The sequence below is a fragment of the Ferrimonas futtsuensis DSM 18154 genome, from assembly GCF_000422645.1.
GTDB lineage: Bacteria > Pseudomonadota > Gammaproteobacteria > Enterobacterales > Shewanellaceae > Ferrimonas > Ferrimonas futtsuensis.
The window spans coordinates 5,461-62,477 of the sequence record NZ_KE383896.1 but is presented as its reverse complement, the minus strand read 5'-3'; the positions used below and the strand labels follow the sequence as shown (position 1 = coordinate 62,477).

The 57,017-nt window shown below is 59.5% G+C and carries 50 protein-coding genes and 1 riboswitch (1 of these 51 running past the window's edge); of the genes, 23 read left to right on the top strand and 27 right to left on the bottom strand.

All coding sequences use genetic code 11. The annotated features are described in order from the left end of the window. Positions 1-1,772, top strand: partial view of a propionyl-CoA synthetase gene (locus G505_RS21945; RefSeq protein ID WP_281169901.1) — the 3' portion only. It extends 178 nt beyond the left edge of the window; 1,772 of the gene's 1,950 nt are visible here — the last part of the coding sequence; its start codon lies beyond the left edge, outside the window; its stop codon occupies positions 1,770-1,772. A gap of 67 nt (positions 1,773-1,839) precedes the next feature. On the opposite strand, the gene G505_RS0117965 is transcribed toward G505_RS21945, so the two are convergent. Continuing rightward, on the bottom strand, positions 1,840-3,528 hold the full coding sequence (locus G505_RS0117965; RefSeq protein ID WP_028110788.1) for an NAD-dependent malic enzyme: 1,689 nt from the start codon (positions 3,526-3,528) through the stop codon (positions 1,840-1,842). A gap of 149 nt (positions 3,529-3,677) precedes the next feature. Next, complete coding sequence (locus G505_RS0117960) at positions 3,678-4,553, bottom strand: 1,4-dihydroxy-2-naphthoate polyprenyltransferase (protein ID WP_028110787.1); 876 nt, start codon at positions 4,551-4,553, stop codon at positions 3,678-3,680. 192 nt (positions 4,554-4,745) lie between these two features. Here G505_RS0117960 and G505_RS0117955 point away from each other — a divergent pair, with 192 nt between their 5' ends. The 5 genes from G505_RS0117955 to ompW all read left to right on the top strand — a co-directional run bounded on the left by G505_RS0117955 (position 4,746) and on the right by ompW (position 9,631). Beyond that, positions 4,746-5,642: an SDR family NAD(P)-dependent oxidoreductase gene (locus G505_RS0117955; protein ID WP_028110786.1), complete on the top strand. Its 897-nt coding sequence runs from the start codon at positions 4,746-4,748 to the stop codon at positions 5,640-5,642. 58 nt (positions 5,643-5,700) lie between these two features. Beyond that, on the top strand, positions 5,701-6,564 hold the full coding sequence (tesB, locus tag G505_RS0117950; RefSeq protein WP_028110785.1) for an acyl-CoA thioesterase II: 864 nt from the start codon (positions 5,701-5,703) through the stop codon (positions 6,562-6,564). Positions 6,565-6,731: 167 nt separating this feature from the next. Next, a riboswitch (glycine riboswitch) is annotated at positions 6,732-6,839 on the top strand. Positions 6,840-6,937: 98 nt separating this feature from the next. Next, on the top strand, positions 6,938-8,299 hold the full coding sequence (locus G505_RS0117945) for an alanine/glycine:cation symporter family protein (protein ID WP_028110784.1): 1,362 nt from the start codon (positions 6,938-6,940) through the stop codon (positions 8,297-8,299). A 56-nt stretch (positions 8,300-8,355) separates the two neighbouring features. Next, a complete protein-coding gene (locus G505_RS0117940; protein ID WP_028110783.1) occupies positions 8,356-8,745 on the top strand; it encodes a YbaY family lipoprotein in 390 nt (129 codons plus the stop codon). 256 nt (positions 8,746-9,001) lie between these two features. Next, a complete protein-coding gene (gene ompW / locus G505_RS0117935) occupies positions 9,002-9,631 on the top strand; it encodes an outer membrane protein OmpW (protein WP_028110782.1) in 630 nt (209 codons plus the stop codon). 69 nt (positions 9,632-9,700) lie between these two features. On the opposite strand, the gene G505_RS0117930 is transcribed toward ompW, so the two are convergent. Beyond that, positions 9,701-10,426, bottom strand: a complete 726-nt coding sequence (locus tag G505_RS0117930; protein ID WP_028110781.1) for an SDR family NAD(P)-dependent oxidoreductase — start codon at positions 10,424-10,426, stop codon at positions 9,701-9,703. Positions 10,427-10,617: 191 nt separating this feature from the next. Between G505_RS0117930 and metA the strand changes: the two genes are divergently transcribed. Continuing rightward, positions 10,618-11,541, top strand: coding sequence for a homoserine O-acetyltransferase MetA (metA, locus tag G505_RS0117925; RefSeq protein ID WP_028110780.1), 924 nt, complete (start codon positions 10,618-10,620; stop codon positions 11,539-11,541). A 142-nt stretch (positions 11,542-11,683) separates the two neighbouring features. Next, positions 11,684-13,234 (top strand): methyl-accepting chemotaxis protein, encoded by a 1,551-nt coding sequence (locus G505_RS0117920; protein ID WP_028110779.1) that lies wholly within the window; start codon positions 11,684-11,686, stop codon positions 13,232-13,234. Positions 13,235-13,266: 32 nt separating this feature from the next. On the opposite strand, the gene G505_RS0117915 is transcribed toward G505_RS0117920, so the two are convergent. Beyond that, positions 13,267-13,815: an NADPH-dependent FMN reductase gene (locus tag G505_RS0117915; protein ID WP_028110778.1), complete on the bottom strand. Its 549-nt coding sequence runs from the start codon at positions 13,813-13,815 to the stop codon at positions 13,267-13,269. Between the two features lie 153 nt (positions 13,816-13,968). Between G505_RS0117915 and G505_RS0117910 the strand changes: the two genes are divergently transcribed. Beyond that, positions 13,969-14,856, top strand: coding sequence for a LysR family transcriptional regulator (locus G505_RS0117910; protein WP_028110777.1), 888 nt, complete (start codon positions 13,969-13,971; stop codon positions 14,854-14,856). Between the two features lie 92 nt (positions 14,857-14,948). Here the strand turns inward: G505_RS0117910 and G505_RS0117905 are convergent, their stop codons facing one another. The 5 genes from G505_RS0117905 to G505_RS0117880 all read right to left on the bottom strand — a co-directional run bounded on the left by G505_RS0117905 (position 14,949) and on the right by G505_RS0117880 (position 22,048). After that, positions 14,949-16,655: a phospho-sugar mutase gene (locus tag G505_RS0117905; protein ID WP_028110776.1), complete on the bottom strand. Its 1,707-nt coding sequence runs from the start codon at positions 16,653-16,655 to the stop codon at positions 14,949-14,951. Between the two features lie 183 nt (positions 16,656-16,838). After that, entirely contained in the window at positions 16,839-18,215 is a 1,377-nt protein-coding gene (locus G505_RS0117900; protein ID WP_028110775.1) for a tetrathionate reductase family octaheme c-type cytochrome, read from the bottom strand. 65 nt (positions 18,216-18,280) lie between these two features. Further along, positions 18,281-19,861 carry a DUF3373 domain-containing protein gene (locus G505_RS0117895; RefSeq protein WP_028110774.1) on the bottom strand — a complete coding sequence of 527 codons (1,581 nt, stop codon included), beginning with the start codon at positions 19,859-19,861 and terminating at the stop codon, positions 18,281-18,283. Positions 19,862-19,890: 29 nt separating this feature from the next. Next, complete coding sequence (locus G505_RS0117890; protein WP_028110773.1) at positions 19,891-20,217, bottom strand: c-type cytochrome; 327 nt, start codon at positions 20,215-20,217, stop codon at positions 19,891-19,893. Positions 20,218-20,572: 355 nt separating this feature from the next. Beyond that, positions 20,573-22,048 carry an FMN-binding glutamate synthase family protein gene (locus G505_RS0117880; RefSeq protein WP_211220002.1) on the bottom strand — a complete coding sequence of 492 codons (1,476 nt, stop codon included), beginning with the start codon at positions 22,046-22,048 and terminating at the stop codon, positions 20,573-20,575. A gap of 188 nt (positions 22,049-22,236) precedes the next feature. Here G505_RS0117880 and G505_RS0117875 point away from each other — a divergent pair, with 188 nt between their 5' ends. The 8 genes from G505_RS0117875 (at position 22,237) to G505_RS0117840 (ending at position 30,239) form a co-directional block, all read left to right on the top strand. After that, positions 22,237-23,421, top strand: a complete 1,185-nt coding sequence (locus G505_RS0117875; protein ID WP_028110771.1) for a thiolase family protein — start codon at positions 22,237-22,239, stop codon at positions 23,419-23,421. A gap of 90 nt (positions 23,422-23,511) precedes the next feature. After that, positions 23,512-25,005, top strand: a complete 1,494-nt coding sequence (locus tag G505_RS0117870) for a CoA-acylating methylmalonate-semialdehyde dehydrogenase (RefSeq protein WP_028110770.1) — start codon at positions 23,512-23,514, stop codon at positions 25,003-25,005. 12 nt (positions 25,006-25,017) lie between these two features. Next, complete coding sequence (locus G505_RS0117865; RefSeq protein WP_028110769.1) at positions 25,018-26,175, top strand: acyl-CoA dehydrogenase family protein; 1,158 nt, start codon at positions 25,018-25,020, stop codon at positions 26,173-26,175. A gap of 24 nt (positions 26,176-26,199) precedes the next feature. Further along, on the top strand, positions 26,200-26,973 hold the full coding sequence (locus tag G505_RS0117860; protein ID WP_028110768.1) for an enoyl-CoA hydratase: 774 nt from the start codon (positions 26,200-26,202) through the stop codon (positions 26,971-26,973). After that, positions 26,958-28,088, top strand: a complete 1,131-nt coding sequence (locus tag G505_RS0117855) for an enoyl-CoA hydratase/isomerase family protein (protein ID WP_245568400.1) — start codon at positions 26,958-26,960, stop codon at positions 28,086-28,088. Before G505_RS0117860 ends, G505_RS0117855 begins: the two co-directional genes overlap by 16 nt. A 2-nt stretch (positions 28,089-28,090) precedes the next feature. Then, entirely contained in the window at positions 28,091-28,987 is an 897-nt protein-coding gene (gene mmsB / locus G505_RS0117850; protein ID WP_028110766.1) for a 3-hydroxyisobutyrate dehydrogenase, read from the top strand. Between the two features lie 3 nt (positions 28,988-28,990). Then, entirely contained in the window at positions 28,991-29,752 is a 762-nt protein-coding gene (locus tag G505_RS0117845) for an SDR family oxidoreductase (protein ID WP_028110765.1), read from the top strand. A 145-nt stretch (positions 29,753-29,897) separates the two neighbouring features. Beyond that, positions 29,898-30,239, top strand: a complete 342-nt coding sequence (locus G505_RS0117840) for a hypothetical protein (RefSeq protein ID WP_028110764.1) — start codon at positions 29,898-29,900, stop codon at positions 30,237-30,239. On the opposite strand, the gene G505_RS0117835 is transcribed toward G505_RS0117840, so the two are convergent. Beyond that, positions 30,231-30,836 (bottom strand): outer membrane beta-barrel protein, encoded by a 606-nt coding sequence (locus G505_RS0117835; RefSeq protein ID WP_028110763.1) that lies wholly within the window; start codon positions 30,834-30,836, stop codon positions 30,231-30,233. The two genes, G505_RS0117840 and G505_RS0117835, sit on opposite strands and share 9 nt — an antisense overlap. 249 nt (positions 30,837-31,085) lie before the next feature. Between G505_RS0117835 and G505_RS0117830 the strand changes: the two genes are divergently transcribed. The 3 genes from G505_RS0117830 (at position 31,086) to G505_RS0117820 (ending at position 33,391) form a co-directional block, all read left to right on the top strand. Next, on the top strand, positions 31,086-31,625 hold the full coding sequence (locus G505_RS0117830; protein ID WP_028110762.1) for an outer membrane beta-barrel protein: 540 nt from the start codon (positions 31,086-31,088) through the stop codon (positions 31,623-31,625). A 65-nt stretch (positions 31,626-31,690) separates the two neighbouring features. Continuing rightward, positions 31,691-32,275 carry an MliC family protein gene (locus G505_RS0117825; protein ID WP_028110761.1) on the top strand — a complete coding sequence of 195 codons (585 nt, stop codon included), beginning with the start codon at positions 31,691-31,693 and terminating at the stop codon, positions 32,273-32,275. A gap of 183 nt (positions 32,276-32,458) precedes the next feature. Then, complete coding sequence (locus G505_RS0117820; protein ID WP_245568399.1) at positions 32,459-33,391, top strand: DUF2167 domain-containing protein; 933 nt, start codon at positions 32,459-32,461, stop codon at positions 33,389-33,391. 78 nt (positions 33,392-33,469) lie between these two features. On the opposite strand, the gene rihA is transcribed toward G505_RS0117820, so the two are convergent. Both rihA and G505_RS0117810 read right to left on the bottom strand, forming a co-directional pair. Then, the gene (gene rihA / locus G505_RS0117815; protein WP_028110759.1) at positions 33,470-34,405 is read right to left on the bottom strand and encodes a pyrimidine-specific ribonucleoside hydrolase RihA; all 936 of its coding nucleotides are present in this window, start codon (positions 34,403-34,405) and stop codon (positions 33,470-33,472) included. Positions 34,406-34,584: 179 nt separating this feature from the next. Then, positions 34,585-36,144 carry a SulP family inorganic anion transporter gene (locus tag G505_RS0117810; protein ID WP_028110758.1) on the bottom strand — a complete coding sequence of 520 codons (1,560 nt, stop codon included), beginning with the start codon at positions 36,142-36,144 and terminating at the stop codon, positions 34,585-34,587. A 374-nt stretch (positions 36,145-36,518) separates the two neighbouring features. Here G505_RS0117810 and G505_RS0117805 point away from each other — a divergent pair, with 374 nt between their 5' ends. The 3 genes from G505_RS0117805 to rssA all read left to right on the top strand — a co-directional run bounded on the left by G505_RS0117805 (position 36,519) and on the right by rssA (position 39,592). Continuing rightward, positions 36,519-37,463: a helix-turn-helix transcriptional regulator gene (locus G505_RS0117805; RefSeq protein WP_028110757.1), complete on the top strand. Its 945-nt coding sequence runs from the start codon at positions 36,519-36,521 to the stop codon at positions 37,461-37,463. Beyond that, complete coding sequence (locus G505_RS0117800) at positions 37,447-38,583, top strand: helix-turn-helix transcriptional regulator (RefSeq protein ID WP_028110756.1); 1,137 nt, start codon at positions 37,447-37,449, stop codon at positions 38,581-38,583. Before G505_RS0117805 ends, G505_RS0117800 begins: the two co-directional genes overlap by 17 nt. 67 nt (positions 38,584-38,650) lie before the next feature. After that, complete coding sequence (rssA, locus tag G505_RS0117795) at positions 38,651-39,592, top strand: patatin-like phospholipase RssA (RefSeq protein ID WP_028110755.1); 942 nt, start codon at positions 38,651-38,653, stop codon at positions 39,590-39,592. Positions 39,593-39,636: 44 nt separating this feature from the next. Here rssA and G505_RS0117790 read toward each other — a convergent pair whose 3' ends face one another. The 15 genes from G505_RS0117790 to G505_RS0117720 all read right to left on the bottom strand — a co-directional run bounded on the left by G505_RS0117790 (position 39,637) and on the right by G505_RS0117720 (position 56,621). Next, positions 39,637-39,987: a rhodanese-like domain-containing protein gene (locus tag G505_RS0117790; protein ID WP_028110754.1), complete on the bottom strand. Its 351-nt coding sequence runs from the start codon at positions 39,985-39,987 to the stop codon at positions 39,637-39,639. Positions 39,988-39,992: 5 nt separating this feature from the next. Further along, positions 39,993-40,214, bottom strand: a complete 222-nt coding sequence (locus G505_RS0117785; RefSeq protein ID WP_028110753.1) for a YgaP family membrane protein — start codon at positions 40,212-40,214, stop codon at positions 39,993-39,995. A 30-nt stretch (positions 40,215-40,244) separates the two neighbouring features. Further along, complete coding sequence (locus G505_RS0117780) at positions 40,245-41,528, bottom strand: hypothetical protein (protein WP_028110752.1); 1,284 nt, start codon at positions 41,526-41,528, stop codon at positions 40,245-40,247. Positions 41,529-41,532: 4 nt separating this feature from the next. After that, positions 41,533-42,309, bottom strand: coding sequence for an outer membrane lipoprotein-sorting protein (locus G505_RS0117775; RefSeq protein WP_028110751.1), 777 nt, complete (start codon positions 42,307-42,309; stop codon positions 41,533-41,535). An 11-nt stretch (positions 42,310-42,320) separates the two neighbouring features. Continuing rightward, positions 42,321-44,849, bottom strand: a complete 2,529-nt coding sequence (locus G505_RS0117770; RefSeq protein WP_028110750.1) for an efflux RND transporter permease subunit — start codon at positions 44,847-44,849, stop codon at positions 42,321-42,323. Positions 44,850-45,006: 157 nt separating this feature from the next. Then, a complete protein-coding gene (locus G505_RS0117765; protein ID WP_028110749.1) occupies positions 45,007-46,380 on the bottom strand; it encodes an outer membrane protein transport protein in 1,374 nt (457 codons plus the stop codon). A gap of 344 nt (positions 46,381-46,724) precedes the next feature. Continuing rightward, the gene (gene putP / locus G505_RS0117760) at positions 46,725-48,164 is read right to left on the bottom strand and encodes a sodium/proline symporter PutP (protein ID WP_028110748.1); all 1,440 of its coding nucleotides are present in this window, start codon (positions 48,162-48,164) and stop codon (positions 46,725-46,727) included. A 360-nt stretch (positions 48,165-48,524) separates the two neighbouring features. Further along, on the bottom strand, positions 48,525-49,223 hold the full coding sequence (locus G505_RS0117755) for a DUF3379 family protein (RefSeq protein WP_028110747.1): 699 nt from the start codon (positions 49,221-49,223) through the stop codon (positions 48,525-48,527). Then, positions 49,216-49,782, bottom strand: a complete 567-nt coding sequence (locus tag G505_RS0117750; protein ID WP_028110746.1) for a sigma-70 family RNA polymerase sigma factor — start codon at positions 49,780-49,782, stop codon at positions 49,216-49,218. Before G505_RS0117750 ends, G505_RS0117755 begins: the two co-directional genes overlap by 8 nt. Before the next feature lie 71 nt (positions 49,783-49,853). Continuing rightward, the gene (locus tag G505_RS21940) at positions 49,854-51,473 is read right to left on the bottom strand and encodes a BatD family protein (protein WP_051216417.1); all 1,620 of its coding nucleotides are present in this window, start codon (positions 51,471-51,473) and stop codon (positions 49,854-49,856) included. Then, entirely contained in the window at positions 51,467-53,338 is a 1,872-nt protein-coding gene (locus G505_RS21935) for a VWA domain-containing protein (protein WP_051216415.1), read from the bottom strand. The genes G505_RS21940 and G505_RS21935 overlap by 7 nt, the downstream gene beginning before the upstream one ends. Continuing rightward, positions 53,331-54,311, bottom strand: a complete 981-nt coding sequence (locus G505_RS21930) for a vWA domain-containing protein (protein WP_035385541.1) — start codon at positions 54,309-54,311, stop codon at positions 53,331-53,333. The genes G505_RS21935 and G505_RS21930 overlap by 8 nt, the downstream gene beginning before the upstream one ends. Next, complete coding sequence (locus G505_RS0117730; RefSeq protein WP_028110745.1) at positions 54,305-54,763, bottom strand: DUF4381 domain-containing protein; 459 nt, start codon at positions 54,761-54,763, stop codon at positions 54,305-54,307. The genes G505_RS21930 and G505_RS0117730 overlap by 7 nt, the downstream gene beginning before the upstream one ends. Then, positions 54,745-55,665, bottom strand: coding sequence for a DUF58 domain-containing protein (locus tag G505_RS21925; RefSeq protein WP_035385540.1), 921 nt, complete (start codon positions 55,663-55,665; stop codon positions 54,745-54,747). Before G505_RS21925 ends, G505_RS0117730 begins: the two co-directional genes overlap by 19 nt. Further along, the gene (locus G505_RS0117720; protein WP_028110744.1) at positions 55,665-56,621 is read right to left on the bottom strand and encodes an AAA family ATPase; all 957 of its coding nucleotides are present in this window, start codon (positions 56,619-56,621) and stop codon (positions 55,665-55,667) included. Before G505_RS0117720 ends, G505_RS21925 begins: the two co-directional genes overlap by 1 nt. Between the last annotated feature and the right edge of the window lie 396 nt (positions 56,622-57,017).

The following is a 57,017-nucleotide window of genomic DNA, read 5'->3' as shown; positions in this document are numbered from 1 at the left end:
CGACCCTGAACACCTGCTACAACGCGGTGGACCGCCACGTGGAAGCGGGTTTTGGTGAGCAGACTGCCATTCAGTACGTCAGCCCGGTCACCGGAGTCGAGCGCGCCGTCAGTTATGGCGAACTTCAGCAACAGGTGGCCAGCTTTGCCGGGGCCCTCAAGGGACTGGGCATCGTCAAGGGCGACCGGGTGGTGATCTACATGCCGATGATCCCGGAAACCGCGGTGGCCATGTTGGCCTGTGCCCGCCTCGGCGCCATCCATTCTGTGGTGTTCGGCGGCTTTGCCCCACCGGAGCTGGCCAGCCGCATCGACGATGCCCAGCCCAAGCTGGTGATCTCCGCCTCATGCGGCATCGAGCCCTCCGGGGTGATCCCCTATAAGCCGCTGCTGGATGCCGCCCTGGCCCAGTCCCAGCATCAGGTGGACAGTACGGTGATCTTTGCCCGCCCCCAGTGTCAGGCGGAGTTGCAGACAGGACGGGACTTCGACTGGCAAGCGCTGGTGGACAGCGCCGAGCCGGCAGAGTGTGTGGAGGTGGCGGCCGATGATCCCCTTTACATTCTGTATACCTCAGGCACCACAGGCCGCCCCAAGGGGGTGGTGCGGGACAATGGTGGTCATGCCGTGGCGCTGGCCTGGTCGATGAAGGCGATCTACAACATCGACGCCGGTGATGTGTTCTGGGCGGCGTCCGACGTGGGCTGGGTCGTAGGTCACTCCTACATTGTCTATGGTCCGCTGCTGGCCAGGGCCACCACCCTCCTCTACGAGGGCAAGCCTGTGGGTACCCCGGACGCCGGCGCCTTCTGGCGGATCATCGACAAGTACAAGGTGAAGTCCTTCTTTACCGCGCCCACCGCCATCCGCGCCATCAAGCGGGTGGACGCCGGTGCCAGCCTGCTGGAGGGGGTGGACATCAGTTCTTTGCAGGCGCTGTTCCTGGCGGGAGAGCGCTGCGACCCCGACACCCTCAACTGGGCAGCGGACATGCTCAAGGTGCCGGTGGTGGATCACTGGTGGCAGACCGAGACCGGCTGGTCCATCTGTGCCAATCCCATGGGCATTGCCCCCCTGCCCATCAAGGCGGGGTCCCCGGCGCTGGCGGTGCCCGGCTACCAGGTCCAGGTGCTGGATGAGGAGGGCACCCAAGTGGCACCGAATCAGAGCGGCGCCATCTCCATCAAGCTGCCACTGCCTCCGGGAACCCTGATGACCCTGTGGAACAACGATGACCGCTATCGCGACGGCTACCTGGCCCGCTACCCCGGCTACTACCTCACTGGCGATGCCGGCTACATGGATGAGGAGGGATACCTCTATGTGATGGGGCGGGTGGACGACATCATCAATGTGGCGGGTCACCGCCTCTCCACCGGCCGTTTCGAGGAGGTGTTGTCCCACCACAATGCGGTGGCGGAAGCGGCGGTGATCGGCATCAACGACAGCCTCAAGGGGCAGCTGCCCCTGGGACTGGTGGTGCTCAAACAGGGGATGGACAAAGATCTCGAGACCATCAAGAAGGAGCTGGTGGCCCTGGTGCGTGCCGAGGTGGGCGCTGTGGGCGCCTTCAAGCTGGTGGGGGTGGTGGAGAAGCTGCCCAAGACCCGTTCCGGCAAGATCTTGCGCGGCACCATGCGTAAAATCGCCAACGGTGAAGCGGTGAAGACGCCGGCCACCATCGAGGATCCTCAGGCGCTGTTGGTGATCAGCCAGGCTCTGGCGCAGATGGGGCTCAATACCCCGGAGCAGCCGGTGCTGGATCTCTCCTAGGGTTGGGTCAGCAACAGAGAAAAAGAAAGAGGTGCCATCAGGCACCTCTTTCTTTTTCTCGCTTGGATCAGAAGCTGGTGCGCTTGTAGCGGCGGTATTCCGGCTGCCAGAACATCCCCTCAATCTTGTCTTTCAGATCGACGTTCTTCATCAGCTTGGCGACGCCATCGCGCATGGCCGCCTGGGCCACGGCAAAGGCGATCTGTTTGCTGACCTCCTGGATCTCCTCCAGGGGGGGCAGCAGGGCGCCCTCACCGTCGTTGGCCAGGGGGGAGCACTCCGCCAGGGCGCGGCTGGAGGCCATCAGCATGTTGTCGGTGACCCGCTCCGCCTTACACGCCAACACGCCCAGGCCGACGCCGGGGAAGATGTAGCTGTTGTTGCACTGGGCGATGGGGTAGCTGGCCTCGTCCAGCATCACCGGATCGAAGGGGCTGCCGGTGGCCACCAGCGCCTGGCCGTCGGTCCAGCGCAATATGTCTTCCGGCATCGCTTCCACCCGCCGGGTGGGGTTGGACAGGGGGAAGACGATGGGGCGGGGACAGTGCTTGTGCATGGTACGGATCACCTCTTCGGTGAACAGCCCGGGGGCGCCACTGACGCCGATGAGGATGGTGGGCCTGGCGTGCTCCATCACCTGCAGCAGGGACACGCCACTGCCCTCCTCACTCCAGCCCTGGGTCTTCTCCAGGCTCTGGGTCAGTTTCTGCTGGAAGGGCAGCAGGTTGGGCATCCCTTCCTGCAACAGGCCCCAACGATCCACCATATGCACCCTGGCCCGGGCTTCGCCGTCTTCCAGGCCTTCGGAGACCATCTGAGCGATGATCGCCTCGGCGATGCCACACCCGGCGGAGCCGGCACCGAGGAAGGTGACGGTCTGCTCCTTGAGCTGGGTGCCGGCAGCCTTGCAGGCGGCCAGCAGCGAGCCCACGGTCACTGCGGCGGTGCCCTGGATGTCGTCGTTGAAGCAGCACAGCCGGTCCTTGTATCGCTCCAGCAGTGGCATGGCGTTTTTCTGGGCAAAGTCTTCGAACTGCACCAGGGCATCGGGCCAGCGGCGCTGTACCGCGCTGAGCACCTCTTCGACGAAGGCATCGTACTCCTCGCCGGAGATGCGCTTGTTGCGCCAGCCCATGTAGATGGGGTCATTGAGCCGCTGAGGGTTGTCGGTGCCCACATCCAGCACTATCGGCAGGGTGTAGGCGGGACTGATGCCGCCACAGGCGGTGTAGAGGGAGAGTTTGCCGATGGGGATCCCCATGCCACCGATCCCCTGGTCACCCAGGCCGAGAATCCGCTCGCCGTCGGTGATGACGATCACCCTGACGTTGTGGCGGGTAGCGTTGTTGAGGATGTCGTCGATCTTGTCCCGGTTGGGATAGCTGAGCATCAGGCCCCGGGCCCGGCGGTAGATGTTGGAGAACTGCTCGCAGGCTTCGCCAACGGTGGGGGTGTAGATGATGGGCATCATCTCGCTGATGTGGTTGTTCACCAGGCGATAGAACAGGGTCTCGTTGGTGTCCTGAATGTTCCTCAGGTAGACGTGCTTGTCCATGTTGTTGGTGAAGTGCTGGAACTGCTGGTAGGCCCGTTCCGCCTGCTCCTCAATGGATTCGATGGCGTGGGGCAGCAGGCCGTTGAGGTTGAAGGCTTCCCGCTCCTCTTCGCTGAAGGCGGAGCCCTTGTTCAGCAGGGAGGTCTCCAGTAGCACAGGACCGGCATAGGGGATATATAGGGGGCGTTTATTGTCTTCCATCGGCATGATTTTGTTTGTTGTTTTAGACCTTGCATAGTGTACCTCAATTGACAGCCTGCCGTGACCCAGATCACTGCTTATGGGGAAATAAGTTTTGCGCCACGAAAAAGGGGCTCCATTGAGCCCCTGACGTTGGTTGCGTTAAAGCGTCAGAGCGCCAGCAACAACCCGCCTGAGGCCAGGCCGGAAAAGATCATGGTGAGCTTGGCGGTGCGGCCCAGCAGTGGGTTGAGGGCGGCGCCCTCGGTGCTGGCAAACTCCATGGCCAGGGCCTTGGCCATGGGGATCGAGGCGGCACAGGCGGCCACAGTGGCACCGGGCAGCATCCCCATCAGCCAGCCCAGGGTCACCATCAGGTAGGGGGCGGCGATCAGCATCTGATAGAGCAACTGGGATCGCTCCAGCCCCAGGCGAACCGCCAGGGTGTTTTTGCCTGCCTTGATGTCCGTGGTGCGATCCCGGGTGTTGTTCACCAGCATGATGGCGGCGTTCAGCAGGCCCACGGCACTGGCCAGCAGCCAGGCGCTGGCATCGGTGGTGCCGGTCTGAATGAAGTAGCAGCCCACCACCGCCACCAGTCCGAAGTAGACGTAGGCGGCGATCTCGCCCAGGCCATGGGAGGCCAGAGGGTAGGGACCGCCGGAGTAGCACAGGGCGCCGGCCAGGGCGAACAGGGCCAGGAAGGCGATGGGCCAGCCCCCCACAAAGATCAGGTATTGGCCAATCAGGGTGGCAATGGTGAGGGAGAGGATCATGCCATTGCGCACGGACGCGGCGGAGAGCAGGCCCTGCTGGGTGACCCGGGTAGGGCCCAGGCGCTCATCGGTGTCCACCCCGGATTTGAAATCGAAGTAATCGTTGGCCAGATTCACCCCTATCTGCAGCAATACCGCGCAGACCATGGAGGCAAAGGCGACCAGGGCAGAGAAGTCCTGATGATAGAAAGCCAGCACATTGCCCACCAGGATAGGCCCGATGGCCGCGGGCAGGGTGCGGGGACGAATCGCCATCATCCAGTAACTCAGTTTCATAGGGTCTCTTGATTTGGTTATGACCGCATTATTGTACCTCTAAAGCGAGGAGATTCATCGTTCGCAGCAGGGGGGTGTGATCCCGGTAGAGAATCCAGTATCGGAGCCGGTTTTACCCTGGCAATTGTACAGAGATTAACCCATTGTTTTAAATAGGGGTTACACCAAATTGTCAGGAGGACAGGGATGAAGGATACAGGCTCAATTCGCTTTGATGATCAGGTGGTTGTCGTCAGTGGCGCCGGCCGCGGGCTGGGACGCGCCTTCTCCCTGGCCCTGGCGGAGCGGGGGGCCAAGCTGCTGCTGCTGGATAACGGCTGTGACAGTCGCGGCCAGGGCAACGATCCCACCCTGGTGCATGAGGTGGCGGCCCTGATTCGCAACCTCGATGGCGAGGCCCTGCCGATGTGCGTGGATGTCACCGACCATCAAGCACTCTCAGAGGCATTGGCTGCGGGCATTGAACATTTTGGCCGCATCAACTCCGTGGTGGCCTGTGCCGGCATTCTGATTCCTCAGCAAGCCCCCTGCGATCTGGATGAGTACCGGCGCATGATGGAGGTGAACCATTTTGGTACCGTCAACCTGGTGCACGCCGCCATGGAGCAACTCAAGGCCAATAGAGGCCACATTGTGGTGTGCAGTGGCTTCTCCGGTCTCTATGGGGATCGGGACCTGGGGGGCTACGGTGCCAGCCTGATGGCCAATCGCGGCTTCATGTTGTCGGTGGCCCAGAGGATGGATGAGGCGGGGATCCGCTGCAACGCGCTGTGCCCCTCAGCCTCCACCCGGATGGTGGAGAAGCTGTACAACACCGAGCAGCATCAGAAGTTGCAGATCAGTGCCGTGGTGCCGGCCCTGCTCTATCTTCTCTCTCGGGATGCCCCAAACGGGGCCACACTCACCGCGGCGGCGGGGCAGTTTACCCTGGCCCGGACCGTGGAGACCCACGGCATCCGACTGAAACCGGAAAACCTGCGACCGGAAGAGTTGTGTCTGGCCTGGGATGAGCTGAACTCGGAATCTGTGGTCACCCCCTACCCCTCCTTCAGAGAGAGAGTCAGACGCCTGTTCCAGCGTTGACCCTGAGTCGCGCCCTTGGGTACCCTGTGGCCTTTGTCACTGAAATTGGGACCCATCAATGTCCAATTCTCTCGATACCCTGCTTCAGGTGATGGACCTGGAGCAGCTGGAAGAGGGGCTGTACCGGGGCCAGAGTGAAGATCTGGGGTTCGGTCACCTGTTTGGCGGCCAGGTACTCGGTCAGGCGCTGGCGGCGGCCACCCGCACCGTAGAATCGGCCCGTGCGATTCACTCTTTCCACTCCTACTTCCTGCGCGCCGGTGACCTGAACCGTCCGGTGATCTACGAAGTGGAGAACATGCGCGACGGCGGCTCCATCAGTACCCGCCGGGTCAGTGCCATTCAGCATGGCCGTCCCATCTTCCACCTTACCGGCTCCTTCCACCACCTTGAGCCGGGTTTCGACCATCAGGCCCAGATGCCCCAGGTCGCTGGACCCGACACCCTGCCCAATCAGTTTCAGTTGGCACAGGGAATGCGCGGCAAGGTGCCCGATGCGGTGCTGGATATCTATCTGAACAACACCTCCATCGAGATCCGCCCGGTGGATCCCATCAACCCGCTGAATCCCGTCCCCAGAGAGCCGGTTCGCCATATGTGGATGCGGGCCAATGGTTCCCTGCCAGACGCACCGGTGCTGCACAGCCACCTGCTGGCCTATGCCTCGGACCTCAACTTCCTGGTGACCGCCGCTCAGCCCCATGGGGTCTCCTTCCTGACATCGGGGATCAAGATGGCCACCATCGATCACTCCATGTGGTTCCACCGTCCGGTGGCTTTTGACCAGTGGCTGCTCTACAGCGTGGACTCCCCCAATGCCATCAATTCCCGCGGGCTGGTGCGGGGACAGATCTTTAATCAGGCTGGGGAGTTAGTCGCCTCCACAGCCCAGGAGGGGCTGCTTCGGCAGAAATCCCGATAGTGTGAGTTGTCTCACCAAAAAAGCGCGCCTTAATGGCGCGCTTTTTGTTAGAGTTTGTCGTTCCGCGAAAGCGGAACCCCGGATGAAGGTAATAGGAGAGAGACGCTCTGCGTCCGCCGAAGAAGTAAATCTTTCAGGCGCCGGCTTGGCCGGCATGGACTGTTACTGGACGGGCCTCTGGAGAGTTCCATTGACTTGGACGCCGAAGGCGCAAGCCCCGCACTCCCTCGGGAGACGGTGGTCAAACGCTCAGGCAAAAGGACAGGGTGCAAGATAGACGCTTTACCTCCTTTCACAGGACGGATCCTCGATCCGTTTCTCAAGCATGGTTCTCCTCTGTGTATTTTAGTTGTCGCACTGAGGAAGACATCAAATGAACGAACTACATACTGCCCTCTCCACCCTCAGCAGCTGGGTGTGGGGTCCACCGCTATTGCTCCTGCTGGTGGGCACCGGGGTTTACTTCACCGTGAAGCTCAAACTGATGCAGGTTCGCCGCCTGCCCATGGCCATAGGCCTGATGCTCAAGCCAAGGGATGCCCAGGGAGACATCAGCTCCTTCTCTGCTTTGTGCACCGCGCTGGCGGCCACCATAGGTACGGGTAACATCGTCGGGGTGGCGACTGCCATCAAGTTGGGCGGTCCCGGAGCCCTGTTCTGGATGTGGATGGCAGGCTTTGCCGGCATGGCCACCAAGTACGCCGAGTGCATGCTGGCGGTCAAATACCGCCGTCAGGATGAGCGTGGCCAGCAGGTTGGTGGTCCCATGTACTACATCCTCCACGGCACGGGTAAAGCGTGGCTGGCGAAGATGTTCGCCTTCTTTACCCTGGGGGTGGCCTTCTTCGGTATCGGTACCTTCCCCCAGGTGAATGCCATCGTCGATGGCGCCCGCATCGCCTTCTCTGTGCCTGAGTGGATCTCCATGAGTCTGCTGGCGGTGCTGGTGGCCATGGTGACTCTGGGTGGAGTACGCCGCATCGCTGCGGTCGCCACTGCCCTGGTGCCCTCCATGGCGCTGTTCTACGTGGTAGCGTGTGTGATGCTGCTGGGTGCCAACTGGCAGGCGGTGCCTGCGGCAGCCGCCCTGGTGGTGGAGGCGGCCTTCACTCCCCAGGCCGCGGGTGGTGGTTTTGCCGGTGCCACAGTGATGATGGCCATTCAGTTCGGCATCGCCCGAGGGGTCTTCTCCAACGAATCCGGCCTGGGCAGTGCGCCCATGGCGGCGGCGGCGGCGCGGACCAATTCCCCCGTGGAACAGGGGCTGGTCTCCATGACCGGTACCTTCTTTGACACCATCATCATCTGCACCCTGACCGGACTGGCTCTGGTGGTGACCGGTGCCTGGCAGGGGGAGCTGGCTGGAGCGGCCATGACTTCATCTGCCTTTACTTCAGGGCTGTCGGCCACGGTGGGACAGCAGGTGATCACCCTGGCGCTGCTGTTCTTTGCTTTCACCACCATCCTGGGTTGGAACTATTACGGTGAGCGTGCCGTACTCTTCCTCTGGGGTGAGCGAGCTCGCCTGCCCTATCGCTGGGCGTTTGTGGCCCTGGTGGCCGTAGGGGGGCTGCTGCAACTGGATATGATCTGGTTGCTGGCGGACGTGGTCAATGGCCTGATGGCGGTGCCCAACCTGATCGCCTTGCTGTTGCTGCGCAAGGAAGTGGTCGGCGATACCCTGGCCTACTTTGAAGCGCGCAAGCCGATGGCGGTCCAGCCCCAGGCAGGCTAAATGGCTTAGGTTAGCGGGATTTGATATAAAGGCTCCTGAACCAAGGAGCCTTTTTTATGTTGAGAACCCTGAGTATCTTGCTGTTTTCCCTTGTCCTTACTGGGTGTGTCACCGTCGGGGATACCAAGCCTGAAATGGTCAGCGTTACCGGTGTGGCAGGGGCCGAAGGGGTGTCTCTGTTGCCTCAGGGGGCGGAGCTCACCGTAGCCATCATCGATGCCAATGTGCGGGGCGCCATTCTTGCCCAGAAGAACTTTACCGTGGCCAAATTGCCGGCGTTGTTTCAGTTCAAACTGCCCAAGCAGGCAATTCGAGAGGATGCGGATTATCTGGTGGTGGCCATGGTGAAACTGGAAGAGAAGTTGTTACTGCAAAGTTACGAGCGCTTTCCGGTGATCAACAATGGGGAGACTGTGGTGACCGTCATCATGGAACGCGCACGGTGATTTGGGTCATATCCTTCATCTGACATGAAACTTATTATCCGCAGGATTTGCACCAGGGCGCCTTAGGGCGCCTTTTTTGTGGATTGAGCGTGACGCGAATCACTTTTCAACTTTGTCAAAAGGTGATAGGGCGCAAATAGCTGGTCAAACCATGTTGTAGATCAAAAAATGACTACCCCTTAATTGGTACAGTCCGTCGCAACTTGTTGGAAAAACGTTTGAATTTAGTTTCCGACTATTCATGGAGTGAAACACAATGATGAAGCAAACCCTGATCTCAGCCCTGGTTCTGGCCTCCCTCTCTGCCCCCGCTTTCGCCGCTCGCGAAGCGGGCGATTTTATCGTCCGCGCCGGTTGGGCACAGGTGGCTCCTGACGAGTCCTCTGAGGATGTAGCAGGTAACGGTGAGTTTTCCGTTGACTCTAACAGCCAGCTTGGTCTGAACTTTACCTACATGCTGACCGATGCCTGGGCCGTTGAAGTTCTGGCAGCCAGCCCGTTTAAGCACGATGTTGGCCTTCCCGGTATTGGCAAGATCGCCGAAGTGACCCACCTGCCCCCGACCGTGATGGCCCAGTACTACTTCGGCAGCGACAAGATTCGTCCCTATATCGGCGCCGGCATCAACTACACCTACTTCTGGGACGAGGAGTTCACCAACGATCTGAACGGTGCCCTGACCGATCTGGAACTGTCCGACTCCTGGGGCCTGGCGGCTCACGTGGGCATCGACTTCGAACTGAATCAGAACTGGCTGATCAATGCCTCCATCTGGTACCTCGACATCCAGACCGACGTAGACTTCAAGCTGGCTGGTGATTCCGTCAGTATCGAAACCGACATCGATCCCTGGGTCTACATGGTATCTGTGGGGTACAAGTTCTGATTTGCTAGCGCCATAGCAATGAAAAACGCCGGCTTATGCCGGCGTTTGTTGTTCTTGGGGACCTGAGCTCTAACGATACTTACGTTTGTTATAGATAAATTCCGGCAGCAGCCGGCCAATCCAGGAAACCAGCCGCCAGCGCCGGGTCACATAGCTGGTGGCTTTGGCGTTCTTGAGATTCGCCAGAATCTGGTCCGCAACCACCTCCAGGGAGGCGCCCCAGGCCTTGCTGCCCCGGGCCTGCATCTTGTCGATGTACCCCAGGCGCAGGTCACTGACGGTAACAGGCAGTTTCAGGCGCTGGGCGTGGAGCCTCAGCCCCTGCAGATAGTTCTGTTGAAACGCCTTGCTGGCGTGGAAGGCGCTGCTGGCGCCACCGCGCTCTCCGGCGATGGAGGTGATGGCCGCCAACTGGCCATATTTCTGCTCCCTGAACAGGGCAAAGGCGCCGTTGGCCAGGGCGGTGAACCCGGTGACATTGACATCCAGTACCATTTTGTCTGCCTCCCAGGGCAGCTCCAGTTGCTGGTGGTTGGCGGCGGTGTTGATGATCACCAGTTGAGCCCCCTCCAGTTGCTGCCACAGATCCTTCAGGGCCTGACGGCACTGGGCGGGATCGAAGATGTCGATCTCGCTGCACAGGGTGTTGTCGGGAAGCTGCTGCAGCAGAGAGTCGAGGCTGGAGAGGTCGGCGGCCATCAGGCCGAGACGCACTCCCTCGGCGGCCAGCTTTTGGGCCAGGGTTTGGCTCAGCCCCGCATTGGCGCCGATGATGATGGCAGAGAGTTGGCTCATGATGTCTTTGCAAAAGTTCAGGTAGCGCGATCATAGCAGCTCCGGTGGTAAATATCTGTTCCCAAAGTGTTAACGTCATCCATATTGCATCGGGGAACAGGGGGGCAGGATCACACCCATGGGGAAATTGGAGCTCTGGAGTTGTAGCCGTCTAGATGTCCTGTTATAAATGGAGCTCTAGGAGGTTGTTTATGCCAGTCAGAATACCCAGTCAGTTGCCGGCGTCGGAGATCCTGCGCAGCGAGAACATCTTTGTCATGTCCGAGGAGCGGGCGGCGTCTCAGGATATCCGTCCCTTGCGGCTGCTGATCCTTAACCTGATGCCCAACAAGATCGAGACCGAGACTCAGTTGCTCAGACTGCTGGGTAACTCGCCGCTGCAGGTGAACGTCGAGCTGCTCAGAATTCACCGCAAAGCCTCCAAGCACACGCCCAGCGATCACATGGATGCCTTCTACCGGGATTTCGACCAGGTTAAGAACAACAACTACGATGGCCTGATCATTACCGGGGCCCCCCTGGGTAATTTCGAGTTTGAGGAGGTGACCTACTGGCCGGAGATCTGCGACATCATCAACTGGTCGCAGAAGCATGCCACCTCAGTGCTTTTCCTGTGCTGGGCCGCCCATGCGGCGCTGTACCACCTCTATGGGGTGAAGCGCTATCTGAGGGACGATAAGATTTCCGGGGTGTTCCGTCATCGCCGTGCCCATGGCCATATTCCCCTGTTGAGGGGGTTTGATGACGAGTTCTGGGTGCCGCATTCGCGCTTTGCCCAGGTCAGCCTGGACCGGCTGAAAGCTCACCCGCAGCTCCAGGTGTTGGCGGAGTCCGATGAAGCCGGGGCCTACCTGGTGGCCAGCAGGGACAACCGCAACCTGTTTGTGACCGGCCACCCGGAGTACACCCGCACCACTTTGCAGGATGAATACCGCCGGGATCGGGCGGCGGGCGCCGAGCCCGCCTTGCCGAAGAACTACTATCCCAAGGACGACCCCACTCTGCCTCCTCATGCGCGCTGGCATGCCCATGGCGCCCTGCTGTTCTCCAACTGGCTCAACTACTGCGTCTATCAGCAGACCCCTTATGACCTGAATGACCTGGCGGGCGAATAATGCGCAAGTTGATGAAATATGTTGCTAAAAAACGATAAATCGGAAAAAAGTTTCCGCCCTACCACGTGGTAAAGCCATTAAGCAACAAGTAAAATGTGATCTAGGCTTGATTAACTCAATCTAACTACAGGATGTAGGTCACATGAGACGAGAGCGTCATATCGTCAATCAAGAGGTTGTGGTTCCTCAGGGAGAGGAGCTGGTATCCACCACAGATCTGCGAGGCATCATCACCTACGCAAATCCCGCCTTTATCGCGATCAGCGGCTTCGAAGAGTCTGAGCTGATCGGTCACAATCATAATCTGGTTCGCCATCCCGAGATGCCTAAGGCGGCGTTCAAGGAGCTTTGGGATGCGCTGAAGGCGCAGAAGCCCTGGCGAGGCGTCGTCAAGAATCGCACCAAGGATGGGCGTTATTACTGGGTGGACGCCTTTGTCACCCCCATGTTTGAACATGGCCAGGTCGTGGGCTATCAGTCGGTGAGGCGGGCCACCACACAACAGCTGAAGGAGCGGGCCAGCGAGGTTTATCAAAAGCTGAACCAAGGCAAGCCCGTGGGCCGCTTCCTGACTCTGGCCCGTCGTCGCTGGTTGTCCGGGGTGATTCTGGCACTGGGTTTTGCCGCTGTAGCCTGGTTGTTCCAACCCTGGGTGGTGCTCTGTGGCCTGGCCATGGTGGCCGCCATGCTGACGCTGTTTTTCGATGAGGCGTTTCGGGTACCGGCCATGCTGATGAAGCTGCAGCAGGAGTACGACAGCGTCAGCCGCTATGTTTTTGCCGGCCATGGCAGCAGCAGCATCCTTGAGTTCCAATTGCAGATGTCCCAGGCCAGGATAAGCGGCGTGCTGGGCCGAACCCGGGATGCGTCTCAGCACCTCGATGCCATGTCCTCTACCCTGGTGGGGCTCAGTGAGCAGGCCAGGCAGGGGGTGCGTCAGGAGAATGCTCGTCTGGACCAGATCGCGACCGCCGTTGACGAGCTCAATGTCTCTGTGGGTGAGATCGCCAACTGTGCCGAGGCGTCGGCGCAAAGCACCTTGCAATCCAGACAGTCCTGTTACGGTGCGCAGAGCGATATGCTGGGCAGTCGTGATCAGATTCGAACTCTGGCCCGGGAGGTCAAAGCGGCAGCAGAGCATGCCGGGGAGCTTCATGGGGAGGCCGATAAGGTGGCTCTGGCCATGAAAGAGATCGATGGCATTGCCGAACAGACCAATTTGTTGGCGCTCAATGCCGCCATCGAGGCGGCCCGTGCCGGAGAACAGGGCAGGGGGTTTGCCGTGGTGGCCGATGAAGTTCGCGCCCTCTCCAACCGGACTCAACTGGCAACCACGGAGATCCAGAACAGCATCGAAGGGATGCACCACACCCTGAAACTCTGGGTTGAGAAGATGGAACGCAACCATCACCTGGCGGACGCCTGTGCCCTTGCCGCCCAAACCAGCGCCAGTGAGATTGAACAGATCAACCGTCACATTGAGCTGGCCCATGATATGGCGGGGCAGACGGCGACCGCATCGGTGCAGCAGAGGCTGGCAGTGAATGAGATAGCTGGCAGTCTGGCGGAGATTCAGGCGTTGACGCAGGGGAATCTGGCTTCGACCCAGGAGGTGGAGCGGTGCAGCAACGAACTGCAACAGCAGGTGGGTCTAATCGGCTCGCTGCACTTGAGTTTCGCCAGCCGAAACTGAACCCAATGCGGCGCCAGTGGCGCCGCTTTAGGTTATTCGCTGTGAATCATCTGTTTTAATGCCTGCATCTGGCTTTCCACCAGCTCTTGGAGCCTGTGCTCTTTAAGGTTGCCCGCTTCGTCAAAGGCCAGGTGAGCCTCACTGAGCATCACCTCAGGCTTATTCAGTACCCAGGCGTTGAGAAATACCATCACCTGTCGGAGGTGATACTGACAGCGGCAGGTGCCCATTCTGCCCGGGCTGGCCCCCATGATGGCCACAGGTTTGTTGTTGAATCCATGCGGGGAGTATCGCGACAGCCAATCGATGGCGTTTTTCAGTACCCCAGGGATGGAGTAGTTGTATTCCGGTGTCACCAGCAGGATTGCATCGGACTCCATCAGCTGCCGGTGCAGTGTTTCCACCGACTCGGGAAACCCCATCTGTTGTTGGTCCTGACTGTAGAGGGGAATGGCACAGATTTTTCCCTGCTGTACATCCACCCCTTTGGGCGCCAAGGCTATGGCCTGAAGCATCAGTTTTCGGTTGAGTGATTCCTGCCTCAGGCTGCCACACAGAGCCAGTACCTTGAGAGATCCCATAACATGCTCCTTACACTGATCAATCTAATCAGTGTAGACCCATGATTTTTTGTATTGGATCACGGTGGTCAGTTTTATATTAGCTGAATCTAAATTTACTTGATACTCTGGAGCTAATTTCTGGTGCTATGCGCCCTCAGGTAAGGACTGTGTATGAAGACGCAGGATCTGAAGACCCTGGTGCTGTCGGTGGAGCTCGGCAGTATCTCTAAAGCGGCAGCCTCCTTGAACATCACCCATTCGGCAGCTTCTCAGAGGATCAAGGCACTGGAGGAGCGCTGTGGTGCCGTGTTGCTGAATCGCCAGCTGACGCCCATCAAGCCCACACTCTCGGGAGAACTGGTCCTTGAGCACGGAAAGCGGCTGCTTGAGATGGAGCGGCAGCTGTATTCCCGATTGCAGCAAAGTGGCAGCGACGCACTGAGGCTGTGTTGTACACCCGCCTTCGGCGCCAGTTATTTCCCGGTGGCCTTGAGTGAATTCAACCGGGAAAAGCAGCACTCGGTAGAGTTTGACTACCTGGCCAGTGATCAGGTGATCTCCGCCATCAACGAAGGTCGCTATGACATCGCCATCACCGAACACATACAGCCTCTGAACCTGAGCAATTGCTGGCGTCACCCCCTGCCGCCGGATAAGGTGATCTTCGTGGCCAGTCCCACTCTGCTCAGCAGCATTGACGAGCAGAGCCTGGAAGCATTGATGGCTCACACCCTCTATGTGGCCAAGCCGGGCTGCTGTTCCCGGGATCTGTTGGTGCAGAATCTGGCCGCCAAGAAGCTGGAGCTCGAGGACTTTCGTTTTCAGGTGTCCTGCGGCGACCTTCATCTGATGGTGGAGGCGCTGATTCGTGGTGAGGGGATCGGTTTTATCTCAGCAGCCCTGATTCGTGCCCAGCTGGCCAGTGGTGAGTTGGTGGCCTTTGAGCTCGACGGCTTTGATCACCTCTGTCATCGCAGTCTGCTGGCGTCCTGGGAGAGTCAGGGGCAGCCCTGGTTCCGCCCGCTGGTCTCCAGCATCGAGCACTCCTTCATTCATTAGTGTGGTGTTAGACACCGTTGCATAAGCCGGAGATTTCGGTTGCGCAGGAGGGCCCTTGGGTCCTCCTTTTGGTGGTGCCTCTGGCGACAGGTTCAGCGGAGGCTGGCCTGGTGGGAGGCGATTAACTCGGACATTCTTGATGTTGCCCGCCCCTGGGCCTGCTTGAGAGACTCTTTCTCCTGAACCGCTTCCACCACTTCGTAGTAACACTTGATCTTGGGTTCGGTGCCTGACGGGCGCACCACCACCCGATCGCCGCTGGCCAACTGGTAGATCAGCACATCACTGCTGGGCAGGTCGATCTGCGCCTGATGTCCATCGCGGTATTCTGTTGTGCCCTGCTTCAAGTCGGTGATGGCGGTGATTGGCTCTCCGCCGATCTGCTCTGGGGGACTGGCCCTCAGGGCATCGCCCATCGGTGGTGTGCCCGGTGACAGGGCGATGCTGCGCTGGGCATTGAGGTGCAGGCCATGCTGACGATAGATGGACTCCAGCCGGTCCCACAGGGTCAGACCTTGCCCGGCCAGTTCTGCGGTCAACTGGGCAAAGGCGACCAGGGCGGAGAGGCCGTCCTTATCCCACACCAGATCGCCCACGGTATAGCCCAGGGCCTCTTCATAGGCGAACAGGAAACGGCATTCGTCGGTCTGATGCTTCATGGCCATATTGGTGAGCCACTTGAAACCGGTCAGGGTCTGATAGTAACGGGCGCCTGCGGCATGGGCGATACGCTGGAGCAATGAGGAGGAGACCACAGTGGTGCCCACCAGAGCGCCAGAGGCGGAGGTACGACTGAGCAAATAGTGGCCCAGTAACACGCCCACCTGGTCGCCGGTGAGCATCTGGTAATTGCCCTCAGGAGTTCGAGCCGCGACTGCCAGACGGTCGGCATCGGGATCATTGGCCACCGCCAGAGTGGCGTTATGCTTGGCGGCTTCGGCGATCACCAAATCCATGGCGCCTGGCTCTTCCGGGTTGGGGAAGTTTACCGTCGGGAAGCGCCCGTCAGGCTCCCGCTGATCGGCCACGCTGTACACCTGATGAAAACCCGCATCCTTAAGCAAGGTTTCCGCCATCTCTGCCCCGACGCCATGCATGGCGGTGTAGGCCAGGCTGATGGCCTCGGGGGTGGTGTGATTGGACAGCAGGGCACTGCGGTCCTGAGCCTGGCGATAATCCTCATAGAAGGGGTTGCCCAGCAGGGTCAGCAGGCCATTTTCTTCAGCGAGTTCCAGCGGCATCAGGGAGAGTTCGGAGTGGGCCGCAGCGTCTATCTGCTTGGCGATGCCTGTGTCATGGGGGGGGATAATCTGAGCGCCATTGCCCCAGTAGACTTTAAAGCCGTTGTACTGCGGCGGGTTGTGGCTGGCGGTGACCACCACGCCGGCGGCGGCATTGAGGTGCTTGACCCCAAAGGCCACCAGGGGAGTGGGGGCGACCCGGACGGTGAGGTAGACCAAAATGCCATGAGCGGTGAGTGCCGCAGCGGTGTCCTCGGCAAACTGGCGAGAGTCCGGGCGGCCATCGTAACCGATAACAACACCGCGACTGCGGGCGTTGACCTCCTGAGTCAGGAGGTATTGAGCCAGGCCGGTGGCGGTTTCCTGGATCACCAGCCGGTTCATCCGGTTGGGGCCTGCGCCGACAACGCCTCGAAGGCCGGCGGTGCCAAATGCCAGGCGACCGGAAAATCGCTGCTCTAGCTCCTGTTGATCATTGCGGTCCAGCAGTTGCTGAAGTTCGCTGCGGGTGCTGGGGTCAGGGTCTCGTTGCAACCAGCGATGGATCTCCGAGGTCATGGGGGACTCCTATTTTACTCATTCGCCTTTAATGAGAATTATTATCACTAACTCCTTGGTTGTCCAGAGAATGATCTGTGACGGATCGGCGGCGTTTGTCGGACAGGCAGGCAGGCAAAAAAAGGCCCGCCAGATGGCGGGCCAACCTTGGTCCCGGGAGGAGCCCCGGGTTACGCCCCTAGGTTACTTCTTCTTCTTAGCCTTCATGGGATCCTGGTCATAGCCCAGGGCCTCCCAATCCAACCGGCCCTTCTTGCTGTGGCAGGCGCTGCACTTCAGGGCTTCAGTCTTCGGTGAAACCATGTGGTTGATGCGCCACCACATCTCGGTTTCGGCAAACCCTTTCTGACCGCTGTAGGTCAGGCCTTTGGCTTGCATGGCCGGGTGGGTGTTCATGCCCGCAGTGGCGGACTTGTCCCAGTCAAAGGTCTTCCAGTAGCCATCTTTGCCGAACACCTTGGTGGGGATAAACACCATGTGCTTGGCATCGTACAGCTGCTTACCGCGGTGCACCTTGAAGGGGTAGATCTTGGAGACACCGTCGCCGTTGGCGCCCGCAGGCTTGCTCAGGGCGGTGACCTGGGTGGGATCCATCTTGTCACCGAACAGGTAAGCCTCGGCGGTGCCGTTGTACCAAGCGTACTCGGGCTGAACCTTCTGGCCCCAGACGAAGCTGCCCTTCTTCTTCATGTAGTCCTTGCGGCCCCACTGGTTCTTGGTCTCTTCACGAGCCTGGCCCGCTTCGGACCAGTCCCACCACATCTTGGTGGGCTCGACCTTGGCAAATTCCGGAATGTGGCAGGTCTGACAGGCCACCTTTTCGGTGTGGCGGTTGAGCTTGGCGTTCTTGTGAACCTCGCTCTCGTGACAGCTGGTGCACTCCAGGTGGTCGGTGCTGCCCGGGGAGACGCTCATCGCCTGCCCTTTGATGGTGTGAGACTCACCCTTGTGGCAATCCTGGCACTGGAAGTCCATGCCGTCGGCGTCCATGTGCACATCCAGAGCCTTGTCCGGGTAGGCCATGCTGGAGTCCATGTCGCCGTGTTTCACGCCGTCGCCGCCGCCGCCATAGAAGTGGCAGGTGCCGCAGTTATCACGGACCGGGGCGCCCACATTCTGGGAGACCTTCACCAGGTCGACGCTCTTGAAGGCGTAGCCGCTGAGATCCTTCTGATAGGAGCCAGTGGTGTCGTGGCACACCAGGCAGTCCACCTTGGTGGCGTCGGTGAAATCGAACTTGGCGTCTTCATAGCCGTAGCCGGCATGACACTTGGTGCAGCGAGGCTCGTTGCTGGAGACGGAAACGCAGTAGTTGTTGATGGCGTTCTTTTTGCCCAGCTTTACGGTCTTGCCGTTGACGGTCTGTTCCTTGGCCCAGGTCCAGTGGCTGGTCTTCATGAAGGCTTCGGTGTGCTCTTCATGACACTCAATACACTGGGCGGTCGCTTCTGAGCCGCTGTTGATGGGACCGGTGATGAACTCCTTGTGGGGGTTCTCCGCCTGTGCGCCAACCGGCAACATCAGGCCGGTCAGCAAAGTGGTTAACAGTAATGTGCGCATATCTTTTCCCTGGAGAGGCGGCCGTCCCCCCAGATGCCGGGGTTGGGCCGCCGAGATGATGAAACTTAGAACTTCACGGTGATGGAGGCATTCACGTCGAACGCGGTGTCCATCGCAGGCAGCATGCTGAATGCCTGTCCCGCCAGAACTTCATCGATGTTCTGTGGGGCGCCAACCGGGGAACCGGAACCGGTGTACTCGAAGTCGTAGTACAGGGCGGCGAACTTCACGAACATCTTGGGGTTGATGTCATGGATGTAGTAACCCTCATAGGCGTGACCACGGGTGGCCAGCTTGCTGCCAATGGGATCGTCCTGGGCCTGGGTGAAGGGGGTCCAGTACTTGGAGCCGTAGTTGTACTCCAGGCCAAACTTGCCGTCGCCTACAGGGATCTGGATACCGGCGTAGATGGAGTAACCGTCGTGGGCTTCGTTGTCTGTGGTGCCGATGGGGTTGGGATCCACTTCGGTCTGGCTCAGCATCTGATACAGCGGGTCGTTGTTCAGGCCGCCAAACATGCCGAAGTTGCCGTTGGGATCGGTGCGGGTCCATCCCAGAGAGGTGAACCACTTGACGCCATTGTCCTCTTCGCGGACGAAGGTCAGGCCGCTCAGGTAGATGTCACCGATGTTGGTGCTGGGCTGGTAGCGGACCACAGGGGTGACGTTACCCATGCCATCTTGACCGAACATTGCCAGCAGCTCGTCGGGCATGGACATGGTGCCCTTGAAGCCGTCGGCCACATCTTTGGCGCCAAACAGGATGAACTGCAGGAAGTTGGTGCCGTCGTTGAGGATGTCGATGTTGAAACCACCCAGGTGAACATCGTCCACGGAGGTGTTGCCGAACAGCTCGCCGTTGCCCCACTGGGACTCATAACCCTGGCCGTAGCAGAAGCGGACCACCTGGCCCTCCATGCCGGTCAGGTGCTCGGTGTGGTAGCCGATGGTGGCGCCGTCGAAGTTGAAGTTCACCAGGTGACCTGAGGGGGTGCCGCCACGCAGCTCGTTCTCACGGAAGTTGGTGGGGTAGCCGTAGCTGGAGGGGCGACGGCCGACGGAGAGGTAGAACTCGGTACCGCCGATGTTTTTCCAGTCGAAGTAGGCGCGCTCTACCCGAACGGTGTCGCCGTTGGGGTGACCGCTGCTGGTGCCGTCCATGGTGAAGGAGTTCCAGGAGTCAAACACGTTGACTTCGGTGGAATCGCCCCAGCTCTTGAACATGGTCAGGCGGCCGGCGAAGCTGACGTTTTCCCATACCTTGGCCTTGAGGTTCAGACGCAGACGGGTGGTGTAGAACACGTCATTGTCGATGTCCTGAGCGGTGGGCACAAAGCCAGGGCCGTTCATGGACATGGGCATTCTGCCCATGGGGGTGGCTACGGTCAGGCCTGGGCTCCAGACCACGTCCTGGTAGTGCAGGCTGTGGGCCTTGGTGCGGAAGTCACCGGTGATCAGTACCCGGTCGGTGGCGGCATGGCTCTCTGGCTTGTCGACACGCTCGGACAGGTACTCCAGCTCTTCTGTGACCTCGGCCAGCTGGCGCTTGAGATCGTCGATGGATTTCTCGGTGCTGTCTGCGGCCATTGCCTGGGGCAGAATCAGCGCCTGTGAGACGACTAGTGCAACGAGTGTGGGTTTCATCATCATATCCTTAAGGGCTTGTTGTTGTTTGATTAACCGCAAGTGGCGGGCTGGTCGGAGTCCGCAGCGTGGTCATAGAGGAACTGCTGGATATCCTTCAGCGCCTGGTCGGAGAGTCCCTGGAACACTTCGGGCTTGGCCTTATGCTTGTTGCGCTGGAAGAAGCGATCCCACTGGGCCATGGTCTTGGACATGGGAGTCAGTTCCATCGCTTCACTGCTCTGGCTGTGGCAGGCCTTGCAGTGTTTCTTATAGAGGTGCTTGCCTTTCTTGGGGTTGCCGCCTTCGGCAGCCGCCAGACCGGCAGAGACAGTAAGCAGCAATACTGCGGTAAGGGCTTGATAGGAGCGACGTTTCATAAGATACCTCTGAGTGTTTCACTTTTCTTTAGTATCAAATTTATTAGTAATTCCTAATGTTTTGGAGCGAAGAAAAGTTGCAGGGGTATAAGCAAAACTGTCAGCAGGAGAGGATTTTGGTTCAGCTGGCGTTAAGGAGTGATCCGGATCACGACCTAATGGTCAAAGGCGTCAAAGGTGGTCGGATCTGGTAACGAAATAGCGGGATTCAATGTGTGAAATTGTGAAGTGTGAAGCCCTTGTTAACCGTGCTGTGCGAGGAAGTGATTTAAGGATCATCGGATGTGCAGAGATGGGATCGCGTGTCACTCTGTAAAGGGCGGCGCCAGGCCGCCCTTGTCACTGTACTCCAGGTTCAGCGATCAGCCGCGTCCAGGGAGACCGGCAGGCCATGATCATTGATGATCTGGGCATGATCCCGTCGCAGCAACCTGGGTTCACGCACACCGCAGGAGTGGGCGATGACGCCGACCTCATGCATCAGGTTCCTGGCGTAGTGAGCCACTCGTCGGGCCTTGTCTTCCACCACCAGCCCCTTCTGCAGTTTGGGGTCATGGGTGGTGATGCCGGTGGGGCAGGAGTTCTTGTTGCATTGCAGTGCCTGAATGCACCCCAGGGAGAACATGAAGCCCCGGGCGGAGTTAACGAAGTCGGCGCCGACACACAGGGCCCAGGCGACATCCGAAGGGTTCACCAATTTACCGGACGCCATCACCTTGATTCTCTCCCTGAGACCATGGGCTTCCAGGGTATCGACGATATAGGGCAGGCTGCGTTTCAGCGGCAAGCCCATGAAGTCCATCAAGGATTGAGGGGCGGCACCGGTGCCACCATCGGCGGAGTCCACGGTGATGAAGTCCGGGGCGCTCTCTTTGCCCCTTGCCTTGATGGCGGCCATCAGCTCCTCTACCCAGCCACTGTGACCAATCACCGCCTTGAAGCCACAGGGTTTGCCGGTGACCTCCCTGACGCGGGCGATCATGTCCAGCAAGTCGTCCACACTGCGGATCTCGGGATGACCATTGGGGCTGATGGAGTCCTCACCCTCGGGAATGCCGCGGATCTTAGCGATCTCGGCGGTGACCTTACCACCAGGCAAAATGCCGCCCTTACCGGGTTTGGCCCCCTGACTCATCTTGATTTCGAACATCCGCACCTGCTGGTGCCTGGCCACCTCCTGGAGCTTCTTATCACAGAGTTTGCCATCGGTATCGCGGACGCCGTATTTGGCGGTGCCAATCTGAAAGACGATGTCGCATCCGCCCTCCAGATGATAGGGGGAGAGGCCGCCTTCTCCGGTGTTCATCCAGATACCGGCCTCATGAGCGCCGATGGACAGAGCCCGCACCGCAGGCACGCTGAGGGCCCCAAAACTCATGCCGGAGACGTTGAAGAAGCTGGCGGTGGTATAGGGGATGCGGGCCACGCCGTCACCAATGGTGACCGGGGTTGGTGGCACCGCGTCCTCTTTCAGGGTGGGAAACAGACAGTTGAGAAAAATGATGTCGCCAGGTTGATTCAGGGGGCGGGTAGACCCGAAGGCGATGGTGCTGTCCACATCCTTGGCAGCCCGGTAGACCCAGCTGCGCTGGGCCCGGTTAAAGGGCATCTCATCACGGTCCAGGGCGAAGAAGTACTGCCTGAAAAACTCCCCCATATGCTCGAACCAATAACGGAAGCGGCCGATTACCGGGTAGTTTCGGCGAATTGCCTGTTGGGTCTGGGTGACATCCTTTACGTAGAGGTAAGCGACCACCAAAATCCCCACTCCGATAACGAAAATCAGCAACGCGGCACTGATCTCGAGTGTGCGGGTTACCCAACTGACCATCATCTGTCCGTTGTTATCCATTGAATTGCCATCTGTTTGTCATTGGAACTCCCTAAGGATAGTGGAGTTTGCGTCAGCGTGGGCTTACAGCGGGGGAAAGTTTGCCCTAGCATTAAACCAAAGTTTACGTTGCCGTAAACGTCACACTTCAAGTAACCTAGGATGAATCGCATTACAAGGAGTTAACAATGATCAAGGATCATGAGGTTGTGATTGCTGCGGCGAGCCGCACGGCCATGGGGGGCTTTCAGGGCTCCCTGAGTGGCGTTGCTGCCCCGGAACTGGGCGCCACCGCCATCCGTGCCGCTCTGGCGCAGAGCGGTGTGTCCCCGGAGCAGGTGGATGAAGTGCTGATGGGCTGTGTGCTGCCCGCTGGCCAGGGGCAGGCTCCCGCCCGTCAGGCCACTCTCAAAGCGGGATTGCCTCAGTCCTGTGGCGCCACCACGGTGAACAAGGTGTGTGGCTCGGGGATGAAGACAGTGATGCTGGCCCATGATCTGGTGCGTGCCGGCAGTGCCCAACTGGTGGTGGCGGGAGGCATGGAGAGCATGTCTCTGGCGCCCTACCTGTTGGACAAGGCGCGCGGCGGCATGCGCATGGGCCACGGCAAGGTGCTGGATCACATGTTCCTCGATGGTCTGGAGGACGCCTATACCGGCAAGGCGATGGGGGTCTTTGCCCAGGGGACGTCGGACGAGTATGGCCTGACCCGGGAGCAGATGGACGGCTACGCCCTGGAAAGTCTCAAGCGAGCCAATGCCGCCATCGACGCGGGGGCCTTCGAGGATGAGATTGCTCCGGTGACCATCAAGACCCGCAAAGGCGAGGTGACGGTTGATGTGGACGAGCAGCCTGGTAACGCACGTCCCGATAAGATTCCCGCCCTGCGCCCCGCCTTCAGCAAGGCGGGGACCATCACCGCCGCCAACGCCAGCTCCATCTCCGACGGCGCCGCCGCCATGGTGGTCACCAGTGCCGGTTATGCCCGGGCCAATGGCTTGCCTGTGCTGGCTCGCATTGCCGCACATCACACCCACTCTCAGGCTCCGGAGGAGTTCACCATCGCCCCCATCGGCGCCATCAATGGCCTGCTGGAGCGCGCTGGCTGGCAGCGGGACGAGGTGGACCTGTATGAGATCAACGAAGCCTTTGCCATGGTGACCATGCTGGCCATCAATGAGCTGGGGCTGGACCACGCCAAGGTGAACGTCAATGGCGGAGCCTGTGCCCTGGGCCATCCCATCGGCTGCTCCGGTACCCGCCTGCTGGTGACCCTGGTGCATGCCCTGAAACGCCGCGGCCTGAGCAAGGGCGTCGCCTCCCTGTGCATCGGTGGCGGTGAAGCCACGGCGATGGCCATCGAACTGGTGTAATTTTCGCGATAACAGACAAGGACCGGCCGTCCAACGCTTACAACTACTCCACATCAAACCCGGACGGCCCCATCAACGGGAGAAGCAACAATGACCACACAAGTGAAGCACCTGATTGGCGGTGAATACACCGATGGCTGCGGTCAGCAGCAGATTCAGGTGACCAACCCGGCCGACAACGGCCCCATTGCCCAGCTTAACTGCGCCACCGAAGCGGAAGTGAACCAGGCGGTGGCCAGCGCCAAGGCGGCCCAGGAGCAGTGGCGGGAGACGCCGGTGTCCGATCGTGCCCGGTTGATGCTGCGCTATCAGCACCTGCTGAAGGAGAACCACGATCGCATCGCCAAGGTGCTGGCCCAGGAGACCGGCAAGACCTTCGCCGACGCCAAGGGTGACGTCTGGCGCGGCATCGAGGTGGCGGAGCAGGCGGCCAACATCGCCAGCATGATGATGGGCGAGACCGTGGAAAACGTGGCCCGTGGCATCGACACCTACAGCTACATCCAGCCCCTGGGCGTATGTGCCGGTATTACTCCCTTCAATTTCCCGGCGATGATCCCGCTGTGGATGTTCCCCATGGCCATCGCCTGTGGCAACGGCTTCGTGCTCAAGCCCTCCGAGCAGGACCCCATGACCCCCATGCTGCTGGCCGAGCTGTTTGAAGAGGCCGGTGCACCCAGGGGGCTGCTGAACGTGGTCCACGGTGCCAAAGAGGTGGTCGACGGCATATTGACCCACCCCGACATCAAGGCGATCTCCTTCGTCGGCTCTGTGCCCGTGGGCCAGTACATCTACAAGACCGGCACCGAACACCTCAAGCGTGTACAGGCCTTCGCCGGAGCCAAGAACCACATGGTGGTGATGCCTGACGCGGACAAGGACACCGTTATCAACCAACTGGTGGGCGCGTCCGTGGGCGCCGCCGGTCAGCGCTGCATGGCGATCTCCGTGGCGGTGTTTGTGGGCGAGTCCAAACAGTGGATCCCCGAGCTGAAGGAAGCCCTGGCCAAGGTGCGTCCCGGTCTGTGGGATGACGAGGAGGCCGGCTATGGCCCGCTGATCAACCCGGCCGCCAAGGCCCGGGTGCTGGAGCTGATTCAGGCCGGTAAGGATGAAGGCGCCAACTGTCTGCTGGATGGCTCCGACTTCACCGTCGAGGGTCATGAGTCCGGCAACTGGGTGGGGCCCACCCTGTTCAGCGGCGTCACTCCCGAGATGCGCATCTACAAGGAGGAGATCTTCGGACCGGTGCTGTGCACCACAGAAGTGGACACCCTGGTCGACGCCATTGCGCTGATCAACGCCAACCCCTTCGGCAACGGCACCTCCATCTTCACCAACTCCGGCGCCGCGGCGCGCAAGTATCAGCATGAGATTGAGGTGGGCCAGGTGGGGATCAACGTGCCCATCCCGGTGCCACTGCCGTTCTTCTCCTTTACCGGCTGGAAGAACAGCTTCTACGGCGACCTGCACGCCTACGGCAAGCAGGCGGTGCGTTTCTACACCGAAACCAAGACCATCACTGCCCGTTGGCCGGAGTCTGGCATTGTGGCCGGTCAGAACCTGACCATTGCGCTGAAGTAAGAGGGAGCCGATATGAACTTCAACCTGACCGAAGACCAGCAGGCCTTCATTGAGGTGGCCAAGCAGTTTGCCGAGGCGGAACTGGCCCCCTATGCCGGGCAGTGGGATAAGGACCATCACTTCCCCAAGGAGGTGATTCAGCGCGCCGGAGAGCTGGGCTTCTGCAGCCTGTACACCCCGGAAGAGGCCGGGGGCATGGGGTTGTCCCGCCTGGACTCGGCGCTGATCTTCGAGGCCCTCTCCAAGGGGTGCACCGCCACTACCGCCATGATCACCATCCACAACATGGCCACCTGGATGGTGGCCTCCTGGGGCACCCAGGCCCTGAAGGATGGCTGGTGCCCGCAGCTGGTGACCGGTGAGAAGCTGGCGTCTTACTGCCTGACCGAGCCCGGAGCCGGCAGTGATGCCGCCTCCCTGCGAACCAAGGCGGAGCGCGATGGTGACCACTATGTGATCAACGGCTCCAAGATGTTCATCTCCGGTGCCGGCAGCACCGAGCTTTTGGTGGTGATGTGCCGCACCGGCGCCGAGGGCCCCAAGGGGATCAGTGCCATCGCCGTACCCGCCGACGCCGAGGGGATCGTCTATGGTAAGGCGGAGGAGAAGATGGGCTGGAACGCCCAGCCCACCCGCCTGGTGACCTTCGACAATGTGCGGGTGCCGGTGGAGAACCTGCTGGGGGAGGAGGGCCAGGGCTTTACCTTCGCCATGAAGGGGCTGGACGGCGGCCGCATCAACATTGCCGCCTGCTCCCTGGGCACCGCCCAGGCGGCCCTGGAGCGGGCTCAGCAGTATATGGCGGAGCGCAAGCAGTTCGGCAAGCCGTTGGCGGCCTTCCAGGGGTTGCAGTTCAAACTGGCGGACATGGCCACCGAGCTGGTGGCGGCTCGGCAGATGGTGCGTCTGGCGGCATTCAAGCTGGACAGCAACGATCCGGAAAAGACCGCCTACTGTGCCATGGCCAAGCGGTTTGCCACAGACGTGGGCTTTACCGTCTGTAATGAAGCGCTGCAGATCCATGGCGGCTATGGCTACATCCAGGAGTATCCGCTGGAGCGCCATGTGCGCGATGTGCGGGTGCATCAAATCCTGGAGGGCACCAACGAGATCATGCGTCTCATCGTCGCCCGCCGCCTGCTGGATGAGAATGCCGGCCAAATTGAATAATCACGCTCACAAGGAGCCATGAAGATGGAATTTCTGAAGCTGGAGCGCCGGGGCCACACCGCCCTGGTGACCATCAACAATCCGCCCGCCAACACCTGGACCCAGCAGAGCCTGGGTGAGTTGGAGCAATTGGTGGGCGAGCTGAACAACGACCGCGACATCTACGCCCTGGTGCTCACCGGTGAGGGGGACAAGTTCTTCTCCGCCGGGGCCGATCTCAAGTTGTTTGCCGATGGCGACAAGGGCGTGGCCGCCAACATGGCCCGAGCCTTTGGCCGCGCCTTCGAGGCCCTGTCCGCCTTCCGCGGCGTCTCCATTGCCGCCATCAACGGCTACGCCATGGGCGGTGGCCTGGAGGTGGCCCTGGCCTGCGACATTCGCATCGTCGAGTCTCAGGCGCAGATGGCCCTGCCCGAGGCCACAGTGGGGCTGTTGCCCTGCGCCGGTGGCACCCAGAACCTCACCGCCCTGGTGGGTGAGGGCTGGGCCAAGCGGATGATCCTCTGTGGCGAACGCATCAAGGCGGACCGCGCCCTGACCATCGGTCTGGTGGAGGAGGTGGTGGACACAGGCTGTGCCCTGGACACCGCCCTGACCCTGGCGGAGAGGGTGGGCAAACAGAGCCCGGTGGCGGTTTCCGCCTGTAAGACCCTGGTGCAGAGTGGCCGCAGCATGCCCCGCAGCCAGGCTCTGGTGATGGAGCGGGAGCTGTTCCTGGATCTGTTCGACAGCGAAGACCAGGCCGAAGGGGTGAACGCCTTCCTGGAGAAGCGTACCCCCGAATGGAAGAACCGCTGATGGGTGAACCGGTACTTATCCAGGAGCATCAGGGTGCCGGCGGCGCCCTGATTGGCCACCTGACCCTCAACAGTGAGCGCTCACTCAACGCCCTCTCCCTGGAGATGGTGGATCGCCTCCATGCCACCCTGCTCGACTGGCAGCAGCGGGAGGAGATCAAATGCGTCATCCTCGATGGTGCCGGGGACAAGGCGTTTTGCGCCGGCGGGGATATCCGCGCCATGTACGACGCCTGTGTGGCCCATCCTGGCCAGCGGGTGCCCGAGGTGGAAGCCTTCTTTACCCGGGAGTATCGCCTCGATCATCTGATTCATGTCTATAGCAAGCCTATCCTTCTGTGGGGCGGCGGCATCGTCATGGGCGGTGGCTTGGGGCTGATGGCCGGTGCCAGCCACCGCATCGTCACCGAGAGCTCCCGCATCGCCATGCCGGAGATCACCATCGGTCTCTACCCCGACGTGGGCGGCACCTGGTTCCTCAATCGGATGCCCGGTCACTGTGGTCGCTTCCTGGGGCTGACCGGTTACCAGATGAATGGCCTGGACGCCCGATACGTGGGGCTGGCGGACTTTGCGGTGGCGGACTTTCGCCGTAAGCAACTGCTCACTGACCTGTGTCACCTGGAGTGGCACAACCACGATGCCAAGGCGCTGATCGACGAGCTGCTCGGTGGCTACCAGCAACAGGACGAGGCGGCCTTGCCGGCCAGCGTGCTGTCGGCGCGCCAGAAAGAGATCGATGATCTGATGGCCGGCGATGACCTGCAGTCCGTGGTGGAGCGTCTGAGCGGTTTCGAGAGTGATGAGAAGTGGCTCGACCGGGCGGCCAAGACCTTCGCCAGCGGCAGCCCCATCACCATGCACCTGGTGTGGCACCAATTGACTCAGGGGGCGGATATGACCCTGGAGCAGGTGTTTGAACATGAGCTGGTGTTGTCGGTGCGCTGCGCCGAGATGGGCGACTTTGTCGAGGGGGTACGAGCCCTGCTGATTGACAAGGACCGCCAGCCGAAGTGGCGCTTTACCAGCGCTGCCGAGGTACCGGCGGCCCACATTGACGCCATGGTGACGCCCCCCTGGGGCGTGCACCCATTGAGCAACTGGAACAAGGAGTAGTTATGGCTACCATCGCCTTTATCGGACTGGGCAACATGGGCGGCCCCATGGCCCTCAACCTGGTCAAAGCCGGCCACACGGTCCGGGTGTTCGACCTGAATCACGATGCGGTGCACGCCATCGCCGAGCAGGGCGCCATCCCCTGTAACTCAAGCTGCGGTGCCGCCGCCGGTGCCGAGGTGGTGATCACCATGCTGCCTGCCGGCAAGCATGTACGTGGCCTCTACCTGGGTGAGGACGGCCTGATTCAGACCGTTTCTCAGGACACCCTGCTGATTGACAGCTCCACCATCGACGCCGAGAGCGCCCGGGTGGTGGCCGAGGCGGCCGCCAAGCGCGGCATCGAGTTTGTGGATGCGCCGGTGTCCGGTGGTACCGCCGGCGCTGCGGCAGGCACCCTGACCTTCATCTGCGGGGGCAGCGAAGCCGGCTTTGGCCGGGCCCGCCCCATCCTGGAGAACATGGGGGCCAACATCTTCCATGCCGGCGCCGCCGGTGCCGGTCAGGTGGCCAAGATCTGCAACAACATGCTGCTGGCGGTGCTGATGGCCGGCACCAGTGAGGCGCTGCAGCTGGGCATTCACAACGGCCTGGATCCCAAGGTGCTGTCGGAGATCATCAAGGTGAGCTCCGGGGGCAACTGGACCCTGGAGAAGTACAACCCCTGCCCGGACGTGATGGCCAATGTGCCCTCCAGCAACGGCTACCAGGGCGGCTTCATGGTGGATCTCATGTGTAAGGATCTCGGCCTGGCGATGCAGACCGCCACCGACAGTCACAGCTCCACCCCCATGGGGGCCCTGGCCACCAGTCTGTTCCGCCTGCACGCCGCCAAGGGCAATGGCGGCCGGGACTTCTCCAGCATCTTCGAGCAGTTTGAACATCAACAAGGGAAGTAACAGATGGAACTCAAGGACAAGGTAGTGGTGATCACCGGCGGCGCCCGGGGGCTGGGCCTGGCCATGGCCGAGCGTCTGGGCGGTCAGGGCGCCAGGCTGGTGCTGCTGGATATTCAGGCCCAGATCCTGGACCAGACCTGTCAGGAGCTGGCTGCCAAGGGGATGGACGCCAAGGGCTATCAGGTGAACATCACCGACGAAGCCCAGGTGGAGCAAACCTTTGCCGCCATCAAGGCGGACTTCGGTGGCCTGGATGTGCTGGTCAACAACGCCGGCATCCTGATGGATGGCATGCTGATCAAGGCTCGAGACGGCCAGGTGTCCGCCAAGATGAGTCTGGAGCAGTTTCAGCGGGTGATCGATGTGAACCTGACCGGCACCTTCCTCTGCGGCCGTGAGGCGGCGGCGGTGATGGTAGAGACCGGCAGCCGAGGAGTGATCATCAACATCTCCTCCCTGGCCAAGGCTGGCAACATCGGCCAGACCAACTACTCCGCGTCCAAGGCGGCGGTGGCCACCATGGCGGTAGGCTGGGCCAGAGAGCTGTCCCGCTACGGCATCCGCACCGGTGTGGTGGCGCCCGGGGTGATCAAGACCGAGATGACCGACGCCATGAAGCCGGAAGCGTTGCAGCGTCTGGTGGACATGGTGCCTGTGGGTCGCCTGGGGCTGGCAGAGGAGGTGGCTCAGGCGGTGGAGTTTATCGTGGCCAACGATTATTTCTCCGGCCGCTGCATCGAGGTGGACGGCGGCATTCGTCTCTGATTTTTGTTGACCCGCGCCTAAGCGCCAAAGCGAGAGCTTTGGCGCTTTTTCATGTCTATCAGTAAGATAACCACAAATCCCATGGGTTGTAATCCCACCTGAGTCTTTTAGACTGCCTCTGTTTCTCTGCCGCCACGAGGGTTCTATGGAGCGTCTGTTTTCCTATATCGGTGCCACCCAGGGTTGGCCCAGTCCAGTGAGCCTGGAGGGCACCGCCCATCGCCTGATTGACCATGACGATGATCTTGCCGAAGTCAGGGTAAAGGAGAGCCTGTATCGGTTCAGTAATGGGGTCGAGCTGCTGTATCGCTGCGAGCAGGAGCAGCAGCAATCTGACGATCAACTCTGTGCCGAGTGCTGGATAAGTTATCAAGTGCTCAACAACAACGGCTTCGCCATCACCCCCAGCCAGAAGAGCTTCTCCAATGTCTGTCAGCAGCGGTTCTGGCTGAAGATGCAGGCGGGCCAGCAGAGGCCATCAGAATGACAGACTGAAGCCGATGTTGGCCTGGCCCTGCCACCAGAGATCGGTTTTAACCCGCCAGACGCACCCTTCATCCTGACAGATGAGGCTGCCGCTGGAGTCGGTGAAGGTGGCCATCCCCCGCAGTTCGGCAAACAGCGACAGGGTTGGCGTCAGCCGATAATCCAGGCCGGCACCGACGCCCAGTGAGAATCGGGTGTCGTTGGAGCCGGACTTGGGGCGAAACTGGGTCAGGCCCAGGCTGCCGGTGACATAGGGGCTGAAGCCGTTCTGGGGGTAGTAGCGACTGCCCCCCAGGTGCAGATAGTCCACGTCAAGCTGGTCATCGGTTCCCTGGCCGGGAACCAATTGACTGAAGCGGGTGGATTGATGGCTGTAGAGCAGGAACAGGGTGCCGGTGTCATCCACCTGGGTGCCAAGCATGATGCCGCCATGGCCGGCTTCGTCGATGCCCAGATTGAATTCGTCGCCATTGTCGCTGCGGCTGAGTTCAATATCGCTGGTGCCAAAGCTGTAGCCGGCAAAAGGGGCGATAAAGTGCTCGGCATGAGCGTTGGCCGATGCCAGCATCAGCAGAATGAAAGTGGATAGCCTGTTCACGGTAACTCTCCTGTTCCATCAGGGGCATTATCTACTCTAAATCAAACGCTCTGCTTAAAAAACGTCAGTTTATCAATCTGGTTCAGATATTGGGTTGAGTCAAGTTGGTGATCTTGTTGGCCTTTTTTACTCGGCTGTTAAAAACTCATTGAGATGAGTTAGTTGCAAGTGTATTCATGAGTGTTTGTTGTTCGAGCGGTAGCAATTTCGAATGGCATACATTCCAACCAACAAGAAAAGGACGTAGGAATGAAGCACGTTGTTGCTGCATTGTTGTTGAGTTGCCCACTCTGGGCCCAGGCGGCTGAGCCGAGTCATCAATTTGAAGTCCAAGGGGAGTTTGCCAGAATTCAGGAGCTTCGCGGCGAGTCTCCGGACGAGGAGCTGGCGTTTCAGGGGTACATTGGCTACCAATACCTGCTGAATGAGAACTTTGCCCTGGGCATCGACTACCTTGCCGGAGGTGGCATGGACTTCGATTTACTGCTGGGCATCGATGATGGCAGTTTTAACTATTCCGCCTGGGAACTGACGGCGCGGGGCACCACCTGGGTGAGTCAGCGCAACGCCCTCTACGCCACTCTTCGGGCGATTCAGTATGACTATGATGTAGAGACCTCAGAAGGGCGCAGGCTGTGGGATGACAGCGGTTTGGGTGGGGGCATGACCCTAGGTTGGCGCTACCAGTTTGATATGGGGTTGGGCCTCGGGGTCAGCGCCAGTTACCGAAAACTGGGCAGTGACACCGAACTGGTCAGCTTCGGCTATAACCTCAGCTACCGCTTCTGACGTCAAGGAGGAGTGCCTCTGTGTGGTAGGCTTAGAGCACTCCTTCATTTTGTATCCCGGGTTCTATGAGACACCTGCTGACCTCCTCTTTCTGTCTGGCCTTGTGCGCCTGCAGTGCTGCGCCCTCCTCGCCTAGTTTTCCCTGTGACGCCGCCGGGCTCTCCGGCATTGAGACATTGATTTGTCAGACCCCGGAGCTGGCACAGCTGGATACTCAGCTGGAGCGGGTGTATGCCGCTGCAGTGGCTGAGTCTAAGGAGTCTGACATCTTGCCTGCGTATCAACGTGGCTGGATCAAGGGACGCAATGACTGCTGGAAAAGCGACGATCCCCAAGGCTGTGTCAGAGAGAGTTACCGGACCCGAATCAGTGAGCTGCAAGCCCAGTATCAATTGCTGCCTGCTTCGGCCAGTGCGGACTTTCTCTGTGGTGGGGGAAATGAGCCCCTGTCTGTGTCTTTTTATCCCAGCCTGATTCCTACGGCCCAGGTGAGCTTTCGCCAGCAGAGCAGCCTGATGTTCCAGCAGCCCGCCGCCAGTGGCAGTCGTTATCAGGGGCAGAATGAGAGCTACTGGGAACACCATGGTGAGGCAAGTCTGGTATGGGGCTTTGGGGCCGAGCCGCTGACCTGCGTTCAGGCCCAACCTTAAGCCTGTCTTGTTTTTTTTGAGACCAGATCTGTGACCCTGGCGCCAGCCCAGGGTATTGAATTTGTGTATATTGCCATCTCAAACATAGATGCACATGCGACTTTGCCTGTGCAGGATCCGGCTGCGTAAGTTTCAGGGCTTCGCTTAGAGATCGGACAATTTCCCCCTTTACAAGGAAGCATGATGAAACAGCTTTTTGCCGCCGGCCTGTTGGGCCTGGCGTTGCCACTGACCCTGCCGGCCATGGCCGCAGACCCACAACCGCAGAGCGACGCCGACGAGCAGCCTCAGCAGCAGGTGCTGTCTGAGGAGGAGCAGTACTGGGCCTGGGCCAAAGAGACCTGGGAGTCTCTGGACAAACGCACCGGGGAGATCTCCCTCGATGGGGCACCCGCGACCCTGCAAGTGGGCGACGAATTTTACTTCCTTGGCCCTGATGATGCGCAGACGGTGCTGGTGGATGTGTGGGGCAACCCTCCGGGTCAAAAGCCTCTGGGCATGCTGTTTCCTGCCGGAGTGACCCCTTTCGACGCCGAGTCCTGGGCGGTGACCATCGAGTATGAAGAGGATGGGTATGTGTCCGATGAGGACGCCGCCAAGATTGACTACAGTGAGCTGCTGACCCAAATGAAGCGCGACACCAAGGAGGAGAGCGAGTACCGGGTCAAGGAGGGCTATGACCCCATTGAGCTGGTGGGCTGGGCCTCAGAGCCCTATTACGACCAGCAGACCCATAAGCTGCACTGGGCCAAGGAGATCCGATTTGGCGAGGCGGAGCAGCACACTCTGAACTACAACATCCGCGTCCTGGGCCGTCAGGGCGTACTGGTGCTCAACTACATCGCCGACATGGGCCAGAAGCCGGAGATCGATGCCAACCTGGATACGGTGATGGCGATGACCAAGTTTAATCCAGGTAACACCTATGATGAGTTCAATCCGGACATCGATGAGGTGGCGGCCTATGGTGTCGGCGCCCTGATCACCGGTAAGGTGCTGGCGAAAACCGGCTTTTTGGCGGTGTTGATGCTGTTCCTGAAAAAGGGCTGGATCTTCATCCTGGCCGGCCTCGGGGCGGTGGGAAAAAAGCTGCTCGGCAGAAACAAGCAGGGGTGATCAGCCGGTAAGTTCACTACCACCTTGCGGTAATTAAAAAAGGGGCCTTTTGGCCCCTTTTTAGTGCTCTTTCGCGGCCTAGCCGTAATGTTTCAGTTTCTCGGCCAGCAGATCCACAAAACCTTCGCGATTGAGGCCGGTAACCACGGTGGTGTTGGCGGGCTTGCCGCTGAGCTGATAGTAATCCACCACGGTCATTCCCTGAGTGTATTCCCCCCGGGTCTCGACGCCGACCCAGCAGTCCCGGGTTTCAAACAGCTCTGGGGCCACCAGCCAGGCGATGGTGCAGGGGTCATGCAGCGGCGCGCCGGTAAAGCCCCACTTGGGGTCCCTGTGGTAGATCATAAAGAAGTCCAGCAATTCGGCGACGACCTGGGCAATGGGGTTGTCGATGGCGCGGATGCGTTCGATGTCTTCGTCCATGATCTGTGCCTGGTGGGTGACTTCCAGGCCGCACATGGTGATGGGGATGCCGGACTTGAACACCATGTCCGCCGCTTCCGGATCCACATAGATGTTGAACTCCGCCGCCGGGGTCCAGTTGCCCAGGGTGGCGGCGCCGCCCATCAGCACAATGCGGTCTATCTTGGCGTGCAGTTCCGGGTGACTGGCCAGCAGCAGGGCGACGTTGGTCAGGGGGCCTGTGGGGACCAGGGTCACCGGCTTGTCGCTGGCTGCAATCTTCGCTGCCATCAGTTCTACGGCGTTGATCGCCTGAGGTTCGAAGCCAGGATCTGGCAGTTTGGGGCCGTCCAGGCCGGATTCTCCATGAACGTTGTCGGCGATGATCAGTTCCCGTGACAGCGGTTTCTGGGCACCTCCGGCGACAGGAATCTCTTTGCGGTCCAGCAGGGTCAGCAGGCGCAGAGCGTTATTAAGGGTTTTGTCCGGGGTCTGGTTGCCTGCACTGGTGGTCACTGCAAGTGGCGTCAGTTCGGCACAGGCCAGGGCAAGGATCAGGGCGATGGCATCATCATGACCGGGATCGCAATCGAGAATAAAAGGTCTGCCCATGGGGTCTCCTGAGATTGGGCCGCACAGCGGCTGCTAGGTTGAAGGAGACACGCTATCACGGGGATGGCGTGGGAACCATGATAGTGTCGGTGAACACCACTACTGATGGGTGAATCACGTTTGCCCTAAACGCAGTGCGCCGCAGACAGGCTGCGGCGCACACCAGGAGCAGGTCGGGATTACCCGCCCAGGTCATCCACCGCCACCTTATAGGTGGGGTCTTCAATGACGTTCACTTCAACCAGGTTACCGGCCTTCTGCAGCAGGGTGCGGCACTCGTTGGAGAGGTGGCGCAGATGCAGGTGTTTACCCAGTTTCATGTAGCGCTCGGCCAGGGTGTCGATCGCCTCCAGCGCAGAGTGGTCACAAACCCGGGAGCCACCAAAGTCGACGATCACCTCGTCAGGGTCGTTGTTGGCATCAAACTGCTCGAGGAAGCTGGTGGTGGAGGCGAAGAACAGCGGGCCGTTTACCAGGTAGATCTTGCGACCAAAGTTGTCCTCTTTGCTGTTGATGGCCATGTGGGTGGCGTGCTCCCAGGCAAAGCGCAGGGCGGCGACAATCACACCCACCAGAACGGCAATGGCCAGGTCGGTGGCCACGGTGACCGCAGACACCAGCACAATCACAAAGGCGTCGGAACGGGGTACCTTGCGCATGATGCGGAAGCTGGACCACTCGAAGGTGCCCAATACCACAATGAACATCACGCCGACCAGAGCCGCCAGAGGGATCATCTCAATCAGATCACTGGCGAACAGGATGAAGGCCAGCAGAGCCACCGCGGCGGTGAAGCCGGAGAGACGGGTGCGGCCGCCGGAGTTGATGTTGATCATGCTCTGACCAATCATGGCGCACCCACCCATGCCACCAAAGAAACCGGTGACCACGTTGGCCACGCCCTGGCCAACACACTCGCGATTGCCCTGGCCGCGAGTCTGGGTCAGTTCGTCCACCAGAGTCAGGGTCAGCAGAGATTCGATCAGACCGATGGCTGCCAGAATCAGGGCGTAGGGCAGGATGATGATCAGCGTCTCCAGGCTGAAGGGCACCATGGGGATGGCGAACTCAGGCAGGCTGCCGGAGAGGCTGGCCTGAGGGTCGCCGGTCATGTTGCGCACGAAGTCCACCACGGTGCCGGTTTCGATGCCGGTCAGATGCACCAGCCCGGTGACGGTGACGATGGCCACCAGGGAGGAGGGCACGGCGGTGGTCAGTTTGGGCAGGAAGCGGATGATCGCCATGGTGAGCACAATCAGGCCGAGCATGGTGTAAAGCTGCTCTCCACGCATCCACACCATGTCACCGGCGGCGTCGGCGATCTTAAATTGACCCAACTGGGCCAGGAAGATCACGATCGCCAGACCGTTGACGAAACCCAGCATCACAGGGTGGGGAACCAGACGAATGAACTTACCCAGCTTTAGGGCGCCAGCACCGATTTGAATCAGTCCCATCAGCACCACGGTGGCAAACAGGTACTGCACACCGTGCTGAGCCACCAGGCTGACCATGACCACCGCCAGCGCGCCGGTGGCTCCGGAAATCATACCGGGGCGGCCACCGATGATGGAGGTGATCAGGCCCACCATAAAGGCGGCGTAGAGGCCAACCATAGGTTCAACACCGGCCACAAAGGCAAAGGCGACGGCCTCGGGGACCAGGGCCAGAGCCACAGTCAGGCCTGAGAGAATGTCCGCCTTGGCCGAGGCATCCGGGTTGCTTCTGAGCTCAAACATCGGTTGGTACTACCCCCAAGTGATCTATTGCACATTAAAAAGCCGCGAAGTCTGACAGCTCGGGGAAGGATAGTCAAAGAAAATTGCATTTTTGTTGGCTTTGCCCAGTAACGTGGTCAATACGCCCGGATATCACTGTTTTTAACCTTTGAGGCCGGGCTGTAGGCGGATTCCTTGTGTTCAGAAACAATTTATCTAAGGCATTTGTGCCGACAATTCCCCATTTAATCCTTGGATTAGAAGGGGTAATACGAAGCATCTGCTGTCTTTGGTGGAGTGACCAGATTTTGGCGGTGGCCGGCAAATTGACGCTGGTGGTTGATTTTTAAGTTGTTTACGCACATTTTAAGGGAAGTTCATGGAGGAATGATTAGGTGATCACCAAGCTGAATCCCCTGATACGGAAATTTTATCTCACCGGGCTGAATGAGGCGCTGTGGCAACAGTGGCTGAGTGAACTGACCGAACTGCTGCCCTGTTCATCCATGGCACTGGCCGTGGTGGAGCAGGAAGCAAAGTTTCCGGTGTTGCTGTGCTGCCATGGCGGCCTGTCTGCCGACGCTCGCCCCAATCTCAGCGCCTTTATTCAAAGGGTGGACGAGGGGCTCCCCTGTGCCGAGCGTCATGGCCCGGCGGGCTGGTTCTGCGAACCATCGACTCCCTATGGCCTGTGGCTGTGGACAGATGAAGCTCTCTGGCACAGCCCGGAACTGGAACTGCTGTGGCCTCACCTGTGTCAATGGAGCAAAGTGCTTTATGGCCATGGCCGCGAGCGCCCGTATCTGCTGATGCCCTCCCACATCGGCGCAATCATCTGCTCCTCCCAGGGGCAGATCCGCTTCTGCAATCAGGACGCCGAACGACTGATCGGCGAGGTTGACTCACTTCCTGAGCCATTGGCCGTTCTGTTTAGGGAGGTGATGGCGGGGGGCTGCAGTTACTGGAGTTCCGCGCGTTTGAGTGGCCGGGAGCTTCAGATTTTGGTGTACCCACCTCAGCAGGAGGAGGTACTGGTGCTCCTCCGACAACCCGATCAGGGGCGAGCCTTCTCTGCCGATTACTTTATGGCGTTGTACGAGCTGTCGCGAAAGGAAGCGCTGGTGGCGGTGGAGTTGGCTCAGGGGTATCTGCCCCAACAGATAGCCCGGAGACTGCATGTCGGTGAGAGTACCATCAGAACTCACATTCGGAAGATTCTTCAGAAAAGCGGCAGTCGCAACCTGAATCAACTGATGGTGAAGGTGCACGTCGGCCTCAATGGCCTGGAGTGGAGCGCACTGCACCGCCGCAGGGAGATGCCGGATGCCCAGGCTCAGTGATCAGACTATCAATGAGCTGATCGTGACCCTTTACCAGGGGGTGATTCACGGCGGTCATTGGGAATACTGGCTGGAGCAGTTGCTGGAGGGCAGCGGGTCCAACGCCGGATGGGTGACCCTGGTGGACCGTCAGAGTCTGCGTGCGGACAGCCTGGCGGACGTGGGTTTTGAAGGGATCCCGGATTACAACGCCTATTTTCATGAAAAGGATATTCTGGCCGAAGCCCTGATGGAGTCCGAATCTCTCGAGGAGGGGCACTTCTACTGCTCCCAGGAGGCGGTGGACTATGGGGCCTATCTCAATTCGGAGATCTACAACGACTTCAACCGTCACCATGGCATTGCTCATGTCTGTGGGGGCTACGCCTCCCTGCCGGGCAGTGACAAGGTGTTCAGGCTCTCCTTCTTCCGGGACAAGGACCAGGCGCTGTTTACCCCTGAACATGTGCGCCGGCTGGATCTGTTGATGCCTCACCTGACCCAGAGCCTGCAGATGGATGAGCTGAGTCGGTATCACAGGCTGCCCAGCCGATCGCCGTTCCGCCACCTGGACGAGATCGGGGTGGGGGCCCTGGTGTGTGACCGTCAGGGCCGGGTGCACTATCTCAATGGCGAGGCGGAAACATTGCTGCTTGAGAGTGGGTTGGCCCGAGTCTCCTCGGGGCAGTTGCTGCTTAAGGGCGAGCAGGGCCAGAAACGGTTGCTGGAGGCGTTGAATCAGGCGTGCGGCATTTTGGATATTCGCAGCATTCCACAGGTTGCCCCGATTCGCATCGGTGAGGAATCTCAGGGAGTTGAACTGCTGGCCAGGCCCTGGTGCGCCGCCTCCCACAGCTTCGAGGACGCCAGCCTCAACGCCCTGGTGCTATTGAGAAACCCGGAACGATTCCGCCACCTGAATCTCAGCCTGTTGCAGCGCCAAATGGGACTGTCCGGGCGTGAGGTGGAGGTTGCTCAACTCGTGGCCAGGGGGCTGGACGCCCGATCCATTGCCCACGAGTGCTTTGTGGCTGAGACCACGGTACGAACCCATATCCAGGCGCTGTTGCGTAAATTCGGTGTACGCAGCCAGCAGCAATTGATCGCCAGGCTGCACGATCCTCTGCTGACTCTGGCCTGAACCTGTATATGGTGCTCCAGTGTGTAAGTCGTTATTCTAACTTCATACTCCCTAACTGGATTGCTCTATGTCAGATGTGAAGATTGGTGTTGCCCTGGGCAGCGGTGCCGCCAAGGGGTGGGCCCATATTGGTGTGCTGCGCGGCTTGGCTCGCATCGGCATTCTGCCGACCCACGTGGCGGGGTGCTCCATCGGCGCCTTTGTCGGAGCCGCGTATGCGGCGGGTAAGCTGAATGAGCTGGAGCAGTGGGTTCGAGGATTCTCCAGCTGGGATGTGATGGGCTTGCTGGACATCACCTGGCGCCGAGGTGGGCTGGTTTCCGGAGAGAAGGTGTTTCAGGCGGCCAGTGACGCGATGGGGATCAGTGACATCACCGAACTGGAGAAACCCTTTATTGCCGTGGCCACCGATCTCTATTCCGGCCAGGAGGTGTGGCTGGACAAAGGGTCATTGTCAGACATCGTCCGGGCAAGTTGTTCCATTCCTGGATTGATGGAGCCCAAACGCATCGGCCAGCGCTGGCTGGTGGACGGTGCCGTAGTCAACCCGGTGCCGGTGTCCGCCTGTCGTTCTTTGGGGGCGGACCTGGTGATTGCGGTGGACCTGCACGGAGATGGCCGCCATGGCTCGTCGGAGCCGGTTCGAATGACTGAGGTCGCTCATGTGCCCGAGGAGGAGGAGCCTCAGAAGGAGAGCGGCTTCATGGACCTGTTGGCAAGCGGTAAGGAACTGGTCAATGATCTGGCTGACCGCTTTACCTCCACCACCATTCAGCAGCCCAACATGCTGGCGGTGATGCACCAGTCCATGGAGATCCTGGAACAGAGGCATAAGCGTGCCCGGCTGATGGGGGACCCGCCGGAGGCGCTGATTCTGCCCAGGGTCGGCGACATCAACACCATGGAGTTCCAGCGGGCCGGAGAGGCGATAGCCGCCGGGGAGGAGGCGGTGCTCCGGGTGCGCCACCTGATCGAGGCGGAACTGGATCGCTTTGTTCGCCAGAACTAACAAAAAGAGGACCAGATGGTCCTCTTTTTTCATGCCGGTTGGGCTCAGTGTCCGCTTTCCAGCATCTCCTGGAGGCCGCCGCCGTTGTATACCTTCTTGAACCCTTGATTTTTCAACACTTCCTGGGCAATGCCTGAACGGCGGCCACTGCGGCAGTAGACCACTATGGGTTGATCCTTGGCCAGGCCCAACAAGGCGATCTCTGCACCAATCACGTCGTAGGGGATATTGATTGCCCCTTTCAGGCGGCCCTCGGCGTATTCGCCCGGGCTGCGTACATCGATGATGACGGCTTCGTTTTGGCGAATCTGCTGCCAGGCTTGGTGGGCGCGCTCACTGGCGACGGTCAGGGTGCTGCTCAGCAGCAACAATACGGCAATCAGGGTTCTGAGCATCTGTCCTATTCTCTGGTGGCTAACTCTTTTTCTGTCGGCATCCCCAGCTTCTTCATCACCATGGTGGCCGGGCACAGCCCGGTGAAGGAGGATTGGATTAGGTTAACACCGATGAAAACGGTGAACCAGAAGAAGAGCGGGTGGACCCAGTGGGTCAGGGCGACGGATACCAGCACCATGGTGCCGGCAAAGGTCATGGTGGCGCGCTCGGTGGAAAATCGACTCATGGAAAACTCCTTTTAATGGTGTTATCTCGATTAGTAGTAATATCTCAGCCTGATCCAGGCGTTGCTGTTGTCATCCAACTGGCCGAAGAAGGTGTGTTGTTCGCGGCCATTCATCAGGTTCAGGCCACCGCTCAGCAGCCATTGATCGTTGGGACGGTAGTTCACCTGGGGCTTCAGATAGAAATCCCGGTCCGTGGGTGAGTAGAAGCTGAACAGGCTCAGTGTCAGCTTCTCCTGCATCGCCCGGTAGGTGAGCCGCAGAGTGACCAATTGACGATTTTGATCGGCGCCATACTCTGGACTGGGCAGGGAGAGCAGGTAATCCTGATAGTGGCGGATATGCTCCAGATAGTACTGCACCGAGCCTGTGAGATGGGTGACCAGCTCGGTTTCATAGCCCAGCAGGGCCAGTACCTTGTCCTGAGGGGCAGAAACGCCGCTGCTGTCTGCATCCAGACTCAGGTGATAGGCGGCTTCGGCATTGAGCAGCCCGCCCATGACGGGCAGGCGTGCACTGGCGCCGTAGGCGTTGAGGCGGGCGTGTTGCGGCCTACCCTGGGGGTCGGCGCCCAAAGGCTGTCCGGTGTAGCCCCAATAACCGTACAGGGCATACTCGGCTCCCTGATGAGCCCAGTAGAGCCGGGCCGAGGCGGCGTCGTCACCGGGTTCATCGGCACGCTTGTCAGGGGCAACCTTCTGGCCACTGATGGGGTCAAAATAGGAGAAGCGCTCGCCGTTAAGGTAGTTGTCTGCCTCGAACCTGGGCATATACACCAGATCCAGGTTGACGTTTTGGCCATACCAACTGCCCTTGATGGCGTTGACCGGTGCCTTGAGATACTCATCGTCCTGTCCGGAGAAGAACGCCTGCCAGTCCTTGGGAAACAGGTCATTGAGGAACAGGTAGTCACCTGTCCCCCAGGTGAGAACCTGCCGGCCCACTTTAAGGTGGGCGTCGGCGCCGACATCTGTGCCCAGGGTCAGTTCGCGAGCATCAAAGACCCACTGGTCAACGGCATCATCATAGCCCAGGTCCAGCCGCAACTTGCCCTGAAGATTGTCGCCGCGATAGCCGGTCTCCAGACGCCCCAAAGCCTGAGACAGGGTAGGTCCATCCAGACCGGTCGCATCGGATTGCAGGCGGGTGCCGTACCCCAGCTCCAGGTAGCCGGACAGCGGTTGCCAGGGTGAGGCGATCTGTTCCGCCCAAGGGTCGTCACCCCACTCCGTTCCCCACTCCTCGTCCGAGGCCGGTGAGATGGTGGCGAAAAGGCTGAGACCTATGGCTGCGGTCAGGGGCAGTAACCGGGTCATTGTCTTACCTTAAGTACTTGACCGGAGGCTGACGCATGCTGCGCTCCGAGAACACTGAATCCGGTAGGCCCAGATCGTATTGAACGCCGCGGAATTCCATCAGGGTGTAGCCGCCGGAGGCGAGATCACTGATTTTCGAACGCAGCACTGTGGGGTGCCCCTGAATGGTCTCTGTCTTAACCGTTTCCACCCGGCGATAGAGCTCCCCCTGCTTGTCCTGATACTCCACCTTGGTGGGCAGCCAATTGCCCTTGTCCACCCACACCCGGTAGCTGGAAAACTCCACCGAATCGGGCGTCTTGGGTCTGGCCTCAATCAGGTAGTGGCTGTCACTCTCCTCAATCAGGGTAAAGCTGTCCTCCTTGAGGTTGCGTCCGGAGACATCCTCATAGAAGAAGTGGCTGCCGACAAAGGAGGTGCGTTTGTCCCCGGCACTGATTCGTTTGAGCAGATCCAGCCCTGGAAGGTAGAGCCAGCGGTCGTCGTCACTGGTGACCTTCTTTTCCACCCGGAACACGGTGCCACGGACATCGGAGGGGCGGGAGAAGAACACCAGCATCTGCTGGTCGCCGCCCTTTTCCAGAGTGCGGCGCAGCAGGGAGAACTGACGGGTCTGCTTTCGTCCCTGGGCATCCACGATGATCATTCTGGCCTGGCTTCGACCGTCATCTCCGGCGTAAAAGGAGGCCAGGTTGGCTTTTTCCACCACCTCATCGGCGGTGATGGCCATCACCTGCAGGCTGATGAGTGATGAGGCAATCAGGGTAAACAGGGATCGCATGGCTAGTCTCCTCATGGTTGGGTGGCCAAAGCCGGGCTGCGCTTGAGCAGGGGGGCCAGTAGCCACAGACTGGCCGGCAGCAGCAGCAAGGTGGTCAGGGCGGAGATCGCCATGATGCTGGCCAGAAGCACGCCGACGGTAATATAGGGCACCAGAGGCGCCAGCAGCAGCGGGGTAAAGCCGATGGCGATGACGATGGCATTACGGCTGATGGCTCTGGCCGGTTCCTGGAACATGGCCGTCAGGGCCCGGCGCACGTCGCCCTCCAGTTTGAGCTGCTCACGGAAGCGTTCCAGGAAGTGAATGGCAAAATCCACCGACAAACCCAGGGTCAGGGCAGAGAGCACGGCGATGGGCATGTCGTAATCCTTGCCCAGCCAGCCGATGAGACCGTAGATGAAACTGATGGTCAGGGTCAGGGGCAGCATGGCCAGCAGTCCGTAGAGGGGAGAGCGGAACAGCAGCACCATCATCCCCAGTACGATGACAAAGGCCCAGAGCAAGCTGTCGCGCATACCACTGACCATGGCGTCTTGCCACGCCACGTTGATGTAGGCTTTCCCGGCCCAGTTGAGTTCGATCCCGTTGGGCGCAGGGTGCTGCATCAGATAGGCATCGACCGCCTCGATCACCTGGCTCATGTGCTGGTTGTCTCCGGAAGTCAGCTGCAGCCACAGCAGCCCTTTGCGGTAATCCGGGGTGACGAAATGCCACAGGTCGTTGGGGCGGTGACTGGACTGATACTGAAGCAGTGTCTGAGCGACGCCGGCGGCGCTGTCCGGCAGGGTCAGGTCTCGGTCTTCACCGCTGCGCAGCTCGCGATTGACCGTCTTGACGATGTCGGCCAGGCCATTGCTCTTGCCCACCAGGCCGGTGCCGTCCAGGTAGGTTTGCAATTCTGCCATCCAGCCGAGTAGGGCCGGATCCAGGAAACGGCGTTGGGCTTCGCCCTGCAGTTCCAGGCTGGTAAGCAGTGGATCGATGCGCGGGTCTCCGCTTTCAAAGCTGGCATCCTCCAGGGCCAGAAGCAGCTCAGAGAGGGCTTCGGCACTGCCCTGTTTGGCTTTCATGGCCAATGTCCTCTGGGACTCCCCCAAGATATTGGTGAGCTGTTGCACCTGCGCCGGTGACATGGCGTCAGAGGGTAGGGCGCTGAGCACCAGGTAGGCGTCATAGGTGCCGGCAAAATGATGATTCAGCGCTCTGTCGGCAATGCGGATCTCATGATCTTGCTTGAACCAGCGAACCGGATTGTCGTTGATCTGGATCTTACTGATTCCCCACAGGCTCAGGGCCAGCACTGCCAGGCTGATGGCGACGATGGGCTTGGCCAGGGTGACACTGCGCTGACCCGTGCGCTCCAGCAAGCGACTGAGCCTGCCCGGGCCTTTGGGGGCGTGCAGTTTCTGCTGCATCCTCTCCAGGGCCTGGGGAGACATGCGCACTATGTAGGCGGGCAACAGGGTGATGGTCAGCAGGAAGGCCAGCAGGATGCCGCTGCCAACAAAGGCGCCGAAGATCTGCACAGGGGGAATTGGGGTGACCATCAGCGAGAAGAATCCCACGGCTGAGGTCACTGAGGTGAACAGCATGGGGGTAAAGAGATCACGGACTACTTTTTCGATCACCTTGCGTGCCTGCTTTCCTGGCTGATAATGGTCGGCAAACTCGCTCATGATGTGGATGGAGTCCACCACTGCGATAGGCATCAGGAAGATGGCGATCATCGAGGACATGATGTGCACGGTGAAGCCCATGCCGATGAGGCTGCCGACAATGATGATCACCGTGGCCATGGCCACCAGCATCGGGGCAACGACCAGAGGCAGGGAGCGGAAGAAGTAGAGCATCATCAGGAAGATCATCACGCCAGCGAGGGGAGCGGAGACCCCCATCTGAACGAACATCTCGTGGCCAAACTGATTCTCTGCGACCGGTAGTCCGGTGATGTGGTAGTGGGCGTCCGGCCCCTCCTGCTGGATGACGGCTCGTATCTGCTGGGCGATGTCGAAGCTTTGGCGCTTGTCCTTCAGGGGCACGTAGATGGCGGCGGCCTGTTTGTCTTCGGACACCAGGGTGTTGTTCAGCAGGGGGAGGCGGGCCACTGCCTCGGCAATGGCATCGGCGCCAGCCTGACTTTCGGGCGCGGCCTGCATCATGTATTCAAAACGTATGGTGCCTGGCCCCTCCTGGGTGATGTTGTCTACCGTAGAGAGTGCCATCAGGTCGGCTTTGACCACCCCGTCGATGGCCAGAATGGCGTCGGTGATCCGCTTCATCTGTGCCAGAGAGGCAGGTGTGAAGATGCCTTCAGGCTGATCCGTGACTGCGCCGATCACTATGCTGTCGTAGAGGGAAAACTCGCTCTTGGTGGCGTTGTGGAATACCCGGGCCACATCCTCTTCGGGAAGCATATTTTCAGGATCGGTGTCGATCTGGATCGTTGGAATCATGGCCGCAGCGGCCAGGGTCAGCGCCAGCACCAGGGCATAAACCCGCCTGGGGTAGCCGGTGGCAAACTGGATCAGCCTTTCTTTCATATTAGAACTCCATAATTTAATACACACACTATAAATTAGAAAAATCTAATATTCAACTTGTGGGCATACTATTTACATTAAAGGCGTCGCTGTGGAAAGAAAGTGAATACAAAAAAGCCGCGACATTATGTCGCGGCTTTTTCTGTGAGGGCTGCTATCAGAAGCGGTAGTTGTACTGAGCACCCACCAGGAAGGCGTTGCCTTCGGAGTTCAGCACATAGCCATCCTCTTCTACGCGAACCTCTTTGCCATCGATGAAGGTGAAGGCCAGGTCGATGTCGGAGCTGTCGGACAGCTTGTAGTTGGCGCCGAAGCTGTACCACATGCGGTCAGAATCCGGGATGGACACGGTACGGTGAGTCTCTGGGATGGGAGTCTCGTCGTAGGCGATACCGGCACGCAGGGTGAACACGTCGCTCATCAGGTAGGTCATGCCCAGGCCAAAGCGCCAGGCATCTTCAAAGTTCTCTTCCTTCAGTAGCAGGGTCTGGCCGTCGGTGATCTGACAGGCAGGGTTGCCGTTAGCGCACAGTGGGCCTTCCAGAGTGGCGTCACCGTCCGCCACACCGCGCAGCTCTTCAAATACGCTCCAACCGGTCCACATCACAGTGGTGTGGAGGATTACTTGGTCGCTGACTTTGTGGTAGCCGGAGAACTCCAGGATGTCTGGCAGTTCCAGATCCAGGGTGCCGTCAACCTTGCTGCTGCCCATACCCACTACAGAGTCGGTGGCGATACCGGCGGCCAGATCGTTGGTGTAGTGGCCCTCCAGTTCGATGGTGGTCTTGGACTTGTAGGTCAGGGCGAGGCGGTGGTCGTCGTTCAGTTCGTACAGCACACCCACGTTAAAGCCAAAGCCCCAGCCGTCGCCAGCCATCTTGCCGGAGATGCTGCTGGGCTCCAGGTCCGGGGCCAGACCGGCAGCAGGACCGAGGTTGGCATCAACCATGCCGTTGATCAGGGGCGCGGTTTCACCAAAGTGGCGAATAAGCTCGGCGTCGCCGTAGACGGCGTTCAGGCCCAGGCCCAGGCTCAACTTGTCGTTGACGCGGTAGGAAACGCTGGTGTTGAAGTTCATGGTGATGAGATCGGTGCTGCCGGCGATGGTGCCCGCAGGGTAGTTTTCACCGAAATCGGTGCCCAGACCGAAGTTGGAGTAACCGGCAAAGCCGATGGCCACTTTCTCGTTCAGAGGCATGATCAGGTAGCCCGCAGGAACGAAGGCCTGAGGGGCGGCACCATCAATATTCAGGGCGCTTGGGTCGGAGCCCAGGGGGCTGGAGACACCGCGCATATCCACACCGGGATCGATGTAGGTGCCGGCCAGAGAGAGGGCAGTCTGGTCAAACAGAGCCATGGCGGCAGGGTTGCGGGCGAGCACGGCCGCATCATCAGCCGCGGCGCCTTCACCGGCGAATGCACGGCCGAGTCCGGAAACGGAGGTTTCGTTCAACAGGAATCCGGCGGCGGAGGAGCCGGCACTGACGGCCATCAGAGCCGTGGCGATAAGGGTCTTATTGAAGGTTTTCATAACTCTCTCTGGATATGGGGTCTTGTTATCGGCCTTGTTGGCCATTTTTTCGTCATTATTGCCGACGTTAGAAGCATTTTCGCTTCAGATGCCGGTTGTGTCGTCGGTGGCCATTGTAGAGGGTTACCATCCTCATTGGAGCTCCGACCACCACGGTATTTGAGGCAAATTTGCCATGAAAATCAGCGAATGTGAAGCGAAATGACATTCTGTTAAAGGGTTGTTTATTCGGAACTTTGTTTAGAGTAAAGACCCTAGTTGTGGGGAGTTCAGGGCAAAAACTCTAATTGAGGGTGGGGAACTGGAGAAATGTGCGGGGAGGTGGCTCCCCGCAATGAGAAAGGCTAGAGTTTTTGCTCAAATGAGTCGTGCAGAGCGACAGTTTTGTTATCGGCAGGTAACAGCAGGCTGACCAGTACACCGGCCAGGGAGGCGAACAGGAACCCCGGGAGTATTTCGTAGAGCTCGAAAATACCTCCTTGTGCCTGTTTCCAGAGAACCACAGTGGCCGCCCCAACCAGGATGGTGGTAATGGCCCCAAAGCGGCTGTACCCCTTCCAGTAGAGAGCCAGAAGAATCACTGGGCCGAAGGAGGCTCCAAAGCCTGCCCAGGCATAACTGACCAGCTCAAGCACTGTGCTCTCCGGGTTGAGAGCAATCAGGGTGGCGATGACAGCAACGCTGAGCACAGTGAGACGGCCCACCGTGACCTTCTCTCTTTCGCTGGCCTCGGGTCTGAGCCATTTCTTATAGAAATCTTCAGTGACTACTGAAGAACACACCAGCAGCTGGGAATCGATGGTGCTCATGATGGCCGATAGAATCGCTGCAATCAGGATGCCGGCCATCCAGGGGTTAAACAGCACCCGGCTTAGCTCGATAAACACGGTCTCTGCATTGGGGAGGGGCTTGCCATGGAAAAAGGCTGCGCCAGCCAGACCGGTTGCCAGGGCACCAAACAGAGAGAGCAGCATCCAGCCCATGGCGATACGGCGGGAGAGCGGCAGGTGCTTGACGTCACCGATGGCCATAAAGCGGCTAAGAATATGGGGTTGACCAAAGTAGCCCAGACCCCAGGCAAGCAGGGAGAGCATGCCTATGGCTGTGGTGTTGTCAGACACAACCTGGGTCATGCTGGGGGGCAGCGTCTCCAGAGTGACCTCGTGGGCACCGAACACCATGGCGGGCACCAGCAGCAGGGCAAACAGCATCAGTAATCCCTGAAGGAAATCTGTCCAGCTGACGGCAAAGAAGCCGCCGACGAAGGTGTAGGAGACGATGATGGCACTGCCGATCATCAGGGCGGTGGTGTAATCGAGGCCAAACACCTTTTCGAACAGTATGGCGCCGCCAACCATGCCGGAGGAGGTGTAGAAAACAAAGAACAGCAGAGTGATGCTGGCGGCCACCAGCCTAAGCAAGCCAGTATCATGGAAGCGTTTCTCCAAGAAGTCTGGCATGGTCAGGGCGTCGTCGGTAAAGAAGGTGTAGATGCGCAGCCGCTTGGCGACGATCAGCCAGTTGAGCCAGGCACCGACCACCAGGCCTATGCCTATCCACATCTCCCCGAGGCCAGACAGGTAGACCGAACCAGGCAGGCCCAGCAGCAGCCAGCCCGACATGTCGGATGCGCCAACGCTGAGAGCCGTGACGGCGGGCCCCATCTTCCGCCCTCCAAGGATGTAGTCGCTGGAGGTGCTGGTGGCACGATACGCCAGGGTTCCGATCACCAGAAGCAGGATCAGGTAACCGAAGAAGGTAATTAATGCAGGGGTCGAGATCATCGTTTCAGTTCATTCGGGTTGTTTGTCTGTCAGGCCCCGCCAGGGATGCTGTGGGGAAAGGAGTCCGGGCATCATCAGGGGATGAGCTGGCCGGAGAGCGGCTGATAATTAAGCAGCTGATCTGAATGAAATATCCAGAGTTATTTTCATGCTAACAAAGAGTGGGTAGCGTGACCAGTGTCACGAATACTGCTTTGTATACAGAATGAAGTGTGGCACAAAGGTTAAAAGGTTGGCAAAAGCTGTTGGCGGGTTGTGTTTTTCTGGCGGATGTTGCTGTGTCTGAGTGGTTGTTGTGACTGTTTATGCAGATTGGGAAAGGGGCAGGCCGCCGCAAAAACGGCCTGGGTGTTTGACGGCTCAGATGCTGTGTACGGTGTTCTTCAGCAGGTTCACCGCCGGAATCAACTGCTGATTCTTACCTCCGACGATCGCGACCTGGAAGGAGCCCATATCAAAGGCGGCACCCTCATACTTGTCGTTGCTGAAGGCTGGAGACATCTCTTTGTTCTGCTCTTTGGGGACGAAGAACACGGTCATCTTACCTTCGGGAGTGTCCATCACCATGTGCAGGCTCCGTACACCGTCAAAGTCGCAGTAGTTGGCGTAGTAGATGTGCCCCTGAGGATCGTCCATTTTTCCGCCAAAACTGGCCAGTTTGGTGTTCAGCGCCGCCAGGCTGACTTTCTCATCGATACGGTCGGCAAAGCCCGCCTCATGAGCAACGTGTGCCAATGCGTGGTCTCCGAGAGTCGCAGGTTGACGGATCAGGGTCAGGGACAGGCCGATGACAAAGGCAACGGAGGCCGCAGCCGCCAGGTGGAACCTCTGTCGCTTGCGTTGCTGCTGAAACTGATTCAGGTTCTGCTGCAGCAAAATGCGATTGGCGAGATCTTCCGGTGGGGCGATCTTCAGGGCGCTGTTAAGCTGCTCGTCGAGAGCCTGAAGCTCATCAACGAAGCCTTTGCGCCCCTCCTCTTCATTCAGGGCATCAAGGAAGGCCGTGTCCTGATCCTGAGGATCGGCGTAGGCTCGTCGGCGGAACTCTAGTTCATCCATTGTTCAACTCCCGAGATTGAGGCTTATCTTCGAGTCTGTCACGAAGCTGATTACGGGCTCTGAATAAACGGGTCATCACTGTGTTTCTGTTTAATCCCATGATCTCGGCGATCTCGTCGCCGTTGAATCCATGCAGTACCTGCAGCACCAGCGGTTCACGATACTCCTGGGCCAGAGACGCGATGTGCTTGCGCAACAGTGCGTTGTCAACCGCCTGCTCGTTCGAGAGGGAGTGGTTATCCGCCACCTGATGGTCATCGATGTCTGTCAGGTCAAACTGCTTTCGTTCGAACCGACGGGCATTTTCCCGCCTCAGGATGGTGATCAGCCACGCCTTCGCTGCCTTGTCATCCTTAAGGGAATCCAAGGCTTTCCAGGCCCTGAGAAAGGTCTCCTGAACCAGATCTTCCGCCACGCTGGGGTTACCACACAGCCAGTAGGCATAGCGGTATATCTCTGTGTTCAAAGCCCTTACCAAGCTTTCGTAACGCCGTTGTTTACTCACCATGTCATCTAAGACCGGTGAAGCCTGTTTTTTCTTTCGTAATAGTTTCAACATTTTTTGTTGCCAGTCCCGGGCGACATCGCCATGTGATACTCGAGGCTTCTATGAGTGTATCGGTTTTTCAGTCACATGGGATTAAGATCGGGGAGTTCTCCTTGGTTTTTCTCCTTTTTTTGTTTTATTAGTGCGACTTGTCGGGCCAACCCGCCCAGGTCCGTCGGTGAGGTCTGGGGCCCATAGGTCTGGCGCATCAATTGGTCCAACTCCGGGGTCAGCTCGGGAAACTGTCGGCGGACCTGGGCCAAATCCTCGGTGTGTCCTCGCAGGCCGTTCAGTCTGCTAGGCAGGGCCTGCAGGGCGGCGTTGAGATCCCCGGCATTGACTGCCCGCTCAAAGGCGGAGGCCGGCTGCGGCCGCTGCTCCGGCTCTGCCGGAACTTGGTGCGGGGCGACGTTCACGCCGGAGCGGCGATACCCCCAGTACAGTGACGCGACAAGAGCCAGGAGCAGTACCCAGGTACTGTAAAACCAGGGGTTGCTCTGTGCCTTGGGTTGGGGAGGAGTCACCTCGGCCTGCCCAGGAGGGGGCAGTGCGGGTTGGTTTTCGCCAGGGAAGACTGTGAGGGTGCGAGCAGGGAGTGTGGCCCATTGCTGACGGTTTAATTTGGCGTTCCACCAGGCAATTTTCAGCTCCGGAAGGGTATAGGTACCGGGCTGAGAGGCAACCAGCGCAGTGCTTTGCTCCAGTTTGGCCACCACCTCCTTGTTGCGTACCTGATCGCTGCGGTGATCCTTGTCAGGGTAGCTCTTCAGGCCCTGAGGGTAGTCAGGCCTGAGGGTAGGAAGGGAGGCTTCGGTGGCGCCAACGGCGGTAAGGGTGATGACGCGGGTCAGAGGCTCGCCCACTCGCACCTGAGATTGCTGTGGACTCCACTGCTCCGTCAGGGCCACGGCGTTCGCGACCAGCCAGGGGCCACTGAAGGAGGCGGGCGGCGCCTTAACCTTGATGGGTTGAGCCTGGCCAACCACCTGCACAGGAGTAGACAGTGAGCGGCTGAACAGGTCGTTACTGCGCCCGGCGCGAAGAATGTCACCGCCGAAGTCTGAGCCCTGGATCATAAACTCCCCACTCTGCTGAGGCGTGATCAGGTAGTGGCGTTCAATCACCCGGTATCTGCGCCCGTCGACCATCTCCGTGGTGTTGCTGTCCTGACCCAGCTGGACAACGGAAGCGCCATCCAACTTGGGCTCGGACAGGCTGCCGCGCTGCAGCTCTGCAGCCAGATAGAGCTTGACCCGATAGTCAACCGGCTGGCCCAGCCACACCTCCTCGTCAGCCAAAGTGGCGCGAAGGAAGACCGGTGCCGTTTGGGCGACCTCGGCACTTTCCTCCACTACGGTCAGGGTAATGGCCTGGGTTGCGAGACCTTCTGCTTCCAGGGAGGGGATCAACAGGGTGCCGGTATGCTTGGGGATAAGCAGCAGTTGCCAACGGGTTTCCTTACGGGCATTGAAGTTGATGATCTGGGTGGACCGACTGACGTTATTGCGAACCACATTGAACGCTTCAAGCAGAGGGGTGGTGTCCAGGGCATTAGAAGACAACTCGTCATCGGCCAACACATTCAGAACAAAGGAGTGTCCCAGGCGGACGGTGTTGTTGTCGACGCTGGCGGTCAGGCTGGTGTAGGCCCAGGTCATGGGGGACATCAGCAGGGCCAGCAACAGGGTGAGTCGGGTTACCACTGGGTGCGCTCCTCGTTGATCTTGCCGGCTCGACGGCGCCGTTCGTATTCTAATTTCATCTTGTTTCTTAACAGGATACTGGGGTCATCAGGTATTCGCTCCAGGATCTGGGGATCCACCTGTTGCGCCTCGTCATTCGTCGAGGCAGAGGACTCGGCTTCTGCCGCAATTGGCTGAGCCTCGTCGTTGTCTTTCGCGTCTTCGCCTTGGGCGGCGTCAGCCTGGGGGTCTGAATGAGCCTGCTCACCCTGTTCGGCCTCGGGCTGACGGTCTGAGTCGGAGGATTTGGGCGCCTGGTGCGGATCTGGTGATGGCTCTTCAGCTTGCTGTGGAGAGTCCCGCTGGTCGGAACCTGACTGTTGGCTATCGTCGCCCTGCTGCTCCTGCTCTGCATTCTCCTGTTCCGATGCGGAATCCTGATTCGAACCTGACTGATTGCCCTGTTGCTGATCGTCGTTCCTCTGTTCATCCTCGCCCTGCTGCTGCTGCTGCTGCTGCTGCTGCTGCTGCTGCTGCTGCTGCTGCTGCTGCTGTAACTGCTCAATCAGCTTCAGATTCTCTTGTGCTTGAGTCAGTTCCGGCTTTCTCGCAAGGGCTTGGCTGTAGGCCTCTTTGGCCTGTTCAAACTGCTGCATCTGCGCCAGTGCATTGCCCTGGTTGTAGAGGGATTCTGCTGTCGGGGATAGCTGGCGGTAAGCGTTCAGCGCAGCCGCGTAGTCGCCTGCGCGGTACAAGGCATCGGCTTTCGGTGCGCCTTGGGGCAGACGTTTGGCGGCTTCGGCATACTCTTTACCCTGCAGCAGTTGCTGAGCCTCAGCCTCGGCAGATTGCCACCAGGCGGCCTGACCGGGAGGGGCAGGAAGCAGCAGCAAGGGCAGCAGCGCCATGGCCCATAGACGCCTCAGAGAGATGGCTGCCGGCAGCAGCAGCATAGGCAGCAGGTAGATGCCCATATCTTGCCACTGTGTGGTTTGCCTCTGAGTCTCTTCGTTGCCTTTTTCCTGGTGGGTGTTGCTTCTGGCCAACTGCTCGATATCGGCATCGTCGCCCCTGTATGAGACGAGGGTGCCATTACCTGCGTTGGCCAGCTTGCGCAGCAGTGGCAGGTTCGTTTGAGCGACCACCACTTCGCCACTTCGGCTTTTCACCAGTTCACCACTGGGTGCCCTCATGGGGGCGCCTGCTTCGCTTCCCAGGGCATAGACCTTGAGTGTCCAGGGAGAGGATGCGGCAAGTTTGAGGGACTGGTCGGCATGCTCAGAGTTGATGCCGTCGATAAAGAGAATGATCTCCCCTTTGTGATAGCCGGCGTCCCTGAGTAACTGGTTGGCCAGTTCGAGGGCGCTTGGCAGGTCCGATCCGGGCACCGGCATGATCTCGGGGGAGAGATTGGGCAGCAGGTTGAGCAGGGTCTCCTTATCGTCCGTGAGTGGCGCAAGGGCAAAGGCATCCCCGGCGTAGGCGACCAGTGCGGTTTCGCCTTCATCAAAGCGACGGATCAGGTCGATGGCCTTATACCGGGCCTGGACCAACCTGTTGGGGGCCAGATCGGTGGCGTACATGGAGTAGCTCATATCCATAACCAGCACTCGGCCATGGTTGAGCTGAAACACCGGCACCTCCTGCTTCTGCCAGCTTGGGCCGGCCAGGGTGAACAGTGCCAGTACGGCAGCCACCCATGGCCATCTGGCCGGCGTGTGGCTTTGGGCATCCGGGGCGATCAGCATCGCCTTATGCAGGTGTGCCGGCATCAGTTGGTGCCAGTTCTCTCCCTTCTGGTGCAACTGCCTCAGAATCAGCCACAAGGCCGGAATGGCCAACAGCGCCAGAAGCCACAGCGGACGGAGGAAGTGGAATTCAGACATGGCGCTGCCTCCTGTTTAGCAGCAGAGTCAGTGTCAGCAACCCCAGGGCTGTGGACAGGGGCCAATGGTAGAGTTCGGTTCTAGGGCGCCAGAGGGCTTCTCCTCGGCTGACCGGCTCCAGCTGGTCCAGAGTTTGATAGATCTGTGCCATCTCATCACCGCTGCGAGCTCTAAAGTACTGGCCGCCGGTGGCTTCGGCCAGGTCATGAAGTACCTCTTCGTTGAGATCCCGGCTGGGGTTGACCTGGCGGCTCTGCACCCCAAGCCAGCCAGAACGGGTCATGGACTCGGCACCAATGCCTATGGTGTAGATACGCACGCCCGCCTGACGAGCGAGCTCTCTGGCCTGAGCGACATTGAACTGACCCGCGTTGTTGCTGCCATCGGTGAGAAGCAGCAGAACCCGGTTGCTCTGCTCCAGCCCGGCAAAGCGTTTGACCGACAGGGCGATGGCGTCACCGATGGCGGTCTGTTGTCCCACCAGGCCCAGAACAGATTCATCCAGGTAGCGCTTCACCGTGTAGCGATCGAAGGTCAGTGGGGCCTGAAGGTAGGCGCCGTCCGCAAAGAGAATCAGCCCCAGCCTGTCTCCGTCCCGGCGGCGGATGAAGTCACCCAACAGGTGCTGCATCATGGTAAACCGGTCAACCAGCTTGCCTTGATACTCCATATCTTCAATCTGCATGCTGCCGGATAGGTCTGCGGCGATCATCAGATCGCGCCCCTCCTTCTGAAGCGGTACCGGATCACCCAGCCATTGGGGGCGGGCACTGGCCAGAACCAGCAGAATCCAGGCCAGGAGAGCCAGCCATTTGCCGATGGAATGGGGTGAATGTTGTGGGGTGGAACCGCCGACAGCAAGTGTGCCGGGCAGTCTCAGGGCCGTGGCAGGCTGCGCTTTTCTCCCTCTGTCTGGGATCAGCAGGGGCAGCAGCAGGGCGATCAGCATGATCGGCCAGGCCAGGGTCAACATGGTACCTTCCCTTTGCCGAGGCTGGAGAGGGTTTGATGAATCAGCGGAAGGTACTCCTCTTTGTTGACTGTGCTGTCGGGACTGTATTGACGTGCAGAGAGTCCTTGCCAGGACAGTTGCTGCTCCCGGTTCTGGTGGTGGGATAACCACAGATCCCACTCTTTGCCGGAAAGGGCAGCGATGTCGCGCCTGGGATAGTAAGCCAGCGCACAGCGTTTGATGAGGGCGTTAAAGTCGGTGATTTCAACCCGGTCTGGCAGCTGCTGCAATTCAGATTGGGCAGCGCGTACCGGGGCCAGGCGCCGCCACCGCCTTATGCCGACAATCAGCAAAGCGCACAGGGCTGAGATGCCAACTGCAACCAGCAGGGTCGCCGCCGTGGACAGTGGCCAGTAACCCGCCAGGGGCGTGGTGATGATGTCATTGAGATTGGCTAATGGATTGGCTTCCATATGCTGTCCAGTTGTTCAGTCAGGGGTTGTGCGGCTTCTACCCGGGAGAGCGTCAATCCACGTTGTCGACAGCCTTGTTCAAATTGATCCAGCTGTTGCGTCGTCTGCTGCTGCCACAGCTGACGATCCTTGTGGTCCATGCGAGCCAGCCTGCCCCGATGCCATACCGGCACAGAGATCTGTTTGGGCAGTTCGGACAGCCGGGTCGCCAATGGGTCGGTTACCTGAAACAATCGGATGTCGCTGTGGCGGCCCAGATCCGCAAGAATATCCAGGTGCGCCGGAGTCAACCCGGTGCCGTCGGAGATCACCAGGATCACCCCTCCTGGGTGAGCCAAGTGGTGGAGCCGCTTGATACCCTGGTTCAGATAGCCCTCATCGCCGGCACCCGTCTCTCCATGGATTGAGACCAGAGAGTCGAGCAAGGGGGCGATCCCCTGGCGTCTTGCCCTGGGCTTATGCTCACGATGGGCAGTTTCACAACAGATGATGCCACCCAGTCGTTCACCGGCCGCGATGCTCTGCCAGCCCACCAGGGCAGCCAGGTGGGCGGCCTGGACCGATTGCAATAGCAGGGCCGAGCCAAGGTGAAGCCGCTGGCCCAGATCGACAAACAGCATCACAGGGCGTTCGCGCTCTTCACGAAACAGCTTGGTGTGGGCATGACCGGTACGTGCGGTTACCCGCCAATCAATGGTGCGCACATCGTCCCCACTCTGATAGCGGCGAACTTCATCAAACTCCATTCCCCGGCCCTTGATGGCACTGAGGTTTTGTCCCGATCGCTGCCCGGTCCTGGGCAGGCCCAGGAAGGGGTTGTGGCGGGAGGCTGGGCCCCGGTAAACCAGTAACTCCTCCAGAGTCAGGTCAACGCCATTGGCGTGGATCGGAAGAGCGTGCATCAGGCCAGAGCCACCTGTTTGATGATGCGAGCAATGATGGCGTCCGGAGTGATGCCCTCTGCCTCAGCCTGGTAGCTGAGAAGCAGTCGGTGTCGCAGCACGTTGGGCAGCACAGCCTGGATATCTTCCGGAGAGACGTAATCTCTGCCAGAGAGCCAAGCCCTGGCCCGTGCACAGCGCTCCAGAGAGATGGTGGCGCGAGGGCTGACCCCCCATTCCAGATACCGGGCCAGCTCATCATCGTATTTCTGTGGTGAGCGGGTGGCATCGATCAGTTGTACCATGTAACCCTCCAACTGTGGTGCCAGATAGAGTTCTAATGCCTGGGTACGTGCATTGAAGATCTCTTGCTGAGTCAAAGGTTGAGGAGGCTTAGGCGGTTCGGCCAGGGCTTCCTGGCGGCTCAGTGCCAGAATCTGCCGTTCCACTTCTGGACCGGGGTAATCCAGAGACAGGTGCAGCAGGAAACGATCCAACTGGGCCTCGGGTAAGGGGTAGGTGCCTTCATTCTCGATGGGGTTTTGTGTGGCCAGTACCAGAAACAACTTAGGCAGGGGGTAGCTGGTCTTACCCACGGTAATCTGATTTTCAGCCATCGCCTCCAGCAGAGCCGATTGTACCTTGGCCGGTGCACGGTTGATTTCATCGGCGAGCAGCAGGTTGTGGAACAGGGGGCCTGCCTGAAACTCGAACTGCCCCGTTTCCTGTCTGAAAATATCGGTTCCGGTGAGGTCGGCAGGCAGCAGGTCCGGAGTGAACTGTACCCGGTGGAAGTCACCCTCGATACTGTCTGCCAGCGCCTTAACTGCGCGCGTCTTTGCTAAGCCCGGAGGTCCCTCCACCAGTAAGTGGCCATCTGCGATCAGGGCGATTAGCAGTCCATTCACCAGTTCCTGTTGTCCGATCACCATCTGGTTCAGGTAGATCTTCGCCTGTTCAAATCTTTCCAGCAGCATTGAAGGGGTCCATCGACATAAATTGTAGGTTTACTATCGTATAAAAATCAGTATGTCCCTTCCAGAGAGCATTGCGCAGAAGGTAGGAAGGAGAGAGAGGCTGGTCGGCTCACTCTGAACTAATCGTCGTTTTATCGTTGAGGGTATGAGTGTACAGAAAGGAAAAAGTTTCTTTAAGGCCTGCTGTGGAGGCAGGGCAAATATTGACGGAGTCAGGGGGCTTGCAGATCTGCACTGAATCGACAGCCAAGTAGATTGAATTAGTCAGTTAGGCGCCCAGCTCAGCGACATTTGGCGCGAAGGGGCAACCAAAAGAAAAGCCCAGCTCTTGCGAACTGGGCTTTCTAGTGTGGCTCCCCCTGCTGGACTGGTACGGGGGCGCCCAGCTCAGCGACA

What these genes read in the sequence shown, in the direction of transcription:
- G505_RS0117965 (WP_028110788.1), bottom strand. Translation starts at nt 3,528, where the DNA reads ATGGAAGACAATAAACGCCCCCTATATATCCCCTATGCCGGTCCTGTG.
- G505_RS0117955 (WP_028110786.1), top strand. Translation starts at nt 4,746, where the DNA reads ATGAAGGATACAGGCTCAATTCGCTTTGATGATCAGGTGGTTGTCGTC.
- tesB (WP_028110785.1), top strand. Translation starts at nt 5,701, where the DNA reads ATGTCCAATTCTCTCGATACCCTGCTTCAGGTGATGGACCTGGAGCAG.
- G505_RS0117945 (WP_028110784.1), top strand. Translation starts at nt 6,938, where the DNA reads ATGAACGAACTACATACTGCCCTCTCCACCCTCAGCAGCTGGGTGTGG.
- G505_RS0117940 (WP_028110783.1), top strand. Translation starts at nt 8,356, where the DNA reads ATGTTGAGAACCCTGAGTATCTTGCTGTTTTCCCTTGTCCTTACTGGG.
- ompW (WP_028110782.1), top strand. Translation starts at nt 9,002, where the DNA reads ATGATGAAGCAAACCCTGATCTCAGCCCTGGTTCTGGCCTCCCTCTCT.
- G505_RS0117930 (WP_028110781.1), bottom strand. Translation starts at nt 10,426, where the DNA reads ATGAGCCAACTCTCTGCCATCATCATCGGCGCCAATGCGGGGCTGAGC.
- metA (WP_028110780.1), top strand. Translation starts at nt 10,618, where the DNA reads ATGCCAGTCAGAATACCCAGTCAGTTGCCGGCGTCGGAGATCCTGCGC.
- G505_RS0117920 (WP_028110779.1), top strand. Translation starts at nt 11,684, where the DNA reads ATGAGACGAGAGCGTCATATCGTCAATCAAGAGGTTGTGGTTCCTCAG.
- G505_RS0117915 (WP_028110778.1), bottom strand. Translation starts at nt 13,815, where the DNA reads ATGGGATCTCTCAAGGTACTGGCTCTGTGTGGCAGCCTGAGGCAGGAA.
- G505_RS0117910 (WP_028110777.1), top strand. Translation starts at nt 13,969, where the DNA reads ATGAAGACGCAGGATCTGAAGACCCTGGTGCTGTCGGTGGAGCTCGGC.
- G505_RS0117905 (WP_028110776.1), bottom strand. Translation starts at nt 16,655, where the DNA reads ATGACCTCGGAGATCCATCGCTGGTTGCAACGAGACCCTGACCCCAGC.
- G505_RS0117900 (WP_028110775.1), bottom strand. Translation starts at nt 18,215, where the DNA reads ATGCGCACATTACTGTTAACCACTTTGCTGACCGGCCTGATGTTGCCG.
- G505_RS0117895 (WP_028110774.1), bottom strand. Translation starts at nt 19,861, where the DNA reads ATGATGAAACCCACACTCGTTGCACTAGTCGTCTCACAGGCGCTGATT.
- G505_RS0117890 (WP_028110773.1), bottom strand. Translation starts at nt 20,217, where the DNA reads ATGAAACGTCGCTCCTATCAAGCCCTTACCGCAGTATTGCTGCTTACT.
- G505_RS0117880 (WP_211220002.1), bottom strand. Translation starts at nt 22,048, where the DNA reads ATGGTCAGTTGGGTAACCCGCACACTCGAGATCAGTGCCGCGTTGCTG.
- G505_RS0117875 (WP_028110771.1), top strand. Translation starts at nt 22,237, where the DNA reads ATGATCAAGGATCATGAGGTTGTGATTGCTGCGGCGAGCCGCACGGCC.
- G505_RS0117870 (WP_028110770.1), top strand. Translation starts at nt 23,512, where the DNA reads ATGACCACACAAGTGAAGCACCTGATTGGCGGTGAATACACCGATGGC.
- G505_RS0117865 (WP_028110769.1), top strand. Translation starts at nt 25,018, where the DNA reads ATGAACTTCAACCTGACCGAAGACCAGCAGGCCTTCATTGAGGTGGCC.
- G505_RS0117860 (WP_028110768.1), top strand. Translation starts at nt 26,200, where the DNA reads ATGGAATTTCTGAAGCTGGAGCGCCGGGGCCACACCGCCCTGGTGACC.
- G505_RS0117855 (WP_245568400.1), top strand. Translation starts at nt 26,958, where the DNA reads ATGGAAGAACCGCTGATGGGTGAACCGGTACTTATCCAGGAGCATCAG.
- mmsB (WP_028110766.1), top strand. Translation starts at nt 28,091, where the DNA reads ATGGCTACCATCGCCTTTATCGGACTGGGCAACATGGGCGGCCCCATG.
- G505_RS0117845 (WP_028110765.1), top strand. Translation starts at nt 28,991, where the DNA reads ATGGAACTCAAGGACAAGGTAGTGGTGATCACCGGCGGCGCCCGGGGG.
- G505_RS0117840 (WP_028110764.1), top strand. Translation starts at nt 29,898, where the DNA reads ATGGAGCGTCTGTTTTCCTATATCGGTGCCACCCAGGGTTGGCCCAGT.
- G505_RS0117830 (WP_028110762.1), top strand. Translation starts at nt 31,086, where the DNA reads ATGAAGCACGTTGTTGCTGCATTGTTGTTGAGTTGCCCACTCTGGGCC.
- G505_RS0117825 (WP_028110761.1), top strand. Translation starts at nt 31,691, where the DNA reads ATGAGACACCTGCTGACCTCCTCTTTCTGTCTGGCCTTGTGCGCCTGC.
- G505_RS0117820 (WP_245568399.1), top strand. Translation starts at nt 32,459, where the DNA reads ATGAAACAGCTTTTTGCCGCCGGCCTGTTGGGCCTGGCGTTGCCACTG.
- rihA (WP_028110759.1), bottom strand. Translation starts at nt 34,405, where the DNA reads ATGGGCAGACCTTTTATTCTCGATTGCGATCCCGGTCATGATGATGCC.
- G505_RS0117810 (WP_028110758.1), bottom strand. Translation starts at nt 36,144, where the DNA reads ATGTTTGAGCTCAGAAGCAACCCGGATGCCTCGGCCAAGGCGGACATT.
- G505_RS0117800 (WP_028110756.1), top strand. Translation starts at nt 37,447, where the DNA reads ATGCCCAGGCTCAGTGATCAGACTATCAATGAGCTGATCGTGACCCTT.
- rssA (WP_028110755.1), top strand. Translation starts at nt 38,651, where the DNA reads ATGTCAGATGTGAAGATTGGTGTTGCCCTGGGCAGCGGTGCCGCCAAG.
- G505_RS0117790 (WP_028110754.1), bottom strand. Translation starts at nt 39,987, where the DNA reads ATGCTCAGAACCCTGATTGCCGTATTGTTGCTGCTGAGCAGCACCCTG.
- G505_RS0117785 (WP_028110753.1), bottom strand. Translation starts at nt 40,214, where the DNA reads ATGAGTCGATTTTCCACCGAGCGCGCCACCATGACCTTTGCCGGCACC.
- G505_RS0117780 (WP_028110752.1), bottom strand. Translation starts at nt 41,528, where the DNA reads ATGACCCGGTTACTGCCCCTGACCGCAGCCATAGGTCTCAGCCTTTTC.
- G505_RS0117775 (WP_028110751.1), bottom strand. Translation starts at nt 42,309, where the DNA reads ATGCGATCCCTGTTTACCCTGATTGCCTCATCACTCATCAGCCTGCAG.
- G505_RS0117770 (WP_028110750.1), bottom strand. Translation starts at nt 44,849, where the DNA reads ATGAAAGAAAGGCTGATCCAGTTTGCCACCGGCTACCCCAGGCGGGTT.
- G505_RS0117765 (WP_028110749.1), bottom strand. Translation starts at nt 46,380, where the DNA reads ATGAAAACCTTCAATAAGACCCTTATCGCCACGGCTCTGATGGCCGTC.
- putP (WP_028110748.1), bottom strand. Translation starts at nt 48,164, where the DNA reads ATGATCTCGACCCCTGCATTAATTACCTTCTTCGGTTACCTGATCCTG.
- G505_RS0117755 (WP_028110747.1), bottom strand. Translation starts at nt 49,223, where the DNA reads ATGGATGAACTAGAGTTCCGCCGACGAGCCTACGCCGATCCTCAGGAT.
- G505_RS0117750 (WP_028110746.1), bottom strand. Translation starts at nt 49,782, where the DNA reads ATGTTGAAACTATTACGAAAGAAAAAACAGGCTTCACCGGTCTTAGAT.
- G505_RS21935 (WP_051216415.1), bottom strand. Translation starts at nt 53,338, where the DNA reads ATGTCTGAATTCCACTTCCTCCGTCCGCTGTGGCTTCTGGCGCTGTTG.
- G505_RS21930 (WP_035385541.1), bottom strand. Translation starts at nt 54,311, where the DNA reads ATGTTGACCCTGGCCTGGCCGATCATGCTGATCGCCCTGCTGCTGCCC.
- G505_RS0117730 (WP_028110745.1), bottom strand. Translation starts at nt 54,763, where the DNA reads ATGGAAGCCAATCCATTAGCCAATCTCAATGACATCATCACCACGCCC.
- G505_RS21925 (WP_035385540.1), bottom strand. Translation starts at nt 55,665, where the DNA reads ATGCACGCTCTTCCGATCCACGCCAATGGCGTTGACCTGACTCTGGAG.
- G505_RS0117720 (WP_028110744.1), bottom strand. Translation starts at nt 56,621, where the DNA reads ATGCTGCTGGAAAGATTTGAACAGGCGAAGATCTACCTGAACCAGATG.